A 51,476-nucleotide genomic window follows, 5' to 3' on the forward strand; every position below is an offset into this window, starting at 1 on the left:
CGGGTTAGCCGCGCACGGCCATGGATGGCCGATCGCGGCGGGCCCACGGAGCAGGGCCGGAGCGAGGGAACCCTGAGCCTCAGCGAAGGGCCGTACGTCAGGGGCAAAAGCGCTTGGTTACTTGGCGCTCTTCCAAGTAACCCGCCGTAAGGGCGGAACCAATAGCAGCCGTTACCGCAGCAATGGATATACACCCCATCCATATGCGCGCTCAAAACACCAAACTCAAACCTGAAAGAAAACTGGCGGAAGGCAGCCGGAGTCGAACCGGCCCGGGAACGGATGCCGTCCCCAACCGGGTTTGAAGCCCGGCCGCGCCACCGGGCGCGATTGCCTTCCTGAAACCTCAGTGATCCGTTCGCTGGGCCAGTGCATTGTCCAACCGGATATGGCGCTTGTCGCCAAACCGCCGCGTCAGGCCGAGCCGGTCGAAGTACTCGAGAATCTGCACACTGCGTTTACGCCCCAGGCCCACCGTATCGCGAAACGCCGCCACCTGGATCAGCGGGTTGGCGTCGGCCAGCTGCAACAGCGTAGTCGCCAGACGGCGAATCATCGTGTCCGTGTAAAACAGGTCGCGCACCACCTGATGCATGAGCCCCAGCCGTGCCATTTTGCGCAGCAGCAAGCGCACCCTGGCTTCATCATGACCCAGATCGCGTACCCAGGGCGGATCGAACCCGGCGGCGTCGAACAAGGGCTGCAACTGTTGCCACAGCGCTTCGTCCTCGTCGCTCAGGCGCACTTGATGCTCGGGCAAGTGCAGCCAGGGCCCAGTGGTTTCAATGGCGCTGCTGGCCAGCAACTCATCGAGCAGGCTGATAAAGGCCGGGCGGTCCAGGGCCGTGCCGCAGAAGCGCCGCAGTCGGTCGCGGTCCGGTCCCATTTGATCGGGTTCCAGCTCATGAAACCGCGCCAGGTGCCGCAGCAGTTCGGCTTTCAAGGCCTGCCAACGGTCAGCGTTGAACAGCACCGGACCTTGCCGCGTCTCGATCAACCGCACGTCAACGGGCAACACCCAAGTGGCACGCGGATGATTGAACTGGCGCTCCAGTCGTTGCGGATCGAGCCCGGTGTCGCTGTTGGCCAGCAGCGCCGGCAGAATACCCTCGAACCCAGTGGCGTTGGTCAGCGCCTGTAATTGCGCGATTCGCTCGGGACTGCGACGGTGCCGGGTCGGTGCAAACGGGTCGAGCACCCGTCCACCGCCCAGGGTCCGCTGCGCGCTCTGGTCGCGCAGGATCAACGGATCGCCCTTGACCACCTGCACCGGTGCATTCAATAGGATTTGCGCCAGCATCCGCTCAGCCGGCGCCAGGCTGGAACCTTCCAGCAAGGCCACGCGGCCTGTGACGTCCTGGGTACCGACATGCACATGCACCGGCTGAAAATGCTCGAAGGCGCGGGGTTCGCTCGGCAACAATTGCAGGTCGATGTCCACACGCTGGGTCGGTGCGTACAACCACTCGGCCGACAACCACTGCCCGCGATGAATCTGCTCCAGCGCCAGGCGTTCACCGCTAAGGTTCAACGCGACACGCTGCCCGGCGATGGCGGTTTCGGCGGCTTGATTCTGCGCATGCAGGCCCCTCACCCGCACTGATTTGCCGAGGGGACCGAGCATCAGCGTATCGCCTGCCGCCACCTGCCCCGACAGCGCCGTGCCGGTGACCACGATACCCGCGCCCGCCACGCTGAACGCCCGGTCAATCCACAGGCGAAAACCACCGTCGAGGCGGCGTTCCTGTACTTCACGCTGCGCATCGAGCAAGGCCTGGCGCAGGGTGTCGATGCCCTCCCCGGTCACGCTTGAAACGGCGATCAGTGGCGCCCTGGCATAAGGTCCGGGCGCCAACAAGGTATTGAGCTGCTCGCGTACGGCGTGCACCCGGGACGGCTCGACCCGGTCGCATTTGCTGATGGCCACCAGCGCCCGAGGAATGCCCAGCAGTTCGACGATGGCCAGGTGTTCGCGAGTCTGTGGCATCACACCGTCATCGGCGGCGACGACCACCAGCGCCAAATCGATGCCCTGCGCCCCGGCGAGCATGTTGTGGGTGAAGCGCTCATGCCCCGGCACGTCGATAAAACCGGTCAGGTCCTCGCCCGGCGCCAGTGCTGCATAGAGGTAGCCCAGGTCGATGGTCATGCCGCGCTCGCGTTCTTCCCGGCGCCGATCACCCGCCTGCCCGGTCAACGCCTGGAGCAATGCTGTCTTGCCGTGATCGATGTGCCCAGCTGTGGCGACAATCACCCTGCCCGTCCCTCTTTGTCATCACGCATGCAAATGATCGAGTTGCGCCAGCCACGCTGGCTCGTCGTCCAGCTGCCGCAGATCCAGCCACAAGGCGTCGTCATCGATGCGCCCAAGCACCGGGATCGGCAAACCGCGCAAGGAAGCCTCCAGCCCGAGCAGGCAGCGGCCGCGCAGGCGTTTGGACGTGTTCGGACGCAGGCACAACGCGGCACTGGGCAAGCGCGCCACCGGTTGGCTGCCGCTGCCAATCATGCCCAGCGCCGACTCCGCGCTGACGCTCCAGGCAGCGCCCAACACCCGTGCCAGTGATGGTTGCAGGCGCTGCGCCTGGGTGAGGATCTCCGTCTGGGGACGCGTCAGCAGGCGCAGGCTCGGCAGGCGCTCGGTCAACCGATCCGGGTTGCGGTACAGGCCCAACACGGCTTCGAGTGCCGCCAGGGTCAGTTTGTCGACCCGCAGCGCGCGTTTCAGTGGGTTCTTCTTGATCCGGGCGATGAGATCCTTGCGCCCGACAATCAATCCGGCTTGCGGGCCGCCGAGCAATTTGTCGCCGCTGAAGGTGACGATGTCGGCGCCATCGAGCAAGGCCTGGCGCACCGTGGGTTCGGCGGGCAAGCCCCAGCGCGTGAGGTCCAGCAGACTGCCACTGCCCAGGTCTTCGAGCAGCGGCAAGCCATGTTGATGGGCCAGTTGCGCAAGCTCGGAAGTCGGCACGCTGGCCGTGAATCCCTGAATGTTGTAGTTGCTCGCGTGCACGCGCATCACCAGGCCACTGCGCGGGCCGATGGCGGCTTCGTAGTCCCGGGCATGGGTGCGGTTGGTGGTGCCGACTTCGTGCAGCTTGACCCCGGCCCGGGCCATGATGTCGGGAATGCGGAACGCGCCGCCGATTTCGATCAGCTCGCCCCGGGAAATGATGCCTTCCTTGCGCGCGCCCAGGCTGTTGAGGGTCAGCAGCACCGCCGCGGCATTATTGTTGACCACCGTCACCGCTTCGGCCCCGGTCAGCTCCCGGATCAAGCCTTCGATCAGATCGTCGCGGTCGCCGCGCTTGCCGCTGTGCAGGTCGAACTCCAGATTAAGCGGATAACGCGCGGCCAGTTGCACAGCTTCAATCGCTTCCTCTGGCAACAAGGCGCGCCCAAGGTTGGTGTGCAATACGGTCCCGGTCAGATTGAACACCCGACGCACATGACTGCGATGCTGACTGGCCAGGCGTTCCCCGACCCGCCCCGCCAGCACTTCAGGGCTGGTTTCAACGGCTTCGACCTGCCCCTTCTGTACGCCTTCACGCACCTCATCGAGCAATTGCCGCAGGGCAGCCAGCAAGGCCTCCCGCCCATAGCGCTCGGCCAGGGGGCCGCATGCCGGGTGTCGCAGCAAGCTGTCGATGGAAGGTAAATGCGGCGTTTGGCTGGCAAGGCTTGCGGGCATCAGGCGCTCCGGAATACCAGGAGATTGGCGGCTTCGTGAGCAGGATCGCTCCCACATCTGAATGCATTCCCCTGTAGGAGCTAGCCTGCTCGCGATGGTCGTGAACGATAACGCGCCCTGTCTGAAAGATCGCGCCGTCTGGACCTCCATCGCGAGCAGGCTCGCTCCTACAGGGGAACGAGTACATCCGCGAAACAGTGACCGTTGCGCCAGAGTGTAGACCCTGTGCTCACTCGTCTCCCGGGGCCAGCAACAGATTCGGTGCCAGCCGCTGGTAGCCGTCCTGGGCCAGGCGCATGTCCAGCATCAGGCTGGCCAGGTCTGCCGACAAGGCTTCGGCGTGGGCATCATTCTCCAGATACAGGAGTTTCAGATAACAATTGCAGCCCGGACAGACTTCGGCCCGCAGCGGCGCCTGATTGGCGGCGTGGCGATCGTCTTCGAGGCTGAGGTATTCCAGGCCCTTGCTCTGCTCGCAGTACACGCATTTGACCCGCACCACGTGCCATTCGCAGGCGCACAAGGAACAGACCAGATAGCGCAAACCGTTGTGCTTGCCGCGATTGCGGATGACGCCGGCCATGGCTGGCGAACCGCAGGCCGGGCACTGGCTGAGACTGGTCCCCTGGGTCAGTTGCAGATTCGGCGTGCCCAGCAACCAATGGCTCCAGGCGGTTTGCAGGGCCGCACCGAGGAACGGCACCAGGGCCGCCGGCACCAGCGAATACTGGCCACTGACCAGCGCCACCGCCCAAGCGCGGCGTTGTCCCGTGCCGGCTTCACGCAGGGTGTCCAGCGCATCGGCCACGGCGGGTTGTTCGGGGGCGACATAGCGCTGCAACAAGGCGTCGAGGTACGCCTGCCATTCCTCCTCGCGGCTCAGGCTGTCGGCGGCGAACGGCGGTAGCCCGTGCTGCTGGCACAATTCGATGCGTTGTCGGTCGAGGGGGTCGCTTGCCGGCGGATCATCCAGCACCCGCTGTTGCGCCCGACACAACCCCGCCAGCAGGCGCAGGTAGTCGGCCAGCGGGTGGCCTTCGGCCAGACGTTCGAGACGCTCGGCGCGCAGGCTGAACAGGTTGTGCGGCGGCAGGTGCAGAAACGGCGGCGAACCGGCCGCCGCTTCGATTTGTCCGGGTTCGAGGAGGGTCGCCAAATCGTTATCCTTTTTTGTTCAACGGCGGGTTGGGACGCTCGTCGCGGGTCACTTCCCGATACCACAGTTCATGGTGCTTGCGCGCCCAGGCCCGGCTGACCCAGCCGTGCAGCATGGCGCTGACCGAGCCCTTGATCCAGATGCCGGCATAGATGTGCACGATGATGCTGAAGATCAGCACGAACCCGGCCAGGGCGTGCAACAGCATCGCCCAGCGAATGCTGGTGATGCCGAAGTACGCGCTGAAATACGCCCGCCAGATCACCAGTCCGCTGAACAGCAGCACCAGCATGCACAGCAGTAAAGTCCAGAACAGCAGCTTCTGCCCGGGGTTGTACTTGCCGATGGGCGGTACGCCCTCCTCCTCGTTGCGCATGACCCGGTCGATCCGCCGCAGCCACAACCGGTCATTGCTGATGAAGTAATTGGCCCGCCAGAACTGCACCACCAGGCCGAGAAACAACAGGAACATCAGCACGCCCATGAACGGGTGCAGGATGCGGGTCCAGGGACCGCCGCCAAACAGGTTGCTCAGCCAGAACAGCGCCGGATGAAACAACGCCAGCCCGGACAACCCGGCCATGAAAAACAGAATCGCCACCAGCCAGTGATTGGTGCGCTGGTTGGCGGTATAGCGAAGGATCTGCTTGCGGATCATGGCCTGCTCTCCCGCTTCGGATCATAGGTGTGCACCGACGGATCGACTTCGTGCACCGCCGGGTCCGTGTCGTGCGGCAGTTCATCCTCTTCGACCACCTGCGGGCCGACCCGCACATAGTGAAAGAATCCCGCCAGCACCGCCAACCCCATGGCCAAGAGGCCCAGCGGTTTGCTGACGCCTTTCCACAGCCCCACCAACGGGCTGATGACCGGATCGCTCGGCAACCCGGCGTACAGCTTCGGCGTGTCGGCGTGGTGCAGCACGTACATCACATGGGTGCCGCCGACACCGGCCGGGTCATACAGCCCGGCGTTATCGAAGCCACGGCTCTTGAGGTCGACGATGCGCTCGGCGGCGTGTTCCTTCATGTCCTCCTTGGTGCCAAACACGATGGCGCCGGTCGGACAGGTTTTCACGCAGGCCGGCTCCAGCCCCACCGCCACACGGTCCGAACACAGCGTGCATTTGTAGGCCTTGTGATCCTTTTGCGAAATGCGCGGAATGTTGAACGGGCAACCGGTGATGCAGTAACCGCAGCCGATGCAATGGTCCTGGTTGAAGTCGACGATGCCATTGGCGTGCTTGATGATCGCCCCGGGGCTGGGGCATGCCGCCAGGCAACCGGGTTCGGCGCAGTGCATGCAGCCGTCCTTGCGGATCAGCCACTCCAGGTTGCCGGCATCGGTTTCGTGCTCGGTGAAGCGCATCAGGGTCCAGGTTTCTGCGCTCAGGTCTTGCGGGTTGTCGTAGGTGCCGAGGTTGTGGCCGACGTCGTCACGCAGCTCGTTCCATTCCGAGCACGCGACCTGGCAGGCCTTGCAGCCGATGCATTTGGTGGTGTCGATCAGCTTGGCGACTTCCTCCAGGTTGCGCACCGACGAAGGCACGGTGGTGGTGGCCGAGCGGGCAATGATGTCTTGGCTGGCCATTTAGACTTTCTCCACGTTGACCAGGAATGACTTGGATTCCGGGGTCTGGGTGTTGCCATCGCCCAGGAACGGCACCAGGGTGTTGGTCAGGTAACCGTGACGCGTCAGGCCGGTGAAGCCCCAGTGCAGCGGAATACCGATCTGGTGCACCACCTGATTGTTGACCTGCAATGGCCGAATCCGCTTGGTCACCACCGCCACCGCTTCGATGTGCCCGCGCTTGCTGCTGACCCGCACGCGGTCACCGGCAACAATGCCTTTCTCCTTGGCCAGGACTTCGCCGATTTCGACGAACTGCTCGGGTTGGCTGATCGCATTGAGCTTGCAGTGCTTGCTCCAGAAGTGGAAATGCTCGGTCAGCCGATAGCTGGTGGCGGCGTACGGGTAGTCCTTGGCCACGCCGAGGGAATCCCATACCGAATCGAAGATCCGTGCCGCCGGGTTGCTGGTGGCTTTCTTGTTCTGCGGATGCAGCGGGTTGATGCCGATCGGTGTCTCGAACGGTTCGTAGTGCTCGGGGAATGGCCCCTCGTTCATTTTGTCGACGGCAAAGAACCGCGCGACGCCTTCGGGGTTCATGATGAACGGGCTCATCCCTGCTTCCGGCGCCACGTCGGCCTTGTAGTCCGGCACATCGGTGCCGCCCCAGGCCTTGCCGTTCCACCACACCAGGCGTTTTTTCTCGTCCCACGGTTTGCCTTGCGGGTCGGCCGAGGCGCGGTTGTACAGGATCCGTCGGTTGGCCGGCCAGGCCCAGGCCCAGCCTTGATGCTGATGCATGCCGAACGGGTCGTTGTTGTCGCGCCGGGCCATCTGATTACCGGTTTCGGTCCAGCTGCCGCAGAAAATCCAGCAGCCGGACGCCGTGCTGCCGTCGTCCTTGAGCTGACTGAACGCGGCCAGTTGCGCATTGGCCTTGATCGCCGCCCCCGTGGCATCGGTGAAGTCGGTGGTGGCGCTGCCGTTGATTTCCTTGGCCAGCTCTTCCGGTGAAGGCTCGTCGGCAATCTTGTACGGCCACGACAGTTTGAGGATCGACTCGGCCCAGGCGCCGCCGTTGGCCTGGTAACGCTGGCGCAAGCGCAGGAACAACTCGCTCATGATCCGCACGTCGGTACGCGCCTCGCCGGGGCCGTCGGCGCCTTTCCAGTGCCATTGCAGCCAGCGGCTGCTGTTGACCAGCGAGCCGTCTTCTTCGGCAAAACAGGTGGTGGGCAGGCGAATCACTTCGGTCTGGATATCGGCGCTCTTCACATCGTTGTACGGCCCGACATGGCGCCAGAACTCCGAGGTCTCGGTGGACAGCGGGTCCATCACCACCAGCCATTTCAACTTGGCCAGCGCCAACATCACCCGGTTCTTGTCGGGCAACGCGGCGATCGGGTTGAAGCCCTGGCACATGTAACCGTTGACCTTGCCCTGGCCCATCAGGTCGAAGACCTTGAGGATGTCGTAGTTGGGGATGTCCAGCTTCGGCAGGTAGTCGTAAGCCCAATTGTTCTCGGCCGTGGCATTGGCGCCGTACCAGGCTTTCATCAGGCTGACGTGGAATTTGCTGTAGTTCTGCCAATAGGACAACTGCCCGGGACGCAGCGGTTTTTGCGTGCGCTTGACGATGTAGGCGTTGTAGTCCTGCTCGGCATCGCCGGGCAAGGTGAGATACCCCGGCAGCGAGTTGGACAACAGGCCCAGATCGGTCAGCCCCTGGATGTTGGAATGCCCACGCAAGGCGTTCACGCCGCCGCCCGGCATGCCGACGTTGCCCAGCAACAATTGCACCATCGCCGCGCTGCGGATGATCTGCGAGCCGATCGAGTGCTGGGTCCAGCCCAGGGCGTAGAGAATCGTCATGGTCTTGCCCGGAACCGAGCAAGTGGCGATTTCGTCCCAGATTTTCTGCATCGCATCGACCGGCATGCCACAAATCTGGCTCGCCAGTTCGATCGTGTAGCGGCTGTAGTGCTGCTTCATCAATTGATAGACGCAACGCGGGTCTTGCAAGGTCGGGTCGACCTTGACGAAGCCGTCCTCACCCAGCTCATACCCCCAGCCGGACCTGTCGGTGTAGGCGCGTTTGGCCACGTCGTACCCGCTGAAGATACCGTCCTCGAAACCGTACCCCGCTTTGACGATGAACGAGACGTCAGTGTAATTGCGCACGTACTCGTGCTGGATCTTGTCCTGGGTCAGCAGGTAATTGATCAACCCGCCCATGAAGGCGATGTCGGTGCCGGTGCGAATCGGCGCGTAATAGTCGGCCACCGAGGCGGTCCGGGTGAAGCGCGGATCGACCACGATCAGCCGCGCCTGGTTGTGCGCCTTGGCTTCGGTCACCCATTTGAAGCCGCACGGGTGCGCTTCTGCTGCGTTGCCGCCCATTACCAGAACCAGATTCGCGTTGGCGATGTCGGTCCAGGTATTGGTCATGGCACCACGGCCGTACGTCGGGGCAAGACTTGCCACCGTCGGGCCGTGTCAGACACGCGCCTGGTTATCAAACCCCAGCATGCCGAGACTGCGAATGACCTTGTGGGTGATGTAGCCCGCTTCGTTGGACGCCGCCGAGGCCGCGAGGAAACCGGTGGTCAGCCAGCGGTTCACCGTCTGGCCCTGGGCGTTCTTCTCGATGAAGTTGGCGTCGCGGTCGGCCTTCATCAGGTCGGCGATGCGGTCCAGTGCTTCATCCCAGCCGATACGCGTCCACTCGTCGCTGCCGGGCTTGCGGATTTGCGGGTATTGCAGGCGTCCGGGGCTGTGTATGAAATCCAGCAGACCGGCGCCTTTGGGGCACAAGGTGCCGCGGTTGACCGGGTGGTCGGCGTCACCTTCGATGTGGATGATGCTTTGCGCGACATTCTTCGCCGTATCGCCCTGGCTGTACATGATCAACCCGCAGCCGACCGAGCAATACGGGCAGGTGTTGCGGGTTTCATGGGTGTGGGCGAGCTTGAAATGACGCACCTGTTCGGCAAAGGCAGGCGTCGGGGCCATGCCCAACGCGCCCAGGCTAGAGCCTGCAAGGCCGATACCGGCGACCTTGAAGAACTGACGACGGCTGAGGTCCATCGTGCACTCCTGATCAGGTGGAGATCCGGTGCTTTGCCGGATTTTTCTGGACAATCACGGTCGCGGCAGACGGGCTGCCGACATCTCAAACTTTAGTCAACACACTGACAATCTGTGTGAAAACCGACCGTCGGCCGTTTGTCGAACCCTGTGGGAGCGGGCTTGCCCGCGATAGCGGTCGGTCAGCCAACATCAATTTTGACTGTGCCGCCGTCATCGCTGGCAAGCCCGCTCCCACAGGGTTTGTTTTGTATGGCTATTGAGCAGGCTCGCTCCCACAGGGGCTAGGGGCTTATCATGGCCGGCATGATTAACCCTGCCTTCACGAGACCCCGCATGACTTTCGATTTTGATCAGGTGTTCGACCGCCACAACACCGGTAGCACCAAATGGAGCCGCTACCCGGCCGATGTATTGCCGATGTGGGTTGCCGACATGGATTTCGCCGCGCCGCCGATGATCATCCAGGCCCTGCAAAAACGCCTGGAACACCCGATGGTCGGCTACAGCGTGGCCCCGGAAAACCTGCGCGAAGCGATCGTCGCCGACCTGTGGAACAAGTACGCCTGGCGCGTCGAACCACAGGAGCTGATCTTTCTGCCGGGTGTCGAGTCGGGGTTCAACATGGCGCTCAAGGCGCTGGTCCAGCCACAGCAAAACGTCGTGGTGCAGGTCCCGAACTACCCGCCATTGCGCCATGCGCCGGGCCACTGGGGCCTGAACAAGGTCGAACTGGGTTTTGACGCGCAAGCGGACGGCACCTATGCCACGCCGCTGGATACCCTGAGCCAGTCGCTGCAAGGTGGCGGCGCCCTGCTGCTGAGCAACCCGCACAACCCGCTGGGCAAGGCGTTCCCCCGGGCCGAACTGCAAGCCATCGCCGACATCTGCCTGGAGCACGATGCCTGGATCATCTCCGACGAGATCCATGCCGAACTGTGCTTCGACGGTCGCAAGCACATTCCGATGGCCACCCTGAGCCCGCAAGTCGCCCAACGCACCATCACCCTGATGTCCGCCAGCAAGGCCTACAACATCGCCGGGCTGAAAACCTCGTTCATGATCATTCAGGACCGCCACCTGCGCGAGCGGGTCAACCACGCCCGTTGCGGCATGGTCGACAGCGTCAACCCGCTGGGCCTGGAAGCCACCCGTGTCGCCTACAGCGAAGCCGGGCCCTGGCTGGCCGAACTGAGCGCCTATCTGCAAAGCAACCGCGATTACCTGGTCGACGCCGTGCGCACGCGCCTGCCGGGCATCACCATGAACGTGCCGCAAAGCACCTACCTGGCCTGGCTCGACTGCTCGGCCCTGGGACTGGACAACCCGCAGCAGTTCTTCCTCGAACAGGCGAAAGTCGGGCTGAGCCCTGGCCTGGACTTCGGCGACGACTGCAAACAGTTCGTGCGCCTGAACTTCGGCTGCCCGCGGTCGCTGCTGGAAGAAGGCATTGCCCGGATGGAGCGCAGTTTGCGCAACCTGACGGCCTGATAATCCACAGATCCCCTTGTGGGAGCGAGCCTGCTCGCGAATACGGTGTGTCAGTCTCCATCAATGTTGACTGTACCGGCGTCTTCGCGAGCAGGCTCGCTCCCACAGGGGATTTGTGTGATTTCCGGCGTCCAGCCAATCATCTGAAACCCAACCGAACTCAAGCCAAAGCCCCACGGTCAGCCCTTTGACTTCTCACCGTTGAAAACGGAGATCGAAGATGACCGTCCCCGGCCAGCGCTTTGTCGTAACGGGGGCAAGCCGGCTCTCTGACGTCGCTGAAAAATGGAACCCGCGGACAGTTCCAGCGCTCCACAGCTTATGAGCCCGGCCATGACCGTCATACTGTTGTTGTAGGAGCGAGCTCGCTCGCGATGGACTCAAGAACTCCGCGTGTAACCAGTTAACACGCGTATTCGTTCACGACCATCGCGAGCGAGCTCGCTCCTACAAAAGCAGCATTACGCCATGGCGCTCTTTTGATCTCTGGAGGTCGCGATGTCCGCACCTATCGTCAAGCCACGGTCAGTTGATGACCCGGGGCCATGAGTTTCATCGCCTGGGTCGCGGTGTTGGGTGCCGTGTTGCTGGCACTGGCACTCACGTCGTCTTACCTGCGCTGGCTGCCCGTGACCACGTCGGCCGTGTGCCTGGTACTGGGGGTGGCCATCGGTCCGGCGGGCCTGGGCTGGCTCAGGCTGGACATCAAGGACGCGGCGTTCTGGATGGAGCACCTGACGGAAGTTGCCGTGCTGTTTTCACTCTTCGTCTGCGGACTCAAGCTGCGCCTGCCGCTCAAGGACCGAAAGTGGTGGGTGGCGTTCGGCCTGGCGGGACCGGTGATGCTCCTGAGCATTGCGGGTGTGTGCCTGTTCCTGCACCTGGTCTTCGAGCTTGCCTGGGGGCCATCGTTGCTCATCGGCGCGATTCTGGCGCCCACCGATCCCGTGCTCGCGTCCCTGGTGCAAGTCAACGACGCCAAGGATGATGACCCGGTACGCTTCGGGCTCTCCGGCGAGGCCGGTCTCAACGATGGTATTGCCTTTGCGTTTGTCATCCTCGGCTTGCTGTTTGTGCAACAAGGCGCAGAGGACTCAAGCGCCTGGCTGGATGATTGGGCGCTCAAGCGTTTGCTCTGGGCGGTGCCCGCCGGCTTGCTGATCGGCTATTGCATGGGCCGGGGCATCGGCCGCCTGACCCTGTCGATGCGCATCCGCAATGCCGACAGCACCCTGTCCCCCAACGACTACCTGACCTTCGCCCTGATCGCGTTGGCGTATGTCGCCGCCGAATCGGTGCACGGCTATGGCTTTCTGTCGGTGTTCGCCGCCGGCCTGGGCTTGCGCCGGGCCGAAGTCAAGTCCACGGGGCACGCACAGCCACCGGCCGAGCATCTGGTGCAGGCCGTGGTCGGTCACCAGAACGTCGAACCCGATGCCGCGGTGCATGGCGATGTGGCGAACCTGGAAGACTCCCAGGTCGCCGCCGGGATCATGATCGGTGACATGCTGTCGTTCGGTGATCTGGTCGAACGTGCCATGGAGGTGTTTCTGGTGACCTTGCTCGGTGTGGTCCTGATGGGCCACTGGGACTGGCGCGCGTTGGCGATCGCACTGGCGCTGTTCTGCGTGATTCGCCCCTTGAGTGTCGGACTGATGCCCTGGGGCCGTTTATTGAATGCCCGGCAACGCTTGTTGATCGGTTGGTTCGGGATTCGCGGCATCGGCAGTTTTTACTATCTGTTCTATGCCTTGAACCACGACCTCCCGGCATCGATTGCCAGCCTTTGCACCGACCTGACGCTGTCGGTCGTGGCGCTGAGTATCCTGCTGCACGGCATCAGCACCCAACCGATGCTCGCGCGTTATGAAGCGCGCAACCGCCGCCTCACGTCATTGCCGCCGCAATGATTTCCACCAGGTTGTGTTGCGTGAAGGGTTTGGACAAGCGCGGCAGCCTGGCGGCAAAGCCATCCAGGCGTTCGGCATAACCAGTGGCAAGCACGATCGGCAAGGTTGGCATCATGATCTGGATGGCCTGCGCCAGTTGCGCGCCGCTCATGTGCGGCATGGCCATGTCGGTGATGACCAGGTCGAAACGCTGGTCACCTTCGAGCATCTGCAACGCCTGCGCACCGGAATCGGCAATGCTGACCCGATGCCCCAGGTCTTCCAGCATCAGGCAGGTACTGGTCAACACCAGGCTGTCGTCATCGACCACCAACACATTCAACCGGGGCACTTGCGGTGTGACCTGCTCCAGGGCTTGCGGTCCGGCCACCGCGCCCGCCTTGGCAACGGGCAGCCAGAGTTCGGCGGTGGTGCCTTTGCCTTTCTCGCTCTTGAGCCTGAAGCGCCCGCCCATTTGCTCGATAAAGCCGTGCACCATCGACAAGCCGAGCCCCGTCCCCTTGCCGACACCCTTGGTGGTGAAGAACGGGTCCATGGCCGAAGCGAGCGTCGCATCATCCATGCCCTCCCCTGTATCACTGATGGACAGGCAGACATAACGGCCTGGCGCCAAGGTCGACTGGGACTGGTCCAACACCACCTCCATACGGGTCCCGAGGACGATCTTTCCGCCATTGGGCATGGCATCACGGGCATTGGTCGCCAGGTTGAGCACCGCCAGCTCCAGCTGGTTGACGTCGGCCAGCACTGGTTCGGCGTCTGCCGAAAAAAAGGTTTCGATTTTCACCGAAGGCCCGAGGGCGCTGCGCAACAAGCCCATGATGCCTTGCACCAGCGCCGCGATATCTACGGGTTCGGCCTTGAGTTCCTGTCGCCGGGCAAACGCGAGCATCCGTTGCGTCAGGGAAACGCCACGCATGGCGCCCTGGGTGGCGTTATCGAGTAAACGGGTCAACTTCGGATCATCGGCCATGCGTTTGCGCACGATTTCCAGATTGCCCAGGATCACGGTCAGTAAATTATTGAAATCGTGGGCAATACCGCCGCTGAGCTGACCGATGGCCTGCATTTTCTGCGCCTGGAACAGCGCTTCGCGGGCCTTTTCAAGCGCTTGCTGTGATTGTGACGCTTCGGTGATATCACGGGTAATCTTGGCAAATCCAAGCAATCGGCCGGTCTCCCCCCAAATCGGGTCCACCACCACATGGGCGAAAAACCGCGTGCCGTCCTTGCGCAGGCGCCAGCCCTTGTTTTCGAACCGCCCCTCGCGCACCGCAATGTCCAGCGTGCGTAACGGCTCGCCCGCTTCACGGTCTTCCGGGGTGTAAAACATCGAAAAGTGCTGGCCGATGACCTCTTCGGGCTTGTACCCCTTGATACGCTGGGCGCCCGGGTTCCAGTTGCTCACGCACCCGTCCGGGCCGAGCATGTAGATGGCGTAATCGGTGACGCTTTGCACCAGTAGCCGGAATTGCTGCTCGCTTTGCTTGAGGGTTTCCTCGGCCATTTTGCGGTCGGTCAGGTCACGGGTGATCTTGGCAAACCCCAGCAGCGTCCCCGAGGAATCGAGAATCGGATCGATCACCACGTGGCACCAGAAACGCGTACCGTCCTTGCGCACGCGCCAGCCTTCCCCCTCGAAACGCCCCTCGCGAAGCGCCGTGTCCAGCGCCCTTTGGGGCAACCCGGCACGGCGATCCTCGTCGGTATAGAAACGTGAGAAATGCTGGCCGAGAATCTCGGCTTCTTCATACCCCTTGAAACGCCTGGCTCCGGCATTCCAGCTGGAAATGATGCCGTCAGGGTCAATCATGTAGATCGCATAGTCGACTACAGCATCGATCAGCAGACGGAAGCGCGACTCCTCGCTCACATCAGACTTGGTTCGATCCTCGCTCATGGAGTTCTCGCGTCATGATTGTTTTTCTGGAGTATGCGACAGATTAACCATTTGAACAGCCGGTCAGCACTTTACCGGTCATACGGACTATCGATTCACATATTTGACGATATAGGCGTACAGCTCGTTGTAAACGAAATCCGGGACCTTCGGCGCATGAATGGCTGCCTGGAGTAGCGCCAGGTTGCACTCTTTGAGCAACTCATTACGGTCGCTCACCGCGAACACCTGATTCTCGATGATGCTGGAATAAACGTCGTAGGAAAAATTGACCTTGGTGGTCGTTGTGCTGACTGTACCGTCAGCGGCCTTTGAATACGTGCTCTGGGCAACATGAGTACGCTCCTTCAATGTGCCGAATCCGCGTTCATACAGGTTGATCTGGGAGCCGCTGATCGCCTTGACCGCCGTCTGGAGGGCTACGATGATCGCTTTGGCATGGCTCATGCCGGCATCCAGCTTCGATACCGAGAGAAACCTTTCCATCTCATTGTCTTGCAGGCTTTTGAGCGCCCTTTTGAAACTTGAAAGGTGGGCAAACTCTTGAGTGCAACCCACGATGTGAATCTCGAACTGGTAGCCACTGGCCGTCGCCGAGGGTGTAAAGCATACAAGGTCGATGGAGTCGAATGCGGTCTCCATGATGATGTTGTATTGACCGCTGAAGGCTTGCTTGAAGATCCTGGCGCAGACTTCACGAACGAATGATTCCGTATGCTCATAGGCATGCAATACACCCCGTTTGATCATCTCGTCGTACTGGGGGTGTTTCTTTCGGTACTCAGGCAAGTACAGGCGAATGTAATTGGCATAACGCTTCGATGGCAGCAGTTGTTTTTCCAGCAGATACGTCTTGCCTGAAGCCTCCAGCCCGGCGACAAACAGTATTTTGGGGACTGCCTCAACGGTGATGCCGCTGAACAGCGTTGCGCTTATTTCATTGAATGCTGCGGTGACCTGATCATCGGTGTACGTGTATTTCGGTGCTTGCGACATGGTTTGATTTCCTTATCAAAGTGCTGGGCAATATCCAGTTCCTTCAATAAAGAGTGCTTTTGCCGATTGTACAAACGGTCATCTACGTCAAGTCATGTCGACGTCATTAAAGGTAAAAACGCCTACATGGCAGAGGTAAAAAGCGTCGGCGCAATCGACCACCAGCGCGGCAGCAACTGCTTGATCCTGCTCTCGGCAAACCGGTCATCGATCAGCATCACCACCCCTTCGTCCTGTTGCGTCCGAATCACCCGCCCGGCGGCCTGCACCAGTTTCTGTATGCCAGGGTAGAGGTAGGTGTAGTCGTAGCCCGCACCGAAAATGGCGGCCATGCGCCGTTTCATCTGCTCGTTGACCGGATTGAACTGCGCCAGCCCCAGGGTGGCGATGAACGCGCCGATCAACCGTGCACCGGGCAAGTCGATGCCCTCGCCGAATGCCCCGCCCAGTACCGCGAAGCCGATGCCCTCACCGTCTTCAGTGAACTGATCGAGAAACTGCTGACGTTGCGTTTCACCCATGCCACGGGACTGCGACCACAGGTTGATACGTGGATGCCGTTCGGCCAGCAACTGCATCACTTGCTGCAAATAATCGAAGCTGCTGAAAAACGCGAGGTAGTTGCCGGGACGTTGGCTGAATTGTTCGGCGATCAACTCGACAATCGGCGCCACGGATGCTTGGCGATGGGCGAACCGCGTGGAGATCCGGCTGACGATGTGCACCTGCAACTGCCTGGCGTCAAACGGCGATTCGACGTCAATGCACACCGTGTTCGCCGGCGTCCCCAGCAGGTCGGCGTAGTAATGACGTGGGCTGAGGGTCGCCGAGAACAGGACGGTGCTGCGTGCCGCCGTCAGGCGTGGCCCGATGAAACCGGCGGGCACCACATTTCGCAGGCATAGTTGCGAAAGATTGCGCTTGCGTTCGAGGTCGCGCTTGCTGATATCGAACAGGAAGTGCTCATCGAAGCACTCGGCCACCCGGCAGAACTGCAGCATGTCGAAGTAAAAACCCTGGAGTGCGCTGTCCAGCCCCTGAGGGTGATCGTTCAGGTAGTCACTGATGCTCGCCGTGCAGGCTGACAACGCCTGAAGCAGCTTTTCCGGCGCCTTGTCATAAGCCTGATAGGCAACCGGTTGCGGGTCATGCAGGGCGTTCCATTCGCGGTTGACCCGTTGCAACGGTTTTTTCAACGCATCCGGGGCCGTTTTTCGTACCGCGTTGAGGGTCGCTTGATCGAGGCTGGCGCTGTACATCTGGCGGCCGCGCTCCACCAGATTATGGGCCTCGTCCACCAACACCGCGACGTTCCATTGACTGGCTTGGGCCAACCCGAACAACAAGGCGCTGAAGTCGAAGTAGTAGTTGTAATCGGCAACCACCACGTCAGCCCAACGCGCCATTTCCTGGCTCAGGTAATACGGACAGACCCCATGTTCCAGGGCGATCCGGCGCAGGGCGCCCTGATCCAACAGGCTCAGTTCGCTGGCAGCCTGGCGGGCGGCCGGCAAACGGTCATAGAAACCCTGGGCCAACGGGCAGGATTCGCCGTGACAGGCCTTGTCCGGATGCTCGCAGGCCTTGTCCCGGGCAATCATCTCCAGAACGCGCAAGGGCGGTGCATTGGCGCGATCGAGGATCACCTGCGCAGCGTCCAGCGCCAGTTTGCGTCCCGGGGTTTTCGCCGTGAGGAAGAACACCTTGTCCAGTTGCTGCGGCGCCAGGGCCTTGAGCATCGGAAACAGGGTGCCGACGGTCTTGCCAATCCCTGTCGGTGCCTGGGCCATCAGGCAACGACCGGTGCTGACGGCCTTGAACACCGATTCGGCCAGATGGCGCTGCCCGGGTCGAAAATCGGCATGGGGGAACGCCAACTGTTGTGCCGCTCGGTTACGCCCCTCGCGATGGACCGTTTCCTGCTCGGCCCAGTGCAGGAACCGCGTGCACTGCTGTTCGAAGAACTGCCCCAACTGCGTGGCGCTGAAGGACTCGACGAGGCAGGTTTCCTTTTCGCTGACGATGTCGAAGTACACCAGCGCCAGATTGATCTGCTCAAGTTGCAGCTTCCGGCACATCAGCCAGCCGTAGATTTTCGCCTGGGCCCAGTGCAGCTGGCGGTGATTGCCCGGCTGCTTGCTCAAGTCGCCACGGTAGGTCTTGACTTCTTCCAGGCAGTTTTGCGCGGGATCGTAGCCATCCGCCCTGCCCTTGACTGTCAGGCCTTCAAACAGGCCTTCGAGCGCAATTTCACTTTGGTAACCCTCGCTACGCCGGGACGCCACGGTGCGATGCCCGACGATGCCCTCCAGCGCGGTCGGCGACGGTGTAAAGCGCAGGTCGAGGTCGCCGGTCTTGGCAGTGAATTCACACAGCGCCCGCACCGCGATGCTGTAATTCAAGCGTCCTGCTCCGCCCACTGCACGTAACACACGGCAATCGGCATGTGGTGCTCATGGCAGAACTCCAGCCAGCGCAGCTGGTTATCCTGCAAGCGATCCCCCGGGCCTTTGACTTCGATCATGCGGTAGGTCTTTTGCTGCGGCCAGAACTGGATCAGGTCCGGCATCCCGGCGCGATTGGCCTTGATGTCGAGCAACAACCGGTTGAACCAGTGCTTGAGGTGCTCGGCCGGAAAGCAGTCCAATGCCTGTTCCAGCAATTCCTCGCCCAGTACGTTCCAGAAGACGAAGGGCGACTGTACGCCCCATTTCTCGGCATAGCGCTCGCGGATGGTGTGCCGATAACGCCCGTCGTCGAGTTCCGCGAGGCAGGCCTGGAACAAGTCGGTCCGGCGCTCATGGAAATCTTCATTGAGCAGGTCCACCGGGCCGCGCTGGAACGGATGGAAAAACGCCCCGGGCAAGGGCGCGAAAATCGCCGGCCAGCAGAGCAGACCGAACAGTGAGTTGATCAGCGTATTTTCGACGTAATGCACGGGCGCCGACGCCTCCGCCAGGTGCGCCTGAACGTAAAACTCCACCGACATCACCGGATCGGTCCTGGGCAGTTGCAGGTCCAGGCGCTGCATTTCCCGCGCAGGCGCTCGCTTGGCTGGCGGCCCACCCAGTTTGCGCCGCAGCCGGGGCAACACGCGCAGCAATTGCTGTTGCTCGGCGGCGCTTTGCGGCGATTGTTCCGCCTCGGTGGCGAGATCCAGGGCCAGCTGATACTCCCCACAAAGCTCCAGCACGCGAATCAGGCGCAGGCGAGCGCCGGGATAGGCACACTGGCGATACAGCGCCAGCGCCGTGGCGTAATCCGCCATGCGTTCACATTGCTGGGCGATCTGGAACAGCAGCTTGTCACGCCGTCTTTGCAGCCAGGGGTTGATCAGCGTCAAACCGTTGATCTGCTCGACAACCCCGGCCACCTCTTCGCCAGCCTCGAATAGCTGCTGGCAATGGTGAAGGAACAGACAGGCATCGACGTCCTCGCGGCTGCGCAAGCCTCGCGAATCGGCGCTGAAGTCGACTTTTTCGTAGGTTAAGATCCCAAGGTCTGCCAGCACGAATTCGGACCAATCCTGGTAAAGATTGCCGAAAAACATCAAGCGCAAGCGATCGCACAGGCCCATGATGGTCAAGCTGAACAATCGGTCGTCCAACGACGGACACCAGTCACTGAAACTGCGCGTTTCGGGAAACTGCTCGACCAGTATGGGCAGCCAATCGGCTTTTTTTCCCTTGGGCTGGTCGATGGCGCTGCCCAGGCATTGAACAATTTCCGCCTTGAGCAGTACGTCGAACAGTCCTTCGATCGACAACGGCAGTTGATCATCGACCCAACCCAGCGCCACAAGCGGTTCGGCTGCGCTCGCGATGTCACCAATTTCCGCGTAATGCAGTTTGCTGCACCTGAAATGAATGCCCTTGCGCATGACCATTCTGACCAGCAACGCCCGGGATTCACGGGGCAGATCGTTGAAGTCGGCGATGAACCGTTGCTCTTCGATGCTCAACACATCGCCATAGCGATGCTCAAGCCAATCAAGCACTTGCATGAAGTTGTTCAGGTAATAGAACGGATCGTCGAGAGGGTTTACAGTCACGGGAAAGGGGCCATGGCGAGCGAGTACTGGTTATGCGTACAGATACCAGTAACGCCCTGCCCGGCGCAATCGGAAATGGATGGGTGGAGGCGCTGTCAGTTAAATTTTTCAATCCATCGAACTTTCTGCGGTTGCGTGGCACCAACCGCAATAGAGGTACTGTCGTTAGCGACAGTCGCAGCGAATTTTTGAAGTGTTTTAGAGGCGGTTATGAACATCAAGACTCTGGGTTATCCCTTGGCAGCAGCAGCGTTCATGATGCTGACCGGCTGCTCGACGCCAACCGTCGTGACTTTGCAGAACGGCACCCAGTATCTGACCAAGGACATGCCGAAAACCAAGACCAAGGATGGGTTCTTCGAATTCGAGGATATTTCCGGAGCGAAAGTCAAAGTCCGGGCCGATGAAGTGACAACGATTCGCAAGGAAGACTGAAGACCGCGTTATCGTTCATCGCGAGCAGGCTCGCTCCCACATTGGACCGCATACTCCTGTGGGAGCGGGCTTACCCGCGAAGAGGCCCCTTCAGGCGCCGAATCCCCCTCAGGCGATCACAATTCCCGCACCCGACAAACTGTCCAGCCCCACACCGACCAACGTCACTGAATCATTGCCAAACGTCAACACGGTATCCTGTCCCACCACCGAGGCATGGGCCCGAAAATCGTCGATTGGCGCCACACCTTGTACCCCGAGAAACACCAGTTTGTCGTTCGCCTGGTAGCCCAGCACCCGGTCGTGGCCAAACGCGCCGCTAAACAGGAACGTATCGATCCCGCCCCCCGACTCCAGCAGGTCGTTACCGGCCCCGCCGACCAACACATCGTTGCCCTTGCCGCCGATCAAATGATCGTTGCCGTCGAGGCCGAACAACCAATCGCCGATCGCCTGGGCCTTGAGCGTATCGTTCCCCGCGCCCCCCTTGGCCGACGACGCATACTGGGTCAACTGGTTGCCGGCCAACAACCCGTTGGCGGTGACGCTGTGAGTCACGTCATCCTTGAGCAGCCCCCATAGAAAGCCCGGTTCCTTGCTGACGATGCCGCCGATGTCACGGGTGATGCTGATGCCGCCTTCGGCATCGCGGATGTACAGGTTGCCGGCGCCGTCGTTGGCAAAGTCGAAATGCTTCACCGATTGCTGCAAGTCGAGCACGTTGTGGCCCTTGCCGCCCAACAGGATGTTGTAGCCACCGGCATCACGGAAGGTGTCGTTGCCGTCGCGGCCTTCCAGATAGTCGTTGCCCTTGCCGCCCTGAATCAGATCGTTGCCGTCACTACCAATGATGAAGGTGCTGCCCTTGTGAGGTTCGGCATTGCGGTTGAGGTCCTGGACCCAGGTATTGGCCCGGGCCGGGTCTGAAAGGTTGGCCACGATGATGGTCGAATCTTTACGGGTGAGGTCGTAGAACCGGGATTCCAGCACTCGGGTCATGCCATCGCCGTAACCGGTGGGCAAATGGGAAATCCAGGTCGGAATGTTGAGAATGGAAAACGGCAGCAGATTCCAGGCAGTCGATGCGTAGTGGTCGTTGAAGCTGACGATGTTGTTGGTGGCCGAGGCTTGATCGGCATCGTGCACGCCGACCGATGCCAGGTTGAACGCCGCGCCGTCCAGCGCACGGAAAACGGGATCGTTTTCATAGCCGATGTTCAGCACCTTGTCGCTGCTGCTCTGGGTCGGCGAGGCGTAGGCGATGTAGTTGGCATCCTGGAAGAAACCGCCCCATTGCTCACTGCTCAAGTCCGCCAGGCTGTTGACCGCCAACCCGCCGAGGCTATGCCCGCTGACCAGCACATCCTTGCCCGACAACCCGTTGGCCCGGGCAAACGCTGCGACATCCGCAAGCAGCTTGCCGAACGCTTCACCCACATAGTTTTTCGCATAATCCTGTGGGCCCAACGCCGCCAACAGATCATTGATGACATCGCCGATGGAGTCGCTGATCTGAATTTCACGAGGACCACTGGTGCCACGAAAGGCGATGCCGATTTCCGTGAGGTGCCCCTGAGCGTCGTACTTGCCGAGGATTTCCACCTGCGCGCTGGTGTAACCGGCCTTTTCGCCGAAGAAGGTTCCCCGGGCATCGACTTTGCCGTCATAACCCAGCTGCGCAGCGGTAATGGGGGTCCAGCCGGCTTGTCGCACGGCGTCCAGTGCAGCTTTTTCCGAATCGGGGTTCCAGGGAATGCCGGGAATCACCCCTTGGGAATCGGTGCCGCCAATCAACGCGGTCACCAGGGTCGCCGGCAGGCCCAAGCCGAAACCGTTGTGCTGGTAACCGGTGGCAAATCCGTTGTCGAGGTTGTGATAGGAGTACAGCGTGATCGCCATCGCGTCGGTGAACAACGCTTTGGCGTCTGTTGTGCTCAAGTTCTTGTAGTCGTACACACCCATGGGTATTGCCTCTCTCTTTGTTGGAATTATCAGAGATGGCTCACAGCCGGGACGCCTCACTCATGAGGTGTTCCGGAGCCTCCGTGCTGTTACAAAAACCTGATCATGTCGTTGCCGCTTTCCCGACGTGCCTGTGCGTCACTGATTAATCCCCGGACCTTGTCCGAACGCTTCGTCAACCTTGGCCAAATCCTGCTCACTCAAGGTCCCGGCGTAGTAATGCAACTTGGTCCACGCCATCAGGTAGTCGTAACGGGCCTGGGCCAGGTCGCGCCGGGTGGTGAACAGTTGCTGTTCGGCGTTCAGCGCATCGAGATTGACCCGTTCCCCGCCCAGGATGCTTTGTTTGGTCGACACCACCAGCTCCTCGGCGGAAACCAGGGCTTTCTGATAGGCGCGCAATTTGCTCACCCCCGACAGGCAGGCACTGAATTGCCGACGCAACTCGATCAGAGTCTCCCGAGTCTTGCCATCCAGTTCGTACTCGGCCTGCTCCATCGCCCGGCTGGCCTGGCGAGTCGACGCGGAAACGCCGCCGCCGGCGTATAGCGGCACATTCACCTCGATGCCGATGGTGTTGGTGTCGTATCGCTGGTTGTAGGTGTTACCGCTTTCCGATTCGTTCTGGCGCACCGTGGCATAGGCGCTTACCTTGGGCAGGTGCCCGGCCCGATTGCGTTCGACCTCGTAGCGCGCCACTTCCAGCGCCTGGCGTTGGGAAGCCAGGTTCGGGTTGTTGGCTACGGCCATTTCATGCCAGGTATCGTAATTGGCCGGTTGCAGGGTGAAGGTCTGGAAGTTCGGATCCAGCGGGGCCAGGTCGACAATGTCGATCGCCGGCACGCCAATCAGCGCACCGAGTTCACGCAGGGATGCATCCTGCTCGTTGCGCGCCTCGATTTCCTCGGCGGTGGCCAGTTCATAACGCGATTCGGCTTCGAGGATGTCGGTGCGCGTGCCTTCGCCCTGGCGAAACATCTGCTCGTTCTGCTGGAACTGCTGCTCGAAGGCTTTTTTCTTGGCCTGGGCAATGTCGATCTGATCCTGAGCGAACAACGCCTGGGTGTAGCTTTCCAGCACCCGCACCAGCAACTCCTGGCTTTTGCCGCGAAAATTTTCGTCGGCGAACAACGCCTGTGCGACACCTTTTCGATAAGCCGCGTAGGCCTCGTAGTCGAGCAACGGCTGTTGCAGGGTCAGGCTGGAGCCGTAACTGCTGTAGTTGCGGTCGTCGCTCTGGTTTTGCCCACGCTCGTTGAGGTAGGTGACCTTGGAGCTGTTACGGCCCTTGTTGTAGTTGTAACCCAGTTTCGGCAAAAGCCCGGCACGGCCGATGGCACGGTTCTCAAGTCCGGCATCGCGCTCCTTGATGGCCCCAAGGAACACCGGATCATTGCGCAATGCCTGTTCATAAATCTCGAACGGCCCCATGGCCGCCGCGGCCGGGTTGCCCACGAGCAACATCAAGGCCGCCCCGAGCATGGAAAGCTTATTCATACAGCCGAACATCCTTATTCCTCGGTCAACGCGGAGCCTGCCCGGTCGAGCAGCGGTTTGAACAAATAGTTGAGGAGCGAACGTTCACCGGTACGCACGAACATTTCCGCCGGCATGCCGGGCTTGATCACCAGGCCATTGAGTTTTTCCATAGACTGGTCACTGACACTGCTGCGCAGCACGTAATACGGTACGCCGGTTTTTTCGTCGACCATCTGGTCGGCGGAAACCAGGCTGACTTCGCCCGGAACACGCGGGGTGCGACTCTGGTTGAAGGCAGTGAAGAGAATGTCCACCGGCAGGTGCGGACCGACCTTGTCGATGAGGTTGACCGGCAGCCGCCCTTCCACTTCCAGGCGCGTATCTTGAGGCACGATCTCCAGCAGACTCTCCCCCTGACGCACCACCGCGCCAATGGTATGAACACCCAGGTTCACGGCAATGCCGTCAGCCGTGGCAATGATCTCGCTGTGCTGCAGGTCGAATCCGGCGGAGGTCAGTTGCTCTTCCAGCGTCACGCTTTTGAGCTGCGCATCGGCCAGTTGGGTGCGCACCTCTTTCTGGTACTCCTCGATGTGCTGTTGCAGCTTCAGGCGGGACTCGACAATGCCCTGCTCCACCCGGCCGCTTTCGCCGAGGTTCTCGGCCAACTGTTGCTGCACCTGTGACAGTTGTCGCTGATACTCCATCAACCGGTTGCGCGGGATGTAGCCGTTCTGCGCCAGTGGCGTCAGGTTGTTTAACTGTTGTTGCAAGGAATCGGCCTGAGCGCTCAAGTCGGTACGGGCGCGGCGCATGCCGGCCAACTGTGCACCGGCACCTTCGATACTGGCGCGCAAGGCGGCTTGCTCACGGGCGAAGGCATCGCGGCGGCTGCTGAACAACTGACGCTGGCCTTCCAGCACCAACGCCAGGCGCGGGTCGGGATCGTTGCTCAGTTCAACGGGGAAATTCACCTGTTTGAGGTTATCCCGCTCGCTTTGCCATCGAGCGAGGCTCGCCCAGGCCATGCGGTACTGCGCTTGCAGCGATTGAACATCCGCAGCGACCTGAGTCTGGTCAAGCTGGAACAGCGGCTGGCCCTGTTTCACCAACTGACCCTCGCGGACCAGAATCTGACTGACCACGCCGCTGCTCATCGACTGCACGGCCTTGCGCTTGCCCGAAACCACCACCGTGCCCTGCACCGGTATGCCCTGATCGAGTGGCGCGAGGCTGGCCCAGAGGAAGAAACTGCCTGCGCCGAGGAGCGCGAGCATCCAGCCCAGGCGGACGAAGTAACGTGCGTCGCGTTCAGGACGCTGGGCCAGGTAGTCCTGGTCCATTGCCGATTCGTCGTGTGGGTTCATGTGTGTGCCGCTCATACACCGGAATTCCTTGTCGTGGGCTGAGGCTGCCGGCTCATGCCGGTCCCGCCCTGTGCCTGTCCGGACTTTTCATGCAAGGCTTGCTGCGCCCCTGCGAGTGCCTTGAGTACGTCCTGGCTCGGACCGAACGCCTGCAGGCGCCCGTCGTTGAGCACCAGCAGTTTGTCGGCCTGGGCCAGTGCGGAGGAACGATGGGTCACCAGAATCACGCTGGTGCCCTGGGCTTTCATTTGCGCTATCGCGCTGGCCAGCGCCGCTTCGCCCACGGTGTCGAGGTTGGAGTTCGGTTCATCCAGCACCACCAGGCTCGGCCGGCCGTACAGTGCGCGCGCCAGCGCCACACGTTGTTTCTGCCCGCCCGACAGGCCGCTGCCGTCTTCGCCGAGCACCGTGTCGTACCCTTGTGGCAGGCGCAAGATCAGCTCATGCACACCGGCCTGCTGCGCGGCCACCACGACTTGTTGTGGATCAGCTTCTCGGAACCGCGCGATGTTTTGCGCGATGCTGCCGCTGAACAGTTCGATGTCCTGGGGCAAATAACCGATGTAAGGCCCGAGGTCGTCGCGATTCCAGCGATGGATGTCCGCACCGTCGAGTCGCACGGTACCGCCGAGCGTCGGCCAGACCCCAACCAGTACCCGTGCCAGTGTCGACTTACCGGACCCCGAAGCACCGAGCACCCCCATCACATCACCCGCCGCAAGGTTGAAACTGACCATATGCAGGGAGGCCGCCCGTTGCCCCGGAGGTCCGGCGCTGACTTGCTCAAAGGTGATCTGGCCCTTTGGCGCCGGCAGCGCCATGGCCTCGTCGCCCGAGGGGAAGGCTTGCAGCAAGGCATTGAGACGCTGGTAAGCGAGCCTGGCACCGCTCCACTGCTTCCACACGGCGATCAACTGATCGATAGGACTGAGTACGCGACCCATCAGGATCGAACCGGCAATCATCATCCCGGCAGTCATGTCACCCTTGATCACCAGCAAGGCGCCAAGACCCAGCACCAGCGATTGCAGGCACAGGCGCAGGGTTTTGCTCAGGGAGCTGATGACGGCACCGGTGTCGCTGGCCTGGTTTTGCAGGCCGAGGAAACGTGAATGCACCTGGAACCAGCGGTTGCGCAGCGCCCCCAGCATGCCCATGGCCTGAATGGTTTCGGCGTTATGCAGGTGACTGGTCGCCAGTTGGCTGGACTGCTGGGAGCACGCGGCGGCTTCGCTCAAGGGCTTTTTGGTCATGGACTCATTCAACCAGGCCAGCGCAATCAGCAGCAGAACCCCCGCCGTGGCAAAGACACCGAGCCAGACGTTGAACAGATAAATCACCAACAGGTACACCGGAAACCACGGCGCATCGAAGAATGCGAACAGCGCAGGGCCGGTAACGAACTGACGGATGTGCGTCAGATCGCCCAGTGCCTGTCCGGCATTGCCTTCGCCCTTGAACAGGTTGCGCTCGAATGCCGCCTGGTAGACCCGCAGGTTGAACCGTCGCTCCAACTGACTGCCAATACGGATAACAACGAAACTGCGAACCGCTTCCAGCAGTCCGATAAAAGCAAAGAACCCGACAATCATCAGCGACAACATGACCAATGTCGTTTCATTCTGCGAAGACAGAACGCGGTCATAGACTTGCAGCATATAAATAGAGGGCGCCAACATCAGAATATTGATCAGGGCGGTAAAACAACCGACGCTGATCAAGATGCTTTTATAGTCCCCCAGTGCCTTAATTAACGGTGCGGTGGCTGGGGCCTTCGCCATCTTCATTGGGTATTCCTGAGTTGATGTTCATCGCCCTGTTCCGGCGAGGTTCCAATTAACTGTCCGCACCGGGGGCGAGACATTCTTTTTCCGTTATCGTTTACAAATGAACAACAACGCTTTGTGTTCGATAAAAGATCGGGGATTAACCGACTTCAACAGTCATGCGATCCCCAGGGTTTTAGCCGGTCATTTACGCTTGATGCGCCGGGTGCTTGAGGGTAACGGTTCGACCTGAATGCAAAGTGCCTTGATAAAGCCCTTCACGCTGTCGGCCGAAGAACAGGATTCTTGAGCCTTCTTTTCCGGTGATGGAAATCCCGTCCGGCTCGGGGAACCAGCCGGTTACCGGTTCGCCAAGCCAGGCGGCGAGGCAATGGGCGTCATCGCCCAGCGTCTGATCCGGCCGAAGGTCGATCAGACAGGTACTCGCCGGGTCGGAGGTTTTTTCACCCGTGTCTTGCGTGGCATTCAACGTGACCTGCCACTTGCCGGCCAACGCCGACGGATCCGCCAGTTTCAGGCTGCCTGCCATGGTTGCATCTCCAATAAACATCACCAGCGCAGCCAGAAGCCACGCGCTTGCCTTGTGGGAAAAAACGCTGCACGTCATAGGATCTTTAACTCAGGGTCGCAACCTTACTGACTGCGAGCATCAATGCAAGGACAAAGAGCGGCGCCTACAGCGCCGCCCTCCGCTTTCATCTCACATCAAGCCAGGATGTCCGCATACGCCGCCTGGCCCACGGTGCTGACCAGGAAATCAGCCACGCCATGCCCGGAGAAGTCGATCGACAACAAGCTGTTGCCACCCGACGTACTGAGCACCGCATCGCCCACCGCCCCGGTGAAGGCGCTGACAAAGTGCAAGCCTGCGCCGTTGGTGATGCCGGTCAGGTCGATCTTGTCCAGACCGCTGACAAAGTCGAGGATCTGGTCGATCGCACCGGGCCCGGAGTCGCTGCTGGCCGCAAACACGAAGGTGTCCGAACCTGCGCCGCCCCACAGTTTGTCCGCCCCGCCGGCACCGTAAAGGATGTCGTTGCCGGCACCACCCTTCAGCTCGTTGGATACGTGGTTACCGATCAGCAGGTCATTGCCTGAGCCACCAATGGCATTCTCGACGGTAACGCCCTTGGCGATGGAAACGTTGCCCACCAGGCCACCGACGTCAGAGAACGACGCTTCGTTGAGGTTGATCTTCTGGTTCTGGGTGAATCCGGAGAAATCCAGGGTGTCCTTGCCGCCCGCATCCCAGACCGAAAACACCAACTTATCCGCCGAGGAAGACGCGCTCAGGAAATCACTTCCGGCGCTGGAGTTGAAACCGTAGGTGGTGTCGCCGGTGCGGGTCGTGGTGTTGGCGCCATAGAGCTGCTGGATGGCGGCAATATCGTCCATCAATGGGCCGGATGAATAGGCTTCGACGCCGCCCTTGCTGAAGTTCTGGCCGGTGTTGCTTTCACTCCAGTAACTCATGACGCTGTAGCCGCGGGTGTCTTGCCCGTAGGACGCATCATTGTAGGTCGGTGCGCCTTCGCCGGCGTTGTAGTCACCGGGGTGGGCAAGGCCCAGGGTGTGGCCGATTTCATGGGTCAGTGTTTGCCGGCCATAGTTGTTCAGATCCGGGGTTTTGTTGGGCGTGTAGCTGCTGTTGGTCAGGTACCAGGAAGTCCCGTCGTAACCGACCCCGGTGCCAGGCAAGTAGGCAAACGCCGCCGCACCGTCCTGACCGCCGTTGTAGTTGCCGAAGGTCATATGACCGTCACCGCCAGCGGCCTTCTCGGTGAAGGTGACATTGGCCACATCGGCCCAGGATTGCATGGCAAGCACGGCCTGGGTTTTCTGCTGCGTGCTGAACTGACTGAACCCGGTAATCCCGTGCTTGTACATCGTGCTCGACGATGCCGACGTCAGAAAGGTATACGTCAGCTCGATTTTGCCACTGCCGTCCTTATCCTGATAAGCCGCGCCGTCGCGCAGCAATTGAGTGGCGGCCTGATCGACCGAGAACGAAGGTTTGCCATTGACCGTGAGGTTGCCGCCCCGATCGTACTGATGACTGAAACTGTTGATCTGATTGAATGCAGAACTGCCAGCCGCCTGTACGCCGGTTTCAATAGCGTGGTCTTTTACGTTCGACATAAACACACTTCCTTGTTTAGAGATGGAACAGTTTTGTCAGATAGCAACAATCCCTGGCGAGATCGTCCTATCACTCGCCTATTGAAGGCGAACGAAAACTGACACAATTTGACATCAAACGTCCAATAATTTTTTGACGTCAAAATGTGCTCTTCCAGTAAGCCCCCGAAAACAGTAGGTGCGCTGTGAAAATATTATTTTTAGTTCAAGTAAGCCGAATTAATTGTCCGACAATCGACAATTTAATTATTGAATAGGGGGCAGTTGGCTAGTTTGAAAAAGTCATACTTTTGGTATTTGTTTTAGCGCACCTCCGTCAACAAACTAAACATTCAGTGAATTGAAATCAGGTGACGGGACGTCCCGCCCCGTCACCTCTGCCCTGTGCTCTCAACTGCCCGTGCGTATCTTGTTCCACACCCGCGTCCGAATCCGGTCGATGTTCAGCGGCATCGCTTCCAGCGCAAACAATTTCCCCATCATTTCCGGGCTCGGATAAACCTTCGTATCGTTCTTGATCGCCGGATCGATCAGGCTATCCGCTTGTTCGTTACCATTGGCGTAATGCACGTAATTACTGACGCTGGCCATCACGTCCGGGCGCAGCAAATAGTTCATGAAGGCGTAACCGGCCTTCTCGTCCGGGGCATCGGCAGGCATGGCGACCATGTCGAACCAAATCGCGGCACCTTCCTTCGGAATCGAATAGCCGATGTCGACGCCGTTTCCGGCCTCCTTGGCGCGATTTTCCGCCTGCAGGATGTCACCGGAGAAACCGACGGCCACGCAAATATCGCCATTGGCCAGGTCGCTGGTGTACTTGGATGAGTGGAAATAGCTGACGTATGGCCGGACCTTGAGCAGCAAGGCTTCAGCCTTTTTGTAGTCATCCGGATTTTTACTGTGGTGCGCCAGCCCCAGGTAATTCAGGGCAGCAGGCAGCAGTTCCGGACCATTGTCGAGGATGGCCACGCCGCATTTCTGCAACTTCTGCATGTTTTCCGGCTTGAAGATCAGGTCCCAGGAATCCACGGGGGCATTGTCGCCCAGTACCGCCTTGACCTTGGCAATGTTGTAGCCGATGCCGGTACTGCCCCACAGGTAGGGAAAGCCATGCTCATTGCCCGGATCGTTGGTCTGCAAGGCCTTGAGCAACACAGGATTCAGGTTTTTCCAGTTCGGCAATTGGCTCTTGTCGAGCGTCTTCAACGCCTTGCCTTCGATCTGGCGCGCCATGAAGTGGTTGGACGGAAACACCACGTCGTAACCGGACTTGCCAGTCATCAATTTACCGTCGAGGGTTTCGTTGCTGTCGTAGACGTCGTAGGTGAAGGCGATGCCGGTTTCTTTCTGAAAGTTTTTCGTGGTGTCCGGCGCAATGTAATCCGACCAGTTGTAGATTTTGACGGTTTCAGCCGCCTGACTGATTGAGGCGGCGAGCATCAGCGGAGCCAGGGTCATTGTCTTTCGAAGCATGAGTCGATTCCTGTATAGGTTTTGTTGTTGGCAGGCAATCAAAGGATCAAAGGATCAAAAAATCAGCACGTAGGTCTTGCGCACGGTTTCCTGGATGTCCCAGATACCGAGGGTGTTGGCGGGCAACATCAGTGCGTCGCCGGCTTCTATGTGCAGCGTTTCGCCGTCGTCCGGGGTGAAGGTGCAGCGGCCCTGGATGAAGTGACAGAACTCCTGGGCAACGATCTGCCGCCGCCAGCGCCCGGGTGTGCATTCCCAAACGCCGGTTTCGACGCCGTCGTCGCGCTCCACACTGGTGGTTGACGCCACTGCCACCGGCTCATCCAACGGCACGGCGACCGGATTGGACTCATCCAGCTTCAGGGTGGCGGTGTTCTTGAATTGCGTGATGCTCATGGCAATACCTGTCTGTGAAAAAAGCGTTTAGTGCATGAAACCTTCCATGAACCCCGCCACCCCACTGGCGAGCTTGCGTCGCCAGGGAGCGGTGGCCGGGTTGGCCAGGGTCTGGTCTTCGTGGACGAAGCTGCGAATGATCGCGTTGTAGCCGAGCCAGCGGCAGGGTTCGGGCTCCCAGGCCTTGAGCACATTGAGCCCGCCCTGAGGCAGGACCCAGGGCTGACGCACAAGGTCGGTATCGCGTTCAAGGATCAGGTCGGCAAGGGTGCGCCCGCCCAGGTTGCTGGCCCCCACGCCCTCGCCGCCGTAACCGCCGGACAAGGCAATCCCGCCGGCCCGGTCGCAGAGCATGTGGGGCTTGAATCGCCGGGACATGCCCAGGTTGCCACCCCAGCCATGGGTGACCTGGACGTTCTTGAGTTGCGGAAACAGTTCGCCAAACAAATAGCGTCGCAACTCGATTTCGCTGGTGGTCAGGTCGAAGTCATGGCGCAACCGCCCCGCAAACTGATACCCGCCCCGGGCGCCAAAGATCAGTCGGTTGTCGGCGGTACGCTGGCCATACGTGACCTGGCGGCTGCTCTCACCGAAGGCCTGGCCGTCACTGAGGCCAATCTCGTCCCAAGTGGCGGCGGACAGCGGTTCGGTGGCGACAATCAGGCTCTGCACCGGCAATTGATAGCGCCCAAGGGGTGGCAACGTAGCGGCATAGCCTTCTACCGCCGGGACAATCCAGCGACTGCGCACCGAGGCATGGGCGGTTCGCAGGCGACCGGACTGCCATTGGGTGACCGGACTGTTTTCGTAGATCTTCACGCCCATGCCCTCGACCGTGCGTGCCAGGCCCCGCGCCAGTTTGGCCGGATGCAGGGTGGCGACGTGGGGGGCAAAGATCCCGCCATAGGGTTTGGCAATGCGGATCTGTTGCGCCAGCTGGTCCGGGCTGAGCCAGCGGTAATCGTTCTCGTTGAGGCCCTGGCGGTAGAGCTTGTCCAGATACTGACGAAGGCTGGTCTCCTGCTCCGGGTAACGGGCCGCACAGTACAGCGCCCCGCCTTTACGGTAATCGCAGTCGATGCCTTCACGCTCCAGGACGATTTTCACTTCATCCGGAATGCCATGCAGCAGATCGTAGGAAGCGCGGCGCTGCTCGGGTGACAGTCCGGCCAGCAGCCGGTCTTCCCCCAACAGATTACCCATCAGCCAACCGCCGTTGCGCCCCGACGCGCCAAAACCGGCGGTTTGCGCCTCGATGATGGCAATGTTCAGATCGGGCGCCTGACGCTTGAGGTAGTACGCCGTCCACAGCCCCGTGTACCCGGCGCCGATGATCGCCACGTCGATATCCAGGTCCTGTTCCAGGGCAGAACGCGCCTGTAACGGCTCGTCGAGTTGATCCATCCACAAACTGATAGTGCGCCACGCCGGCATGCAAGACTCCGCCATTCAAACTTCGATGGCGTTGATCCTAGTGCGTGGGTTCAGCGGCTGTCTTGCGCGCGTGCACGCAAAGAAATTTGTTTGGCGTAGGCCTTGGGTGACAAACCGGTGTGTTGGCGGAAACAGCTGTAGAACGCCGACAATGAATTGAAACCGGCGGCGAAGGCCAGTTCGTCGATGCGCAACGGTGGCGTGGCGTTATCCAGCGCGGCCAGCAGGTGTTGCAGGCGAGCCTGGTTGACGTAGCGATAGAAGCTCTGGCCAAGCACCTGATTGAGCAGATAGGACATCTGGTTGCGGCTGTACCCGCACTCCTTTGCCACCCGTTGCAGGTCGAGATCAGGGTCCAGATAGGGTTGCTGTCGCTGGAAATACTGTTGCAGATCGTCGGCCATGAAACTCAACTGGCGCGGCGACAAGCCCAGTCGACTGACCGCCGGGCGCTGCGCGCCGGTGGCTTTGCGCGCCGGCTGCTCGTGCACCAGCGAGGCGTATTCGTTGACCCGCCAAATCAGCCCGTCGCGCACGGTGATCGCCTCGCTGGCGCGAAACGACACCAGGCCTTCCCCGCCGCGCAGGGTGATGCGGTACTGAATGAACGCCGTATTGCCGTCCAGCCTTATACGGTCCGAGTGCTCCAGTGCTTCATCCGGATCGCGGGGCATGCTGCTGCGTACGTATTCGCGCAACTCGTCCAGGCCCATTACGCGGTTCTGGAAAAAGTCGCTGTACTGGATCTCGGGGTGATACAGCGCCATGACGCCGTCCAGATCGCGGTGCTTCCAGCGCAAGTGATAGCGCATGACCGTCTCGCCCGTGGCCTGGGTTTGCAGCGGGCCGTCATCCTCGGCGTACATAAAGGTCTCGGCGAAAGAAAAAGAGACTGCCCAAGTTTCTCCTCCTCTTCAAGGGGACCTGTTTAACCCAGCCGCGCCCGGACCGTGACCTGAATCAAAAAAAAGGCAGCAATCGCTAAACGGCCTGAAAAAAACACATTTTTTTCACATGTGGATGCTACTTTTAAAGTCTGTCACTGGTTGAGCCATTGAAGGCTCTTCCCTCCTAACATGAGCTAACGGAAGCGCTCGATGAAGAAGGCGGGCAACATATGAATAAAGGGTTCAGCAAGGTCACTTTTCCAAATGCCTGCCAGCTGATGCGCTGGCATTTTCACCCCATGGGATTCGAGGCAAGCATGGATGCCCCGGGCAGCATGATCGCCCGTTTGTTTGATCGGGCCAGTGGCGAGACCATGATCGCCATTGCCGGTATTCCTTGTTCAACGGTCATGAATGCCGCCGATGTAGAGCGAATAATCGAAGCGGTGGAAGATGAGCTCGCAGCGTTCATTCCTCCGGTGGCGCTCAAGAGTTATGCCTGAAGCCTGATTGCAAATAAAAAGCCCACTGAATGTGGGCTTTTTGATGCCTGGTACAAGACCCTGTGGGACCCCGCTTATGTGGCGAGGGGATTTATCCCCGTTGGGCTGCGAAGCGGCCCCCAGCGCCCGTTCAGACAGCCCGAGTTGTCTGGATTAGGGCCGCTTCGCGACCCAACGGGGATAAATCCCCTCGCCACAGAATCCCACAGGTGATTCACGCCGAGGTTTTGGCCTGCCGATGATCAGCAAAAAACGCCTTGCCCTTGCCGATCCGGTCCGATGCCTTTGGCAGGTTAGCCGCCTGGGTGTCCTGCCCGTCGACATACCAATAGCAATGGCTCACCGCCCGGGTGATGCCCACATACGCCAGGCGCAGGATTTCATCCTTCTGCGCGTTGTCATAAGGCTCGCTGTCGCCGGCCTTGCCCAAGCCCGCCATGCGGTACACCTGATTCTTGTAGGGCGAACTGGTCAGGTGCTGGCAATCGCCCAACAGGAACACTGCATCGGCCTGCAAGCCCTTGGCGCTGTGGTAGGTCAACTGCTTCAGGCGCCGGGCTTCATACGGCAAGCTAGAATCAACATTAATTACAGGCTGAATATGCTCTTCTATCAACAACTTATCGCTACTTTTTCGATAAAGCATCAAGATCGAATCGCCCTTGCGGTAGTGTTCGATCAGGCGCTGGGCCATGCCTTGATCGTCACGATCCAGCACATTGACCGGCAGCAAATCCTTCGGCTCGCCGCTGGCCTTGGCCTTCTTGCCGGCAATGGCCGGTGCGGCTCGCACGATGTGTTCGGCGGCGTCGATGATGTGCTGGTGGCTGCGGTAGTTGTCGCTGAGCATGACTTTGGTGGTGCTCGGCGAGGAGAATTCTTTGTTGAACTCCATGAAATAGCTCGGCGAACTGCCGCGCCAGCCGTAAATCGATTGCCAGTCGTCCCCGACGCAGAGCAACGAAGAGCGCTGGGCACCGCGCCCCACATGCATCGCCGGGCCGCGACTGCGGATTTCGGCGAGACTGGCGCGGATCCAGGAGACAATTTGCGGCGATACGTCCTGAAATTCATCGATCATCAGGTGCGACAAAGGTCTTAGCAGCTCATCGCTGAGCAGCTTGAGGTTTTCCGGTGAGTGCTCGCTGAACAGGGCAAACATACGGTTGTACGTCATGATCGGCGGCTTCTGGTCGAGCAGATGGTCTTCCAGCGCTCGCCAGTACAGGCTCAACGCCTCGAAGAAAAACCGGTCGGGGTCGTCCTTGGCGAAACTCATCTGACTGACAGCCGTTGGCACGTCCAGGCCGAGGTTCTCGATAAACCCGGCTGCCGCGACAAAACAGTCCAGCAATGGCGCGGACGCGAGTTCACCCTTGACCTTGTAATCGAAGCCCGGTCCGGCGCTGGCATCGCCGGCAAGTGACGCCAACACTCGCCTTGATGACTCGTAACTATCCAGCCATATCAATGGCTTACGACAGAAAGCTTGAAACAGGGTGCGCTTGACCGCCCACTCTGCGCGCACCGTAAGCTTGGCGTTCGGGCGGGTGACCTGAGGGTTTTCCCGAGGATCGAAACCCAATACCACCCAGGCGTCCAGGGAGGGAATGTAGCCGTGGCAATGGAAGGTCGAACCGTTGATATCGAAGGTCTGGCGATTGGGCTCGACGCCTTTGATCGGCCAGGCCCCCGCCTGAAACCACAAATCCTCAATTGCATCGCACAGTTCTTCATCGCGCCTGGCCGCCAGTTCGGTCACCGCCATGCGTTTCTGCACATCCGGGTGATCGCGCTCCAGTTCCTTGAGCTGCAAGGCATGGCGCGACAACGGCAGGATCAGTTCGCGGAAGCGCTCATCCCGGGTATGCAAGGCGTGGTAGCAGGCATTGAGTTGCTGGCGCTGGGCGTCGTTGATGCGCAGGTCGAACGGATTGCTGTCCACCTCCTCATCACCGTTGAGCGGGCGCAGACTGAGGTTCTCAAAGGCTTGCAGACGTTCGAAGCCCGGCAGGCTACGCACCATCGGCAAGATCCGCGAATGGAAGGTGCGCACCAGATCGCGCGCCTCCTTGAAACCGAGCACGCGCCCCCAGAGCGCAAACAGTTCGATCAGCTTATTGATGAAGTCCTTGCGCGACTCGCGGGTGAACGTCACCACGGTCATCGAACTCAACTCAAACCCCAGATAATGGCTCAGCAGCACGATGCGCAGCACCAGCGTCGTCGATTTGCCGGCGCCGGCGCCGGCGATCACCGACGTTGACGGGGTATCGCTGAAAATCATCTTCCACTGCGCGGCACTGGGCTGGGCATGGGCTGGCAGCAGACGGGCGACATCTGCCTTCATGCGCTTTTTCAGGTCTGGCGTCAGCGGCAGTCGCCAGTCGTCGAACAAGTGATCGTCGATTCCGGGCGGCCGATGCTCGGTTGAGCGCGAATCACGAATCAGCAGGACCTGCCGGCCTTCCTCCAGCCCTTCGAGCCTGCCTTCCTTGTAGCCGTACTCAACGCCGGCCGTGTGCCCGCTGCGGAAGCCATCCGCCTGACCGTGCAGCCAGGATGCGCGGTGCTGTGCACGCAGGCGCGTCAAGCCATGGCCAAAGAAACGGGCGGCCAGGCGCTTGAGCAGCGGCATCTCGGCCAGAGGACGAAGTTCAGGCGGAAGATCAGGGGTGTGTTGCGACACGCGGACGGACTCCAGGGTGTGAGGCTGTTGAGGGCTATGGTGTCTGCATTTGCCGTTGAGTTCTAGTGAAATGCTTGTGACTCATTGGCTTATGCGCTGATTTGAAGGTTGGATAAGAACGTTTCGAGGTTATTTCATATCGAGTATTTCGATGCCTATAAGGCATTTTTTACGCTTTTTATCGATCGTTACCTGACGGATGATGCCCGTCATCAACCACCGGTCTCGCTTCATGGCTCAGGCGTTCTGCCCATGACGAACCTTTTCAGGAGACGATCATGCTTGAACTCAGACCTTTCAACTCGCTCGGTGGCGCGCACCACGGCTGGTTGGATGCCCATCACCATTTTTCGTTCGCCGAATACCATGACCCCAAGCGTATGAACTGGGGCAATCTGCGGGTATGGAACGACGACGTGATCGCCCCCGGCACCGGTTTCCCGCAGCACCCGCACCGGGACATGGAGATCATCACTTATGTGCGTGAAGGCGCGATCAGCCACCAGGACAACCTGGGCAATAAAGGTCGCACCGAGGCCGGTGATGTTCAGGTGATGAGCGCCGGTACCGGCATCGCCCACAGTGAATACAACCTGGAGGCAACGCCGACCAAGATCTTCCAGATCTGGATCATCCCCAATGAATCCGGCCTGGCACCGTCCTGGGGCGCCAAGCCCTTCCCTAAAGGCCAGCGTGAAGGTTTCGTGACCCTGGCCAGCGGCAAGGCCGGCGACGATCAAAGCCTGCGCATTCGTGCGGATGCGCGGTTGGTGGCGGCAAACCTGAAGGCCGGCGAAAGCGCCGAGTATCACCTCGACAGCGGTCGTCGTGCGTACCTGGTGCCGGCCACCGGTGTGATTGAAGTCAATGGCTTGCGAGCACAAGCTCGAGACGGTGTTGCGGTTGCCCAGGAGCAGGTATTGCGGGTGACGGCGATCGAGGACAGTGAAATCGTGTTGGTGGATCTGGCTTGATCCACTAAATGCCGGGCAAAAAAAGGGGCGACCAAATTGGTCGCCCCTTTTTTTCGTCTAGCCCTTTGTGGCGAGGGGATTCATCCCCGTTGGGTTGCGAAGCGACCCCAAACCCGGCAAATGCAGCTCTCCTGATACACCGCGCCTGCAGATTTACGACTGCTGCGCAGCCGAACGGGGATAAATCCCCTCGCCACAGGGCTTCCATTTATTTCCCGGAAATGGCGCCATCCACGAGGGTCTGGGCCTCAGCCACCAACTGCTTGAGGTGGTCGTCACTCACGAAGCTTTCCGCATAGATCTTGTAGATATCCTCGGTACCCGACGGACGCGCCGCGAACCAGCCGTTCTCGGTCATGACCTTCAGGCCGCCAATGGCCTGGTCGTTGCCCGGCGCGTGGCTGAGGATGCTCTGGATCGTTTCGCCCGCCAGTTCGGTGGAAGTAACCTGCGCCGGCGACAGCTTGCTCAGCAGGGCTTTCTGCTCCGGATTGGCCTTGGCGTCGACGCGCACCGAGAACGGTTCGCCCAGCTCATCGGTCAAGGCGCGGTAGGCCTGGCTTGGATCACGGCCGGTGCGGGCGGTCATTTCGGCGGCCAGCAGCGCCGGGATCAGACCGTCCTTGTCGGTGCACCAGACGCCGCCATCCTTGCGCAGGAACGATGCACCGGCACTTTCTTCACCGCCAAAGCCCAAAGAACCATCGAACAGGCCATCGGCAAACCATTTGAAACCCACCGGCACTTCGTACAGGCGACGGCCCAGGCGCTTGGCCACGCGATCGATCAGGCCGCTGCTGACCACGGTTTTGCCCACGGCGGCATCGGCGCGCCAGTGCGGACGGTTCTGGAACAGGTAATCGATGGAAACCGCGAGGTAATTGTTCGGCGCCAGCAGGCCGCCGGACGGGGTCACGATGCCATGACGGTCGTGGTCCGGATCGCAGGCAAATGCCACGTCGAAACGTTCTTTCAGGCCGATCAGGCCCTGCATGGCGTGGGTGGACGACGGGTCCATGCGGATCTGGCCATCCCAGTCGACGGTCATGAAGCGGAAGGTCGCATCCACCTCTTTGTTCACCACGTCCAGGTCCAGCCGGTAATGCTCGGCGATCGCCGACCAGTAGCGCACCCCTGCTCCGCCCAGCGGATCGACACCCAGACGCAGCTTGGCATCACGAATGGCATCGAAGTCGATCACGTTGATCAGGTCGGCGACATAGGTGTTCACGTAGTCATGGCGATGGGTGGTGCTGGCCTTCAGCGCCTGCTCGTAGCTGATGCGCTTGACCCCGGCGAGCTTGTTGCCCAGCAGCTCGTTGGCCTTGGCCTCGATCCACTTGGTGATGTGGGTATCGGCCGGGCCGCCGTTGGTAGGGTTGTACTTGTAACCACCGCTTTGCGGCGGGTTGTGGGACGGCGTGATGACGATGCCGTCCGCCAGACCCGAGGTGCGTCCGCGGTTGTAGCAAAGAATCGCGTGGGAAACGGCCGGGGTCGGCGTGTACTCGTCGCCCTCGGCGATCATCACCGTCACGCCGTTGGCTGCCAGCACTTCCAGGGCGCTGGCGCCAGCCGGGGTGGACAATGCGTGGGTGTCGATGCCGACGAACAACGGGCCATCAATGCCCTGGGCCTCGCGGTACAGGCAGATTGCCTGACTGATCGCCAGCACGTGCCACTCGTTGAAACTCAGGTCGAAGGAGCTGCCTCGGTGCCCGGACGTGCCGAAAGCCACGCGCTGGGTCGAGATGGCGGCATCAGGCTGGCCGGTGTAGTACGCCGTAACCAATCGCGGGATGTCGACCAACAATTCTGCCGGTGCCGGTTTGCCCGCAAAATGACTGAGTGTCATGCAAAACCTCTGGAATAGAGTGGTTCAGGAATTGGAACGCAGTTTACTGGCAGTTTGACCGCAGCGCGACGTTATCGATCCCGGCTCCATTCAAGCGCGATGTTATAAATCCCGGACACGCCCGTTCAGTCGATCGACTCCAGGCGCAACGCATCCCCCAGCAAGCCCAGCGCGGTGCCGAGGTCGTGATCGCTGCCGAAGCTGTGACTCAGGCGCAGATGCTGTGTGTGCAGGCCCTGGAGACTGAACAGCTCTCCCGGCGCCACCACCACCTGATGCTTGAGCAGGCGCTGGAACACCTGACGCACATCGACCCGGCGCAACGAACGCACCCAGACCGTGGCGCCCCCTTCAGGCTCGACGAACTGCAAGGCATCACCCAGGCGCTCGCACAGCAGTTGGATCATCTGCGTCTTGCTGTCCTTGAGCCGACGTCGCAGCAATTGCAGGTGCTGATCGATACGCCCGCTGCTGTACAGGCGGGCAATGGCTTTCTGGCGGATCGGTGACAGGCGAAAGGCACGCAGCAAAAACTGCCGCTGCCATTCGGCGCTCAGGTGGCGCGAGAGCAAGTAGCCGTATGGGGCCTCGGGACCGATGACTTTCTCGAACGTTGAAAACACCATCAACCGCTCCGGGGCCAGAAGATCGCGAAACCGCAGGCATTGCGGCTCAAATCCCAACTCGCCGTAACAGTCGTTTTCCAGCACCCAGCAGTCATGCCGCCCCAGCAACATGGCGACGGCCTGTCGGTCATCGTCCGTTGCCTGGCTGCCACGGGGCATGTTCAAACCTGATGAAACCATCACCAGGCGCACCGGCTCGGTTTCCAGCAGCTCCTTGAGACGTTCGTGATGCAAGCTGCCATTGGCCAGCAGAGGCCATTCGATCACCCGTACGCCAGCGCTGCGAAACAGCCGCAAAATCACCCAGTCGCAGGGCGATTCGACCACCACGGTGGCGTCCTTGAGGCATAACACGGCGATCAGCATTTCCAGCACACCGCGCAGATCCGCCCCGATGTAAACGTCATCGGCGTGCCAGCAGCGCACGGGCGACGTGGTATAGCGTGCCGCCAACGCCATCCGCAGCTCCAGTTCACCGCAGGGTTGCGCATTCGGTTGCGGCGGGCGCGGATACTGGCGCAGCAGCTCTCTTTCCAGAAGGAGCAGTGGGCTGTCAATCGACTGCAACAACGCTGGCTCATCACTGCTGAGCACCAACATTCCGGGACGACGAGCGTTGACATAGACGCTTTCCAGCAGGTCGTTGCCACTGTAGAGCGTGCCGATGGCGGGCGCCGGCAACGCGTAGTAGCCGGATTTGGCTACCGAGTACACCCGCCCTTCTTTCTCCAGCAATGAATACGCGTACTGAATGGTCGAGATCGACACATTCAAGCGTTCAGCCAGTTGGCGCAACGAGGGCAGACGCACGTGCGCATCGCTGGCGGATTCGCCAATCAGGCTGATCAGGTAACGGTAAACCGCCTGGTAGGCGAAATCGGTTTCACGGAGTCCTTTCATGCCAAGGAACCCTGGACGTGGCAGTGCCCGTCACGTGGCGTCAAGGTATGCACTGTCAACGACCCGCTGACCATTCACCCGTCATGGACGTGTCGTCCTCACCGGTGTCGACTTCCACGTCAGGATCTCCGCTTGCCGATTCGACGGGCACGGTCTCATTCAGGGGCAGCGGGCCGGTGCGATAAAGCTTGCCGATCAGACCGACCGGCAAGCCGCTGACGTCCACCATCCACTGCACGATCTGCTCGGCGACAGGTTGCCCCTGCATGGCCCGGTGCAACTCCGGCAAAGCCACCAGCATGCCCGGATGGCACTGGCGCAGGAAGCGCTCAAGGGTCGCGGCCTTTCCCACAAAAGGCGCGAACAGCAGGCATACCCATTGCGCTTCGTTCAGGCCAAAACTGCGATGCGCCTCCGCCGCCGCCCGCGTGCGCAACTCCGCCAGCGTGGCTGGATTGCCAAATGCCTCCACTGCCTGCTCGCACAAGCGCTCCGGCAGTTGCTTGCGACGCATCATCACCAAGGCCCGTTGCAGGTACTCGGCGACGCCCGACTCATAAGTGCGACCTTGTACGAAACTCGATCGCAGTCCACGCAGATGCGCCGAAACCGGAAGGCTGACGTATTCGTTGTCACTGAGCTGCGCCGCCAACTCGTCGGCCTGGAATCCGAGAAACTCGGTGAGCAATGGCCAGCGCTCCTCCAGATTGCCCACCAGCATGTCGTGGATGTCGATGAGCGTTGCACGGCGACAGGTTTCAAACTGCTCGGCCGGTCGCCACGATTCCTCGCGGTCCTCGGTGTAAAACCGCTGGTAGCCTGCGCTGCCCAGTTCGTCGAGCAACGCGAACAACCCGGCGTAGCCTGGCTCAGGGTGATTCGAGAGCTCAAGTCCGCCTTTGGCGGCCGCACGCTTCAACCCCTCGATGAACAGTTTCTGCTGGCGAGGTGTGTCGCTGCTGACCATGGCATCGACACCACGGTTCCAGCGGGTGATGTACCCATAGAACTCGCCGGTGGCGAGATAACCGTCATCCCACAGTTCAAGCGGCCCGTCCCAGGCCCGGCGATGACCCAGCATCAACAGGTTCGTGCGATGGCAATCACGTCCGGCCGGGGAAATCGGTGCCGTGTGATCGAACGGCAGCACCTCCCGGTTATCGACCATCAGGACTTCAACCCGTGGATCGTCGTAGACGAACAACGCGTTGTAGCTGCGATGGATGTTTTCCAGCGCCGTCGGATTGCTGCCGTTCAAGCGCAAGGTCGCCACCCGCAGCCGGAAGGTCGCCGGTGCCCGGGTGGCGATCGTCAGTTGTGCGGCGCGCAACAAGGCCAGGGTGTAGCAACTGTCACGGGAGCCTGTCTGGATCGCCAGCACCTTGAATTCACCGATGTGCTCCATCCCTCCGGCGGCGACGGCCAGGCGTTGAATCAACAACTGCAGCGCCGTGCGTTCGGCACGGGAAAAGAAACTCAGCAATCGTTGCAGCACTTGTTGATAGACGTAGTTCATCGCTTGGTCATGGATGTTGGTCATCGTTATTTACCTGATGCTCGAAAGTTCGATATTGCGCAAACAACCGCACGCACAGCGCAGGGAATTGCCTGAATGTGATGTAAGGATGGGGTTTTATTGCTGAATGCTAGCACTTAAGGTTTCAAGTCAACATTGTCGACGACGCGTGGGTATCGGCACCCTGAACACGTCTGACACCCAGCAAACGCCTGGCCTGGCTGGCCCGTTGAGACTGGGGCTGGCGTCCTAGGAAATGTCCGACAACTTCCCACAGATACTTAATACAAGAAATAAAGAAAGAAGTTGCCGATAACTGCCCTGTAACAGCGCGGGAGCGCACTATTTTTTGAATAAACAAACGTGAAGCGCATTGAAAAGTATCGATCTGATACCCGCCCATGACTCATTCCTTGAGATGAAAGTAATCATCCAATTATCAGGGCTTAGTTGCTGAATAGAAGCTACAGATCGAGCGCAAAAACCAGTTCAGTTGCTGAACGGCCCCATCGAACAATCAATGAGATGTCTCAGGTCGCCAGGTGCTGAATGCAAAAGAGTCCGTGGGCACGGACTCTTTCAAGGGGGAAGTCGAGGGGTGGACTCAGGCCGGTTCGACCTGCAAGGCCACCCTTTCGCGGCAAGGACATTCGCCCATGTAGCGATGCGCCTCGACAAACTCGGCAAACGGGAAGACCCGAGTCTTGAGCGGCAGCAGAACGCGGTCAGCGGTCAGCTGGTTGATGTCACGCAGGGCACGTTGCAGTGCAACCTGATCCTGGATGATGCCCAGCTCCGGCTTACCGGTGAAGTTGCCGATGCAGTGCACGAAGAACTGGATGTTCTTCTGGAACGCCGCACAAGCCGGGAATGGCGTCTGGTTGCCACCTTGCAGGCCGTACAGGACCAGGCTGCCGCGCGGGGCCAGCACATCGCCGAGCAACGACATCTGGGGTCCGCCCAAACCATCGAACACCACGTCCACGCCGCGGTTGTCGGTGATCTTGTTGACCCGCATCAGCAGGTCTTCTTCTTCGGTGACGATGACTTTCTCGGCACCCAGCGACAGCAGGTATTCACGCTCCTCCGCCGACTTGGTAGCGGCAATCACCCGTACACCCAAGGCTTTGCCCAGTTGCACGAACGATGGGCCGGCACAGTGACTGGCGTCAGTCACCAGGGCAAATTGCCCGGGTTTGACCCGCGCCAGATCGACGTAGGCGAAATAGGCAATCAACAGCGGCGTGTAATGCACACTGGCTTCGATCGAATTGAGCACGTCCGGGTAGCGGGTCAGCGACGAGCGCGGCAGAACAATCAGCTCGCCATAGACGGGATAGTCGTTCGGGCTTTCAGCCGGAAAACTGGCCACCTTGTCACCGACCGCCAGGTCATCGACCCCTTCACCGACAGCGGTGACGATACCGGCCATTTCCTGGCCAAGGCCTGAAGGCAGGCGGGCATGGGAAGACGCCAGGTTCTGACGCCAGAGAATGTCGTACCAGCTGATGCCAATGGCTTCGACGCGCACCTGCACTTCGCCCGGAGCAGGCAGAGCCGCCGCATGCTCTTCGCATTTGAGCACCTCGGCCGGACCAAACTTGTGAAAACGGATCGTGCGGGACATCGCAAACCTCGCCAATGAAACCTCTAATGCCATGAACTTTAGCTGGGCTTTCAACCCAACACTATCAGTGGCTATTAATAGTCGACATGCCTGTCATTGATTCGGCAGCATCGGCAACATCGCCTAAAGCCGTACGAAACTGAAGCTTCCTTTGTAGGAAAACTGAATTACTCGGTGCAGAGTACCAGCCTTTCCCCGTAATATTCCTGCTGGCCATTGTTCTCATATGGCCGCTCACGTCAAGTTTGCTGACTCTGCCAGGACTCCAGATGAATCGTAATGACCTGCGTCGTGTCGACCTGAACCTGTTGATCGTATTCGAAACCCTGATGCACGAACGCAGTGTGACCCGCGCGGCGGAGAAGCTGTTCCTGGGTCAGCCGGCCATCAGTGCGGCACTCTCGCGCCTGCGCGGGTTGTTCGATGACCCGTTGTTTGTGCGTACCGGCCGCAGCATGGAGCCGTCCGCGCGAGCCGTGGAAATCTTCGCCCTGCTCTCTCCTGCGCTGGATTCGATTTCCACCGCGGTCAGCCGTGCGGCGGAATTCGACCCGGCCACCAGCACCGCGGTGTTTCGCATCGGACTGTCGGACGACGTTGAATTCGCCCTGCTGCCGATGCTGCTCAAGCGCCTGCGCGCCGAAGCCCCGGGAATTGTGCTGGTGGTGCGGCGGGTCAACTACATCCTGATGCCGGGATTGCTGGCGTCCGGGGAAATTTCCATCGGCGTCAGTTACACCGCCGACCTGCCGGCCAATGCCAAGCGCAAAGTGCTGCGTCGCAGCTCGCCCAAAGTGCTGCGTGCCGACAGCATGCCGGGGCCGTTGAGCCTGGATGACTTCTGTGCGCGCCCCCACGCACTGGTGTCGTTCGCCGGTGACCTCAGCGGCTTTATAGATGAAGAGCTGGAAAAGCTCGGACGCAAACGTCATGTGGTACTCGCCGTGCCGCAGTTCAACGGGTTGAGCACCCTGCTCTCCGGCACCGACATTGTCGCCACCGTACCGGACTACACGGCCGATGCGCTGACGGCGGCTGGCGGTGTGCGGGCTGAAGATCCACCGTTGCCGGTACGCAGTTTCGAATTGCACATGGCGTGGCGCGGGTCCCAGGACAATGATCCGGGGGAGCGGTGGCTGCGGTCGCGGATTCAGATGTTCTTTGGTGACCCTGACAGCTTGGCTTGATCGTAATGATGGAGCGCAGCTGATGGCCCCTTCGCGGGCAAGCCCGCTCCCACAGGATTATTTGAAACGCCACGATCCCTGTGGGAGCGGGCTTGCCCGCGATAAGAGCAACCCGTTTGCCAAGCCAGACTTTTACCACCTCGGAAAGACAGAATTTCCATCAACCCCATTGATCAGGTTCTAATCAAAGGCGCAGGCTAGAGGGCTAAGTCGGCTCTCCTATCATTCCGAATGATAGTTACCTTCGCCCCATTCGATTCGTGCGATACCCACCCGCCGAGCATCATTCGCCAATCTCAATACATTGGCGGATGCATCCATGGAACAGTCACTCAAACATTTGCGCTTCCCGTTGGCTCTGTTGGCCGTAGTGGTGATGAGCGCGTGCGGCAAGGCGCCCGAAACCGCCGGCGCCCCGCCTGCGGCCAAGGTCAGCGTGGCCAAGGTGCTGGAGCAACCGGTCAACGAGTGGGACGAGTTCACCGGGCGCCTTGAAGCCCCGGAAACCGTCGAGATTCGTCCACGGGTGTCCGGCCAGATTGATGAAGTGGCCTTCACTGAAGGCGCGCTGGTCAAGAAAGGCGACCTGCTGTTCCAGATCGACCCGCGTCCGTTCCAGGCTGAAGTCCGCCGCCTTGAAGCGCTGGTCGCCCAGGCCCGCGCCAATGCCACCCGCAGCGAAAACGAAGCCCAGCGTGGCGAACGACTGCGCACCAGCAACGCGATTTCCGCTGAGCTGGCCGACTCGCGCACCAGTGCTGCCCAGGAAGCCCGCGCCGCTGTAGGCGCCCTTCAGGCACAGCTTGATCTGGCGAAACTGAACCTGAGCTTCACCCGCGTCACCGCCCCCATCAGCGGTCGCGTCAGCCGTGCGGAAATCACCGCCGGCAACCTGGTCACCGCCGATACCACCCCGCTGACCAGCGTGGTGTCCACCGACAAGGTTTACGCCTACTTCGACGCCGACGAGCGTGTGTTCCTCAAGTACACCCAGCTCGCCCGCCAGGGCAAACGCGGCGCCACCACCCCGGTGTACATGGGCCTGTCCAACGAGGACGGCAACCCGCACCTGGGCCAGATGAACTTCGTCGACAACCAGGTCAACCCCAAGACCGGCACCATCCGTGGTCGCGCCGTGTTCGACAACAGCGATGGCAGCTACACCCCGGGTCTTTATGCACGCCTGAAACTGGTGGGCAGCGGCACCTACAACGCCATGCTGATCAACGATGAAGCGGTCGGCACCGACCTGGGCAAGAAGTTTGTGCTGGTGATGGATGGCGACAACAAGACCGCTTACCGCGCCGTCGAACTGGGTCCGAAAATCGAAGGCCTGCGCATCGTGCGTAATGGCTTGAACAAGGACGACACCATCATCGTCAAGGGCCTGCAACGGGTACGTCCCGGTTCGCCGGTCAGCCCTGAAGTGATCCCGATGGCCAGCGAGCAAACCCTCGCGGCCCTGGCACAACAACGACAAGCGCTGGAAGCCAGCAACCTGCCCCAAGTCGCACCTGCCAAGGTCGCACCAGGCACGGCTGTGAAACTGGCTGCTGCGACCCCACGCGGTTAAGGGATAACGACTCCGATGAATTTTTCCCAATTCTTCATTACACGGCCGATCTTCGCAGCGGTGCTCTCGCTGCTGATCCTGATCGCCGGTGCCATCTCGCTGTTCCAGTTGCCGATCAGCGAATACCCGGAAGTGGTGCCACCGACCGTGGTGGTCCGTGCCAACTTCCCCGGCGCCAACCCCAAAGTCATCGGTGAAACCGTGGCCGCTCCGCTGGAGCAAGCCATCACCGGCGTCGAGAACATGCTGTACATGTCCTCGCAGTCGACCGCCGACGGCAAGATCACCCTGACCATCACGTTCGCGCTGGGTACTGACCTGGATAACGCGCAAGTGCAGGTGCAGAACCGCGTGACCCGGACCGAGCCCAAGCTTCCCGAGGAAGTGACGCGCATCGGTATCACCGTGGACAAGGCGTCGCCCGACCTGACGATGGTGGTGCACTTGACCTCGCCGGACAAACGCTACGACATGCTCTACCTGTCCAACTACGCGATCCTCAACATCAAGGATGAGCTCGCTCGCCTGGGCGGCGTCGGGGATGTGCAGCTGTTCGGCATGGGCGATTACTCGCTGCGTGTCTGGCTCGATCCGAACAAGACCGCTTCGCGCAATCTGACCGCAACGGATGTGGTCACCGCCATTCGTGAGCAAAACCGTCAGGTCGCGGCCGGTCAACTGGGCGCGCCTCCGGCCCCGAATGCCCAAAGCTTCCAGCTGTCGATCAACACCCAGGGCCGCCTGGTGTCCGAGGAAGAGTTCGAGAACATCATCATTCGCGCAGGCGACAACGGTGAAATCACTCGCCTCAAGGACATCGCCCGCGTCGAGCTGGGCTCCAGCCAATACGCCCTGCGTTCGTTGCTGAACAACCAGCCGGCGGTGGCGATCCCGATCTTCCAGCGCCCGGGTTCCAACGCCATCGAAATCTCGAACGAAGTTCGGGGCAAGATGGAAGAACTGAAGAAGAACTTCCCGCAAGGCATGGACTACAGCATCGTCTATGACCCGACGATCTTCGTGCGCGGCTCCATCGAGGCGGTGGTTCACACCCTCTTCGAAGCGCTGATCCTCGTGGTGCTGGTGGTGATCCTGTTCCTGCAGACCTGGCGCGCCTCGATCATTCCGTTGGTGGCGGTGCCGGTGTCGCTGATCGGTACGTTTGCCGTGATGCACCTGTTCGGCTTCTCGTTGAACGCGCTGTCGCTGTTCGGACTGGTACTGGCCATCGGGATCGTGGTCGACGATGCGATCGTGGTGGTCGAGAACGTCGAGCGGAACATCGAGCTGGGCCTCGAACCGATGGAGGCCACCAAAAAAGCCATGGGTGAAGTGACAGGTCCGATCATCGCCACAGCATTGGTGCTGTGCGCGGTGTTCGTCCCGGCAGCGTTCATTTCCGGGTTGACCGGACAGTTCTACAAGCAGTTCGCCCTGACCATCGCCATCTCCACGGTGATCTCGGCCTTCAACTCCTTGACCCTGTCGCCGGCACTGGCCGCGGTATTGCTCAAGGGGCATGACACACCGAAAGACCGTTTCTCCAAGGTCCTCGACAAGATATTCGGTGGCTGGTTGTTCCGCCCGTTCAACCGCTTCTTTGAAAAGGCCAGCCACGGTTACGTGGGTACGGTGGCCCGCGTGATCCGCAGCAGCGGTATCGCCCTGCTGTTGTACGCAGGCCTGATGGTCCTGACCTTCTTCGGTTTCTCCAGCACCCCGACCGGTTTCGTGCCCGGCCAGGACAAGCAATACCTGGTGGCCTTCGCGCAACTGCCGGATGCGGCGAGCCTGGACCGTACTGAAGACGTGATCAAACGCATGTCCGACCTGGCTCTGAAACAGCCAGGCGTGGAAAGCGCGGTGGCCTTCCCTGGCCTGTCGATCAACGGTTTCACCAACAGTCCGAACGCCGGCATCGTGTTCGTGACCCTCAAGCCTTTCGAGGAGCGTAAAGACCCGAGCATGTCCGCCGGTGCAATTGCCGGTGCCTTGAACGGCCAGTACGCCGGAATCCAGGAAGCCTACATGGCGATCTTCCCGCCGCCACCGGTACAGGGCCTGGGCACCATTGGTGGTTTCCGCCTGCAAATCGAAGACCGGGGCAACCTGGGCTACGAAGAGCTGTACAAGCAAACCATGAACATCATTGCCAAGAGCCACAGCGTTCCGGAACTGGCCAACCTGTTCACCAGCTACACCGTGAACGTGCCGCAGGTCGATGCTGCCATCGACCGGGAAAAAGCCAAGACCCACGGCGTGGCCGTCAGCGACATCTTCGACACCCTGCAGATTTACCTGGGTTCGCTGTATGCCAACGACTTCAACCGCTTCGGTCGCACCTATCAGGTCAACGTTCAGGCCGAACAGCAGTTCCGCCTCGAATCCGACCAGATCGGCCAGCTGAAAGTGCGTAACAACAAGGGCGAGATGATCCCGCTGGCGACCTTCATCAAGGTCAGCGACACCTCGGGGCCGGATCGCGTGATGCACTACAACGGCTTCATCACCGCTGAAATCAACGGTGCCGCAGCCCCCGGCTACAGCTCCGGCCAGGCCGAGAAAGCCATCGAAAAACTGCTCAAGGAAGAACTTCCGAACGGCATGACCTACGAGTGGACCGACCTGACCTACCAGCAGATTCTGTCCGGCAACACCGCGCTGTTCGTGTTCCCGCTCTGCGTGCTGCTGGCGTTCCTGGTGCTCGCGGCCCAGTACGAAAGCTGGAGCCTGCCACTGGCGGTGATCCTGATTGTGCCGATGACCCTGCTGTCGGCCATTACCGGGGTGATTGCTTCCGGTGGCGACAACAACATCTTTACCCAGATCGGCTTGATCGTACTGGTGGGGCTTGCCTGTAAGAACGCGATTCTGATCGTCGAGTTCGCCAAGGATAAACAGCTGGAAGGCATGAACCCGCTGGCTGCGGTACTCGAGGCCTGCCGCCTGCGTCTGCGGCCGATCCTGATGACCTCCTTCGCGTTCATCATGGGTGTGGTGCCACTGGTGTTCTCCAGCGGTGCCGGTGCCGAAATGCGTCACGCCATGGGTGTGGCGGTGTTCTCGGGGATGCTCGGGGTAACCTTCTTCGGTCTGTTGCTGACGCCAGTGTTCTACGTACTGATCCGTAACTTCGTCGAGCGTGGTGAAGCGCGCAAGGCGGCCAAGGCCTTGAAAGTGCAATCGCAACTGGAGTCGCATTAATGAGTCTGAAAGCCTTTCTGCCGAGCCTGCTGGTACTGGCGCTGAGCGCCTGTGCCGTCGGCCCGGACTACAAGACCCCAGCCACCGAGCCTGCCAACATCACCACGGCCACCGACGGTGCTGCCGGCCAGAAGAACTTCGACCGCTCGCGCTTCGAAGGCATCTGGTGGCAGCAGTTCGAAGACCCAACGCTCAACCAGTTGGTGACCGAGTCCCTCAAGGGCAACCGTGATTTGCGCGTCGCCTTCGCTCGCTGGAAAGCGGCCCGGGCGATCCGCGATGATGTCAGCAATGACGCCATGCCGACCGTCACCAGCCGTGTCAGCAGCGATTTGGGCAAAGGGCAGATTCCTGGCGAAACCACCCAGCGGGTCAATAGCGAACGCTACGACCTGGGTCTGGACATGGCGTGGGAGATCGACCTGTTTGGCCGCATCCAGCGCAACCTGGAGTCGGCCGATGCCGAGCAACAGGCACTTGAGGCTGATCTGTACCAGCTGCAAGTCACCATGATTGCCGAACTGGTGGACGCCTACGGTCAGCTGCGGGGTGCGCAACTGCGGGAAAAAATTGCCCTGGCCAACCTGAACAACCAGCAGGAGTCGCGCAAGATCACCATCAGCCTGCGTGATGCCGGCGTGGGCGATCAGCTCGATGTGGAACGCGCCGATGCCCGCCTGGCTTCGGTCGAAGCCAGCGTGCCGCAATTGCAGGCCGAACAGGTCCGGCAGAAAAACCGTATCGCCACCCTGCTGGGCCAGCGCCCGGACAAGTTGACCGTGGACCTGAGCCCGAAAGACTTGCCGGCGATTGCCAAGGCCTTGCCGATCGGTGATCCCGCCGAGCTGCTGCAACGCCGTCCGGACATCCTCAGCGCCGAGCGCAAACTGGCTTCGGCCACGGCACGTATCGGCGTGGCCAAGGCTGATCTGTTCCCGCGTGTCAGCCTCAGCGGTTTCCTCGGCTGGACCGCCGGACGGGGTTCGCAGATCGGTTCCTCGGCGGCCAACGCCTGGGCACTGGGCCCGAGCATCACCTGGGCGGCGTTTGACCTGGGTAGCGTAAAAGCCCGCATACGCGGCGCCGACGCCGATGCCGAAGGCGCCCTGGCGACCTACGAGCAGCAGGTACTGCTGGCCCTGGAAGAATCGGAAAACGCCTTCAGCGACTACGGCAAACGCCAACAGCGGCTGATTTCGTTGATTCGCCAGAGCGAGTCGAGCCGTTCCGCGGCGGATCTCGCCGAAATCCGCTACCGCGAAGGCACTGCCGATTTCCTCGTGCTGCTCGATGCCCAGCGTGAGCGGTTGGCGGCGGAAGACACCCAGGCCCAGGCCGAAGTCGATCTGTATCGCGGCATCGTCGCGATCTACAAGGCCCTCGGTGGCGGCTGGCAGCCGGAGACAGTCGCCAGCAAGTAACCGTTTTGACAGAGCTCCTTTGGTTGGCCGCAACCAACCAATTCTTTGCCCCGCGCCCCATTCGGTCGCGGGGCTTTTTTTGCCTGCCTGAAGACACAGTGAATCCCTGTGGGAGCGAGCCTGCTCGCGAAGAGGCCATCACATCCAACATCGATACTGACCGACCCACCGCTTTCGCGAGCAGGCAC

At 60.5% G+C, this 51,476-nt stretch carries 34 protein-coding genes and 1 tRNA gene; 9 read left to right on the forward strand and 26 right to left on the reverse strand.

Translation table 11 applies throughout. The features are described 5' to 3' along the window. Positions 1-243 precede the first annotated feature (243 nt). The 7 genes from HNQ83_RS23575 to fdnG form a co-directional block, all read right to left on the reverse strand. Positions 244-339: transfer RNA gene (locus HNQ83_RS23575), tRNA-Sec, on the reverse strand. Between the two features lie 7 nt (positions 340-346). Further along, a complete protein-coding gene (gene selB, locus HNQ83_RS23580) occupies positions 347-2,254 on the reverse strand; it encodes a selenocysteine-specific translation elongation factor (RefSeq protein ID WP_175391160.1) in 1,908 nt (635 codons plus the stop codon). Between the two features lie 21 nt (positions 2,255-2,275). After that, entirely contained in the window at positions 2,276-3,691 is a 1,416-nt protein-coding gene (gene selA, locus HNQ83_RS23585; RefSeq protein ID WP_175391161.1) for an L-seryl-tRNA(Sec) selenium transferase, read from the reverse strand. Between the two features lie 229 nt (positions 3,692-3,920). Next, a complete protein-coding gene (gene fdhE / locus HNQ83_RS23590; RefSeq protein WP_175391162.1) occupies positions 3,921-4,847 on the reverse strand; it encodes a formate dehydrogenase accessory protein FdhE in 927 nt (308 codons plus the stop codon). A 4-nt stretch (positions 4,848-4,851) separates the two neighbouring features. Further along, a complete protein-coding gene (locus HNQ83_RS23595; protein ID WP_175391163.1) occupies positions 4,852-5,505 on the reverse strand; it encodes a formate dehydrogenase subunit gamma in 654 nt (217 codons plus the stop codon). Next, a complete protein-coding gene (gene fdxH / locus HNQ83_RS23600) occupies positions 5,502-6,437 on the reverse strand; it encodes a formate dehydrogenase subunit beta (RefSeq protein ID WP_175391164.1) in 936 nt (311 codons plus the stop codon). Before fdxH ends, HNQ83_RS23595 begins: the two co-directional genes overlap by 4 nt. Then, positions 6,438-9,503, reverse strand: coding sequence for a formate dehydrogenase-N subunit alpha (fdnG, locus tag HNQ83_RS23605; RefSeq protein WP_175391165.1), 3,066 nt, complete (start codon positions 9,501-9,503; stop codon positions 6,438-6,440). It lies immediately after the preceding gene. A 336-nt stretch (positions 9,504-9,839) separates the two neighbouring features. On the opposite strand from fdnG, the gene HNQ83_RS23610 reads away from it, so the two are divergent. Then, positions 9,840-10,994, forward strand: a complete 1,155-nt coding sequence (locus tag HNQ83_RS23610) for a MalY/PatB family protein (protein WP_175391166.1) — start codon at positions 9,840-9,842, stop codon at positions 10,992-10,994. A 545-nt stretch (positions 10,995-11,539) separates the two neighbouring features. Continuing rightward, on the forward strand, positions 11,540-12,904 hold the full coding sequence (locus HNQ83_RS23615) for a sodium:proton antiporter (protein ID WP_175391167.1): 1,365 nt from the start codon (positions 11,540-11,542) through the stop codon (positions 12,902-12,904). Here HNQ83_RS23615 and HNQ83_RS23620 read toward each other — a convergent pair. From HNQ83_RS23620 to HNQ83_RS23635, 4 genes are all read right to left on the reverse strand, one after another. Beyond that, positions 12,882-14,804: a PAS domain-containing sensor histidine kinase gene (locus tag HNQ83_RS23620; protein WP_175391168.1), complete on the reverse strand. Its 1,923-nt coding sequence runs from the start codon at positions 14,802-14,804 to the stop codon at positions 12,882-12,884. The genes HNQ83_RS23615 and HNQ83_RS23620 overlap by 23 nt on opposite strands. A gap of 87 nt (positions 14,805-14,891) precedes the next feature. After that, positions 14,892-15,800, reverse strand: a complete 909-nt coding sequence (locus tag HNQ83_RS23625; protein ID WP_175391169.1) for a zeta toxin family protein — start codon at positions 15,798-15,800, stop codon at positions 14,892-14,894. 122 nt (positions 15,801-15,922) lie between these two features. Beyond that, complete coding sequence (locus tag HNQ83_RS23630; protein WP_175391170.1) at positions 15,923-18,202, reverse strand: ATP-dependent DNA helicase; 2,280 nt, start codon at positions 18,200-18,202, stop codon at positions 15,923-15,925. Next, entirely contained in the window at positions 18,199-19,851 is a 1,653-nt protein-coding gene (locus tag HNQ83_RS23635; RefSeq protein ID WP_372241927.1) for a VRR-NUC domain-containing protein, read from the reverse strand. Before HNQ83_RS23635 ends, HNQ83_RS23630 begins: the two co-directional genes overlap by 4 nt. Before the next feature lie 210 nt (positions 19,852-20,061). Between HNQ83_RS23635 and HNQ83_RS23640 the strand changes: the two genes are divergently transcribed. Then, the gene (locus HNQ83_RS23640) at positions 20,062-20,286 is read left to right on the forward strand and encodes a YgdI/YgdR family lipoprotein (RefSeq protein ID WP_175391171.1); all 225 of its coding nucleotides are present in this window, start codon (positions 20,062-20,064) and stop codon (positions 20,284-20,286) included. 108 nt (positions 20,287-20,394) lie between these two features. On the opposite strand, the gene HNQ83_RS23645 is transcribed toward HNQ83_RS23640, so the two are convergent. The 10 genes from HNQ83_RS23645 to HNQ83_RS23690 form a co-directional block, all read right to left on the reverse strand. Further along, entirely contained in the window at positions 20,395-22,248 is a 1,854-nt protein-coding gene (locus HNQ83_RS23645) for a polyurethanase (protein ID WP_175391172.1), read from the reverse strand. Between the two features lie 138 nt (positions 22,249-22,386). After that, positions 22,387-23,757, reverse strand: a complete 1,371-nt coding sequence (locus tag HNQ83_RS23650) for a TolC family outer membrane protein (protein WP_175391173.1) — start codon at positions 23,755-23,757, stop codon at positions 22,387-22,389. Between the two features lie 2 nt (positions 23,758-23,759). After that, on the reverse strand, positions 23,760-25,109 hold the full coding sequence (locus HNQ83_RS23655) for an HlyD family type I secretion periplasmic adaptor subunit (RefSeq protein WP_175391174.1): 1,350 nt from the start codon (positions 25,107-25,109) through the stop codon (positions 23,760-23,762). Then, on the reverse strand, positions 25,106-26,881 hold the full coding sequence (locus HNQ83_RS23660; protein WP_175391175.1) for a type I secretion system permease/ATPase: 1,776 nt from the start codon (positions 26,879-26,881) through the stop codon (positions 25,106-25,108). Before HNQ83_RS23660 ends, HNQ83_RS23655 begins: the two co-directional genes overlap by 4 nt. A gap of 187 nt (positions 26,882-27,068) precedes the next feature. Further along, on the reverse strand, positions 27,069-27,488 hold the full coding sequence (locus HNQ83_RS23665; RefSeq protein ID WP_175391176.1) for an AprI/Inh family metalloprotease inhibitor: 420 nt from the start codon (positions 27,486-27,488) through the stop codon (positions 27,069-27,071). A gap of 98 nt (positions 27,489-27,586) precedes the next feature. Continuing rightward, complete coding sequence (locus HNQ83_RS23670) at positions 27,587-29,020, reverse strand: serralysin family metalloprotease (RefSeq protein WP_175391177.1); 1,434 nt, start codon at positions 29,018-29,020, stop codon at positions 27,587-27,589. Between the two features lie 390 nt (positions 29,021-29,410). Beyond that, positions 29,411-30,496 carry a polyamine ABC transporter substrate-binding protein gene (locus tag HNQ83_RS23675; RefSeq protein ID WP_175391178.1) on the reverse strand — a complete coding sequence of 362 codons (1,086 nt, stop codon included), beginning with the start codon at positions 30,494-30,496 and terminating at the stop codon, positions 29,411-29,413. 54 nt (positions 30,497-30,550) lie between these two features. Continuing rightward, positions 30,551-30,892 (reverse strand): cupin domain-containing protein, encoded by a 342-nt coding sequence (locus tag HNQ83_RS23680; RefSeq protein ID WP_175391179.1) that lies wholly within the window; start codon positions 30,890-30,892, stop codon positions 30,551-30,553. A 27-nt stretch (positions 30,893-30,919) separates the two neighbouring features. After that, positions 30,920-32,326, reverse strand: a complete 1,407-nt coding sequence (locus HNQ83_RS23685) for an FAD-binding oxidoreductase (protein ID WP_175391180.1) — start codon at positions 32,324-32,326, stop codon at positions 30,920-30,922. A gap of 50 nt (positions 32,327-32,376) precedes the next feature. Beyond that, the gene (locus HNQ83_RS23690) at positions 32,377-33,192 is read right to left on the reverse strand and encodes an AraC family transcriptional regulator (RefSeq protein ID WP_175391181.1); all 816 of its coding nucleotides are present in this window, start codon (positions 33,190-33,192) and stop codon (positions 32,377-32,379) included. 251 nt (positions 33,193-33,443) lie between these two features. Here HNQ83_RS23690 and HNQ83_RS23695 point away from each other — a divergent pair, with 251 nt between their 5' ends. Next, entirely contained in the window at positions 33,444-33,716 is a 273-nt protein-coding gene (locus tag HNQ83_RS23695; RefSeq protein ID WP_175391182.1) for a DUF1652 domain-containing protein, read from the forward strand. Between the two features lie 214 nt (positions 33,717-33,930). Here the strand turns inward: HNQ83_RS23695 and HNQ83_RS23700 are convergent, their stop codons facing one another. After that, positions 33,931-36,405, reverse strand: coding sequence for a UvrD-helicase domain-containing protein (locus tag HNQ83_RS23700; protein WP_175391183.1), 2,475 nt, complete (start codon positions 36,403-36,405; stop codon positions 33,931-33,933). A 278-nt stretch (positions 36,406-36,683) separates the two neighbouring features. On the opposite strand from HNQ83_RS23700, the gene HNQ83_RS23705 reads away from it, so the two are divergent. Further along, on the forward strand, positions 36,684-37,379 hold the full coding sequence (locus HNQ83_RS23705; RefSeq protein ID WP_175391184.1) for a pirin family protein: 696 nt from the start codon (positions 36,684-36,686) through the stop codon (positions 37,377-37,379). 208 nt (positions 37,380-37,587) lie between these two features. Here HNQ83_RS23705 and pgm read toward each other — a convergent pair whose 3' ends face one another. From pgm to HNQ83_RS23725, 4 genes are all read right to left on the reverse strand, one after another. Further along, on the reverse strand, positions 37,588-39,234 hold the full coding sequence (pgm, locus tag HNQ83_RS23710) for a phosphoglucomutase (alpha-D-glucose-1,6-bisphosphate-dependent) (protein WP_175391185.1): 1,647 nt from the start codon (positions 39,232-39,234) through the stop codon (positions 37,588-37,590). 125 nt (positions 39,235-39,359) lie between these two features. Next, the gene (locus HNQ83_RS23715; RefSeq protein WP_175391186.1) at positions 39,360-40,760 is read right to left on the reverse strand and encodes a PLP-dependent aminotransferase family protein; all 1,401 of its coding nucleotides are present in this window, start codon (positions 40,758-40,760) and stop codon (positions 39,360-39,362) included. Between the two features lie 55 nt (positions 40,761-40,815). Beyond that, the gene (locus HNQ83_RS23720; RefSeq protein ID WP_175391187.1) at positions 40,816-42,300 is read right to left on the reverse strand and encodes a hypothetical protein; all 1,485 of its coding nucleotides are present in this window, start codon (positions 42,298-42,300) and stop codon (positions 40,816-40,818) included. A gap of 580 nt (positions 42,301-42,880) precedes the next feature. Further along, positions 42,881-43,903 carry a zinc-dependent alcohol dehydrogenase family protein gene (locus HNQ83_RS23725; protein ID WP_175391188.1) on the reverse strand — a complete coding sequence of 341 codons (1,023 nt, stop codon included), beginning with the start codon at positions 43,901-43,903 and terminating at the stop codon, positions 42,881-42,883. 269 nt (positions 43,904-44,172) lie between these two features. Here HNQ83_RS23725 and HNQ83_RS23730 point away from each other — a divergent pair, with 269 nt between their 5' ends. The 4 genes from HNQ83_RS23730 (at position 44,173) to HNQ83_RS23745 (ending at position 51,288) form a co-directional block, all read left to right on the forward strand. Beyond that, positions 44,173-45,090, forward strand: coding sequence for a LysR family transcriptional regulator (locus HNQ83_RS23730; protein ID WP_256669152.1), 918 nt, complete (start codon positions 44,173-44,175; stop codon positions 45,088-45,090). Positions 45,091-45,409: 319 nt separating this feature from the next. After that, the gene (mexE, locus tag HNQ83_RS23735) at positions 45,410-46,663 is read left to right on the forward strand and encodes a multidrug efflux RND transporter periplasmic adaptor subunit MexE (RefSeq protein WP_175391189.1); all 1,254 of its coding nucleotides are present in this window, start codon (positions 45,410-45,412) and stop codon (positions 46,661-46,663) included. Between the two features lie 15 nt (positions 46,664-46,678). Beyond that, a complete protein-coding gene (locus HNQ83_RS23740) occupies positions 46,679-49,867 on the forward strand; it encodes an efflux RND transporter permease subunit (RefSeq protein WP_175391190.1) in 3,189 nt (1,062 codons plus the stop codon). Next, a complete protein-coding gene (locus HNQ83_RS23745; RefSeq protein ID WP_175391191.1) occupies positions 49,867-51,288 on the forward strand; it encodes an efflux transporter outer membrane subunit in 1,422 nt (473 codons plus the stop codon). The genes HNQ83_RS23740 and HNQ83_RS23745 overlap by 1 nt, the downstream gene beginning before the upstream one ends. Positions 51,289-51,476 lie beyond the last annotated feature (188 nt).

This window comes from Pseudomonas sp. C2B4, assembly GCF_013359695.1.
Classification (GTDB): Bacteria; Pseudomonadota; Gammaproteobacteria; order Pseudomonadales; family Pseudomonadaceae; genus Aquipseudomonas.

Coding starts and splice junctions, on each gene's coding strand:
- selA (WP_175391161.1), bottom strand. CDS start 3,691: ATGCCCGCAAGCCTTGCCAGCCAAACGCCGCATTTACCTTCCATCGAC.
- HNQ83_RS23595 (WP_175391163.1), bottom strand. CDS start 5,505: ATGATCCGCAAGCAGATCCTTCGCTATACCGCCAACCAGCGCACCAAT.
- fdxH (WP_175391164.1), bottom strand. CDS start 6,437: ATGGCCAGCCAAGACATCATTGCCCGCTCGGCCACCACCACCGTGCCT.
- HNQ83_RS23610 (WP_175391166.1), top strand. CDS start 9,840: ATGACTTTCGATTTTGATCAGGTGTTCGACCGCCACAACACCGGTAGC.
- HNQ83_RS23615 (WP_175391167.1), top strand. CDS start 11,540: ATGAGTTTCATCGCCTGGGTCGCGGTGTTGGGTGCCGTGTTGCTGGCA.
- HNQ83_RS23620 (WP_175391168.1), bottom strand. CDS start 14,804: ATGAGCGAGGATCGAACCAAGTCTGATGTGAGCGAGGAGTCGCGCTTC.
- HNQ83_RS23625 (WP_175391169.1), bottom strand. CDS start 15,800: ATGTCGCAAGCACCGAAATACACGTACACCGATGATCAGGTCACCGCA.
- HNQ83_RS23640 (WP_175391171.1), top strand. CDS start 20,062: ATGAACATCAAGACTCTGGGTTATCCCTTGGCAGCAGCAGCGTTCATG.
- HNQ83_RS23645 (WP_175391172.1), bottom strand. CDS start 22,248: ATGGGTGTGTACGACTACAAGAACTTGAGCACAACAGACGCCAAAGCG.
- HNQ83_RS23650 (WP_175391173.1), bottom strand. CDS start 23,757: ATGTTCGGCTGTATGAATAAGCTTTCCATGCTCGGGGCGGCCTTGATG.
- HNQ83_RS23655 (WP_175391174.1), bottom strand. CDS start 25,109: ATGAGCGGCACACACATGAACCCACACGACGAATCGGCAATGGACCAG.
- HNQ83_RS23660 (WP_175391175.1), bottom strand. CDS start 26,881: ATGAAGATGGCGAAGGCCCCAGCCACCGCACCGTTAATTAAGGCACTG.
- HNQ83_RS23665 (WP_175391176.1), bottom strand. CDS start 27,488: ATGACGTGCAGCGTTTTTTCCCACAAGGCAAGCGCGTGGCTTCTGGCT.
- HNQ83_RS23670 (WP_175391177.1), bottom strand. CDS start 29,020: ATGTCGAACGTAAAAGACCACGCTATTGAAACCGGCGTACAGGCGGCT.
- HNQ83_RS23675 (WP_175391178.1), bottom strand. CDS start 30,496: ATGCTTCGAAAGACAATGACCCTGGCTCCGCTGATGCTCGCCGCCTCA.
- HNQ83_RS23680 (WP_175391179.1), bottom strand. CDS start 30,892: ATGAGCATCACGCAATTCAAGAACACCGCCACCCTGAAGCTGGATGAG.
- HNQ83_RS23685 (WP_175391180.1), bottom strand. CDS start 32,326: ATGCCGGCGTGGCGCACTATCAGTTTGTGGATGGATCAACTCGACGAG.
- HNQ83_RS23690 (WP_175391181.1), bottom strand. CDS start 33,192: ATGTACGCCGAGGATGACGGCCCGCTGCAAACCCAGGCCACGGGCGAG.
- HNQ83_RS23695 (WP_175391182.1), top strand. CDS start 33,444: ATGAATAAAGGGTTCAGCAAGGTCACTTTTCCAAATGCCTGCCAGCTG.
- HNQ83_RS23705 (WP_175391184.1), top strand. CDS start 36,684: ATGCTTGAACTCAGACCTTTCAACTCGCTCGGTGGCGCGCACCACGGC.
- pgm (WP_175391185.1), bottom strand. CDS start 39,234: ATGACACTCAGTCATTTTGCGGGCAAACCGGCACCGGCAGAATTGTTG.
- HNQ83_RS23715 (WP_175391186.1), bottom strand. CDS start 40,760: ATGAAAGGACTCCGTGAAACCGATTTCGCCTACCAGGCGGTTTACCGT.
- HNQ83_RS23720 (WP_175391187.1), bottom strand. CDS start 42,300: ATGACCAACATCCATGACCAAGCGATGAACTACGTCTATCAACAAGTG.
- HNQ83_RS23725 (WP_175391188.1), bottom strand. CDS start 43,903: ATGTCCCGCACGATCCGTTTTCACAAGTTTGGTCCGGCCGAGGTGCTC.
- HNQ83_RS23730 (WP_256669152.1), top strand. CDS start 44,173: ATGAATCGTAATGACCTGCGTCGTGTCGACCTGAACCTGTTGATCGTA.
- mexE (WP_175391189.1), top strand. CDS start 45,410: ATGGAACAGTCACTCAAACATTTGCGCTTCCCGTTGGCTCTGTTGGCC.
- HNQ83_RS23740 (WP_175391190.1), top strand. CDS start 46,679: ATGAATTTTTCCCAATTCTTCATTACACGGCCGATCTTCGCAGCGGTG.
- HNQ83_RS23745 (WP_175391191.1), top strand. CDS start 49,867: ATGAGTCTGAAAGCCTTTCTGCCGAGCCTGCTGGTACTGGCGCTGAGC.